Source organism: Micromonospora sp. (assembly GCF_048594385.1).
Taxonomy (GTDB): domain Bacteria; phylum Actinomycetota; class Actinomycetes; order Mycobacteriales; family Micromonosporaceae; genus Micromonospora; species Micromonospora wenchangensis.
Map to the genome: position 1 here is coordinate 1 of NZ_JBMDWU010000059.1, position 41,338 is coordinate 41,338.

Here is a 41,338-nt window from a genome sequence, read left to right on the forward strand (position 1 = left end):
AGGAAGCCCATCTCCATCTCGACGATGGTCTGCATCACCGAACCGCCCTCGAAGAGGCGGGCGGCGCCGACCGCGAGGCTGGCGAGCCCGGAGGACACGGCGGCGACCTGCTCGGCACGCTCGCCCGGGATGCTCGTGCTCGAGGCCATGAGGAGGCCGTCGGCGGACACGAGGATCGCGTGCGCGGCGTCGGGGACGTCGTCGACGAAGCGCGACATCACCCAGTCGAGGTCTCGGTCGTCACCGGCCGTGCCGGTGGCGGCGGGGGCGGCGAAGGAATCGTGCGTCATGCGGGGCCTGCTTCCGTGTGCTGGGTGGAACTCTGGGCGGCTGCTCGACCGCGGCTGACCCCGGCCTTGTGGGCCTGGAGCCGGCGGCGGATCGCTTCGGGGTCACGTGTCTTGGTGGTCGTGGGCGGGGTCACGCTACCGGGAACGAGGCGCTCTCCGGGGGCACGTCGCGGAAGTCCGACGGCGGTCGGGTCGGCGGCGGGCGCCTCCTCGGCCACGTGCTCGGCGATCTCCCACCCGCGGTCGACCTCGGTCTCGTGGATCTGGCTCGCGTCGCCGGTCAGCCAGCCCGAACGCATGGACTTGAAGAGCGGCGACTCGCCACCGGCCCGGGCGGGCTCGGCGTCGTGCGTCAGGCCGTTGCTCAGGCCGTTGGCGTGGCCGTTGCTGTGCCCGTTCGCGTGACCGTTCGCGTGTCCGTTCGCGTGACCGTTCGCGTGACCGTTGCTGTGCTCGAGGGGGGCCCCGGGCTGGTACGGCGTGGTGGGCGGCTCGTACGCGCGGAACGGGTCGGTCAGCGGCTCGGGCTCGGGGACCGGCGCCTGGGCGACCGGCTCCTCGGCGACGGGCTCGGCGACGGGCTCGGCGACGGGCTCGGCGACGGGCGCGGGCTGCGCGACCGGCTCCGCGACCGGCTCCGCGACGGGCTCCTCGGACGCCGGCTGCGGCGCCGAGCTGACCGGGGTGCCCAGTCCGAGCGGGTCGTTGCGGTCGAACTGGACCTCGTCCTCGTCCACCTGGGCGACCGGCTCGGGCTCGACGACCGGCTCGGGCTCGACGACGGGCTCGGGCTCGGGCTCGTCCTCGAGCTCCGCGGCGGGCTCCGGGTCGGCGGGCGTCGGCAGCGGGTCGGCGGTGGGTGGGGCGGGCGGTGGGGCGGCCACCCAGGCGGCGACGATCTCCCGCAGCCGCGCGCCGGCCGTGGCCCGCACCTGCCGGCCGGCCGCCTCGGAGGCCAGCGAGATGTGCCCCGACCAGCCCTGCCACGGGTCCGGCCGGGACTCGACCAGCACGTACGGATGGCCCACCGGCAGCTTCGGCTTCGGCGGCAGGTCGGTCACTGCGTCGAGGCGGACCGCGCCGGGATCGAAGCCGAGCACCCCGGAGGTCTCGTACGCGCCGCCGTGCCCCCGGGCTGTCAGCGGCCCGTACAACTCGGTGGTCTCCGCCGGGGTCACCAGCTGGAACCAGTTGACCAGCAGCAGGCTGGCGGTACGCCGGCCGGAGACCCACTCCATCGCGGCCCGGACGGTGGACATGTTGGCGTCGTGGCCGTTGACGATCAGCAGCCGGGGGAAACCGGCGGCGACGATCCCCTCGATCACGTCGGCGAGGTAGCCGACGGCGATCTCCGGCCGGATCGACACCGTCCCCGGCCAGGGCCGGGTCTGCCCCGGGCAGGCCGCGTACGGCACCGCCGGGAAGAGCACCCCGCGCGGCCCGGCAGCGCCGCCGGCCTCGGCGACCCCGTCCGACGCGCCGCCGGCCTCGGCGACCCGGTCCGACGCGCCGCCGGCCTCGGCGACCCGGTCCGACGCGCCGCCGGCCTCGGCGGCGAAGCCCTCGGCGAGGATCAGGTCGGTGCCGAGCGGCAGGTGCGGGCCGTGCCACTCGACGGCGCCGACGGGCAGCACCGCGTAGTCGGCCGCCGCCGCGACGGCGGCCAGCTCACCGCCGGGAATCCGGGTGGCGGGCAGCAGCCCGCCCCCGGCCGGCCAGGTCACGCCGTCCACTTCGCCGCCTCCCGGGTGGCCCGGCCGCCGTTCTGCAGGCGGCCGGAGAACACCATCACCATGAAGATCAACACCACCTGGAGCATGCCGTACGCGGCGGCGGTGCCGACCTCGAACGAGTACATCCGGTTGTTGATCTCGACCGAGATGGGTGCCGTCTCCGAGGTGTAGATCAGCACCGAGGCGACGAACTCGCCCACCCCGTTGACGAACGCCAGCAGCGCGCCGGCCAGCACACCGGGCAGCATCAGCCGCAGGGTGACCGTGCCGAACGCCCGCCACCAGGGCGCGCCGAGGTTACGGGCGGCCTCCTCCAGCGACGGGTCGATCTGGGCCAGCGTCGCCGAACTCGACCGGAACACCAGCGGCAGGAACCGCACGAAGTACGCCAACGGCATGATCCAGAAGGTGCCGATCAGCACCTGACCGAAGCTGAACGCGTTGCCCGTGCTGAACGCGGAGATCAGGTTGATCGCCACCACCGTGCCGGGCAGCGCCCAGGCCAGCATGACCGCCACGTCGAGCAGCCCCCGGCCCCGGAAGTCGAGCCGGCGCACCGCGTACGCGATCAGCACACCGACCACCACGCAGCCGACCGTGGCGAGCAGGCTCATCTGCAACGAGTTGAGGATCGGCCGGTACGCCCCCGGGTCCGAGAAGATCGTGACGAAGTTCTGCATCGTGTACTCCGACGGGATCACCTCGGTGGTCCACGAGCCGTCCCGGGAGAAGGCGACCAGGGCGATCGTCGCCACCGGGGCGAGCAGCACCATGGTGGCCAGCACCGAGGCCAGCAGCGCCAGCCACTTGCCGAACGGGTTGGTGATCTCCCGGCGGTGCGAGGCGACGCCCTTGGACTGGGAACGGTAGCTGCGCCGCCCCTCGTACCAGCGCATCCCGAGCAGGAACAGCACCGACGCCACCGCCAGCACCGACGCGTAGGTCGAGGCCATCGGCAGGTCGCCGTTGGTGCGGTTGATGTAGATCTGCATGGTCATCGTCCGGTCCACGCCGAACAGCAACGGCGCGGTGTACGACGCCAGCGACGTCATGAAGACCAGCAGCGACGCCGAGACCAGCGCCGGGGTGAGCATCGGCAGCAGCACGGTGCGCCACACCCGGACCCGGCTCGCGCCCAGGTTGTAGGCCGCCTCCTCCACCGACGGGTCCATCCCCACCAGGGCGGCCGAGGCGGCGAGGTAGAAGAACGGGTACATGGTGAAGGTGTGCACCACCAGCACCCCGGCGATACCGGTGAACGGCAGCACCGGGTTCTCGGTGCCGAGCAGTTGTTGCAGACCGCGCGGCAGGATGCCGGTCTCGCTGTAGAGCAGCTGGAACGAGATCGCCCCGATCAGCGGCGGCAGCGCCGCCGGCACCAGGATGATCGCCTCGATCAGCCGCCGGCCGGGAAACGAGAAGCGCTTGAGCAGGAAGGCCATCGCCACCCCGACGATCCCGCAGAGCAGCACGCTGGCCGCCGAGATCCCCAGCGAGGTGAGCAGCGCCGACCGGGCGACCCCGGTGCCGGTGACGAACTCGGTGTAGTTGGCCACCCCGTCCACCCCGACGCTCTCGGCGAAGGTGGCGAACATCGGCTGCACCACGTAGCCGAAGAGGATCAGCGCCAGCGGGAACACCAGCAGGTACGGGAACCACGGCGAGTTGGCGTTGAGGCCGCGCCGGGGCCGGGCGGCCTTCGGCCCGACGGGGTCCTGGGTGACCGGCGGCACGGTGGCCGGGCTCGGCGTGGCGGGAATGGTACTCACGGCGTCACCTCAGTTCGCGACTGCGGGGCTCGCAAAACCGGCTCACTCCTCGCGCTCACGGGCGCACCACCCACATGCGGTCCCGGTTGAGGCGCAGGCCGACCTGGTCGCCGACGGCGATGCCGGCCGGGACGTCGATCGCGGCGACCTGCACCGGCTCGCCGGCCACCTCGACCACGAGGTTGGTGGCCATGCCGGTGAACTCCACCTCGGTCACCCGGCCGGTGAGCGCGCCGGGCTCGGTGGCCGAGGTGAGGCCGAGGTGCTCGGGGCGTACCGAGACCAGGGCGGTGTCCCCGGCGCGCAGGCCGTGGTCGGCGGGGGCGGCGACGGCGGTCTCGCTGCCGTCGGGCAGGCCCACGGTGACAGTGTCGGCGGCGGCGGTGACCACCGGCAGGCTGAGCACGTTGCTGCGGCCGATGAACCGGGCCACGAAGGCGGTCGCCGGCCGGTGGTAGATCTCCTGCGGGGCACCGATCTGGCGGACCCGACCGGACTCCATCACGGCGATCCGGTCGGACATCGCCATCGCCTCGGACTGGTCGTGGGTGACGTAGATGGCGGTGGTGCCGGCCTCCTGCTGGATCCGCCGGATCTCCACCCGGGTCTCCTCGCGCAGCTTGGCGTCGAGGTTGGACAGCGGCTCGTCGAGCAGCAGGGTACGCGGCCGGATGACCAGCGCGCGGGCGAGCGCCACCCGCTGCTGCTGGCCGCCGGAGAGCTGGTCGATCCGGCGGTCGCCGTAGCCGGCGAGGTGCACCTGGCCGAGGGCCTCGGTGATCCGCCGGGCGGACTCGGCCCGCCCCACCTTGCGGATCTTCAGCCCGTACGCGACGTTCTGCGCGACGGACATGTGCGGGAAGAGGGCGTAGTTCTGGAACACCATGCCGGTGTCGCGCTTGTTCGGCGGCCGGTGGGTGACGTCCTCCGTGCCGAACCTGATCCGCCCCGAGGTGGGGAAGTAGAACCCGGCCACCATCCGCAGGGTGGTGGTCTTGCCGCAGCCGCTCGGCCCGAGCAGGGTGAAGAACTCCCCGGCGGCGATGCTGATGTCGACGTCGTCGACGGCAGCGGTGTCGCCGGCACGCGCGAAGCGCTTGCTCACCGACTCCAGCGTGACATCGATCATGATGTCTTCTCCTTCATGCGGTACCGGACCTGGCCGGGCGGGGTGGCGGGACGGGCGGTGCCGGGGGCGGGACGGCCCCCGGCACCCGTACAGGTCAGCCCTTGTTCTTGATCTGGCTGTTCCAGTGGTTGATCCACTCGGTCTCGTTCTTGCCGATGATGTCCCAGTTGACGTCGAGCGGCTTGAGGTTGAGCTGGGCCAGCCACTCCGGCTGCTGGGCGATCTCCACGGCCGGGATCTGGTAGTAGTCCTTGGCCAGGTCGGCGCGCAGCGTGTCGTCGAAGAGGAACTCGATGAACTTCTGCGCGCCGGTGCTGTTGCCGCCCTTGACCGCGGCGAGCCCGTCGACCAGCACCGGGGCGCCGGAGGCCGGCATCACGTAGCCGAACGGCATGTTCGACTGGTTGGCCTGCAGCAGGATGTCCTGCAGGTTCCAGGCGCTCAGGGTGCCCTGCTGGCGGGACAGCTTGAGGTAGAGGTCGGCCGGGTTGGCCGCGTACGCGCCGGTGTTGGCGTCGAGCTTCTTGAGCCAGTCGTAGCCGGGCTGCGGGTTGCTGCCGTCCGGCGACTGCCGCATGATCATCGCAGCGTAGATCGACCGCATGGTGCCCGAGGCGGCCACGTCGCGGATGACGATCTTGTCTTTCCACTCCGGCTTCAGCAGGTCGTCCCAGTCCTTCGGGGCCTGCTCCGGGGTGAGCGCCTTGTTGTTGTACATGATGACCTCGGGCAGCAGGATCTCCCCGAACCAGCGGCCCTCGGCGTCCTTGTACTTGGCGTCCATCTTGCCGGCGAACGCGGGCTGCCAGGCGGCGAGCAGGTCCTCACCGGCACCGGCGGCCAGCCCCTGCTGGGTGCCGCCCCACCAGACGTCGGCCTGCGGGTTGGCCTTCTCGGCCCGGACCCGCTCCAGGATCTCCTGGGCGCCCAGGTTGAGGATCTCCACCTTCCCCTTGTACTCGGGGTACTTGGCGGTGAACTTGTCCACGACGAAGGTGGAGACCTTCTTGTCGCGGGCGGTGTAGATCGTCAGCTTCTCCGTCTCACCGGCGGCGGTGTCGTCCGAGCCGCCGCCGCAGGCGGTGCCGGCGGCGAGGACGGTGGCGAGCGCTCCGGCGAGCAGAAGTCGACGTCTCATGGGGTACCTCCGAGGGGTGTGGGCGGAAGAATCAGCGGTTTGAGCAGGTCAAGGGGCCGGTAACAGGGTGGGTAGCCCGGCGGCGGCGGCCGAGAGGGCGTAGCTGACCGCGCCGTGCAGCACCGCGCGGTCGCCGAGCACGGCCCGGCGTACCTCGGTGGTGCTGGGCGCGGCGGCGGCGACCAGGTCCTGGAGCCGGCCGACGGCGGCGTCGTCGAGGTCGGCGGCGGCGCCGCTGAGCAGCACCCGCCCCGGGTCGATCACGCAGACGCAGGAGACGATGAGCCGGGACCAGGCGTTCAGGAGTTCGTCGAGGTAGCCGGCGGCGTCCGGGTCGTCGGCGGCCAGCTCGACCAGCGCGCGTACCGGCGACTCGGGGCGGCGGCCGGGGGCCAGCGCGACCACCCGTTCGGCGATCGCGTTCTCCGACCAGCGCGCCTCGAACGGGCCGATGCCGTCGTGTCCCCGGCCGGCCGGGTCCAGCGGCAGGAAACCGACCTCGCCGGCCGCGCCCCGGGCCCCCCGCCGGACCTGGCCGTCGAGCACCAGGCCCGCGCCGATGCCGTCGGCGACGTGCAGCAGCAGCAGGTCGGCCACGTCGATGCCGGCCCCGGCCGCGTGCTCACCGGCCGCCATCAGGTTGACGTCGTTGTCCACCACCACGGGTACGCCGAGCGTCCGCTGGACCGACTCCCCTATCGGACGGCCCTCGATCTGGCCGACCGAGGGGGCGAGCCGGACCGCGCCGCCGGAGATGACGCCGGGCGCGGCGATGGCCACCCCGCGCAGCGCCGGCAGCCCGTCGCCGGCCAGTTCGGGCACCGACCGGCAGATGGTGTCGACGATGTCGCCGGTCAGCCGGACCGTGCGGTGGGCGACCACCGCGCCGTCGCTGTCGGCGATCTCGCAACTGATCCGGGACGGCTCCAGCGAGACGGCGGCGACCAGTTCGGCGCGGGGGTTGAACTCCAGCATCGCCCGGGGACGGCCGGCCCGGGAGGCACCCGGACCACGTTCGATCAGGTAACCCTCGGCGATCAGGTCCCGCACCAACGGGGTGAGCGTGGCAGGGCTGAGGCCGGTGAGCTCGGTCAGCTCGGCCCGGGAGAGCACCCGGACCTGGCGGGCGGTGGAGATCACGGAAAGCCGCTTGATCTCCTTCGACCGCTCCCGGCTCACCGGGCTCGTTGGTGGCGTCACCACGTCTGTCACACTTCCTTCCTACGGCGAACGAATTAAAGAGTCAAGTAACAAGTCCGTCTCAGCCGGCTCACCTCGGACCACCGGAGCAGCGAGAACGTCCGCAATTGGAAGCGATGGGCGGGTTCGGGGCACCGTTCCGGCGCACCGCAGGACATCCCGGACATCGCCCTCTTTATTTCTTCTGCAAAGAAAGAAATACCTTCCAAAGCATTGACGTGCCGCTGCGGTGGTCCCTAGCGTCACCGGGCGAAGGCCTTCCAGTGTGTACGGAACCCGTACCGCTGCCGTACCCGGTGCACCGCGTCCGACGACGCCCACCGTTCCCGTTCCCGCCGCCTCACCGTCCACCGACGACCCCGCGTCGGATGCCCCGCGTCCGACGCGGACGGTCGCTGCCCGGACACCGTGGTCCCGGAAGGATCCGCATGCGCATCAAGGGTTTCCTGCTACCCACCGCACTCGCCCTGGCCGTGGCCGGGGCGCCCGCCACCGCCGTCGCCGCCCCGGCCGACGTCCGCCCGCCCAAGGCCGTCGACCTCGACGTGCTCTTCGTCAGCGCCCACCCCGACGACGAAGCCGGCAGCCTCGCCACCCTCGGCCAGTGGAAGGAGAAGTACGGCGCCAAGGCCGGCGTCGTCACCATCACCCGGGGCGAGGGCGGCGGCAACGCCGTCGGCCTCGAAGAGGGACCGCCGCTGGGCATCATCCGCGAACGCGAGGAACGCACCGCGATCGGCAAGGCCGGCGTGGAGAACCTCTACAACCTCGACCGGGTCGACTTCTGGTACACCGCGTCCGCCCCGCTGTCCGAGCAGATCTGGGGCCACGACGACACCCTCGGCCAGATCGTCCGGGTCATCCGGACCACCCGGCCCGAGATCATCATGACGATGAACCCGTCGCCGACCCCGGGCAACCACGGCAACCACCAGCAGGCCGCCCGGTTCGCCGCCGAGGCGTTCGCCGCCGCCGCCGACCCGAACGCCTTCCCCGAGCAGCTCAGCGCCGAGGGGTTGAGCCCGTTCCGGGCCGCGAAGTTCCTGCGCAGCGGCGGCACCGGCACCTCCGCCGCCGGCCCGCAGTGCGCGACCAGCTTCACCCCGACCGTCCCGACCGACCAGGTCTTCGGCGTCTGGGAGGGCACCGAAAGCGCCAACGGGAAGACCTGGGCCGAGATCGAGGTCGACGCCCGCCGGGAGTACGTCACCCAGGGCTGGGCCGGCACCGCCGCCGCCCCCACCGACCCGACGAAGATCCGGTGTGACTTCTACACCCTGATCGACAGCCGCGTCCCGTACGACCCGGCGGACACCTCCCCGGAGGCGATCCTGCGCGGCTCGGTGCTGCCGCCGGTGACCGGTGGCCTGCCCAAGGGCACCGAGCTGTACCTCACCACCGACCGGTTCGACCTGGCCCCCGGCGCGACCGTCGAGGTCACCGCGCACCTGCGCGCCCCGCACAACCGCGCCCTGGTCAAGCCCCGGATCGACCTGCGGCTGCCGGCCGGCTGGAAGGCCAAGGGCTCCGGCGTGCTCAACAACGACGTGCCGTCGGGCAAGGAGCGGACCCGCAAGTTCACCGTCACCGTTCCGGCCGACGCCGACACGAACCAGCAGCAGCTCATCGGGGCCACCCTGACCACCCGCCAGGGTGCCGGGCGCACCGACCGGGCCGTCCGGGTGGTCGCCGACGTCCGGGGCACCCTGGAGCCGCTGCCCGAGGTGGGCACGTTCCGCACCTGGGCCGGTGACGGCGGATACCCGCAGTTGGACACCCTGATCAAGCCGGTGCTCACCATCGGCTCCGGCAAGCAGCGGTCGGTCCGCATCGACCTGCGCAACCACGGCCGGGTCAGCCGCTCCGGCACCGTCACCCTCGGCCTGCCGGCCGGCTTCACCGCCGACGCGGCCACCAAGAGCTACCCCGCGCTGGCCCCCGGCGCGACCGGGGCGGTCACCTTCACCGTCACCAACACCGACGCCACCCTGCCGACCGCCAACGAGGGCGGCACGGACGGCGACTACGGCATCACCATCACCACCACCAGCGCCGCCGGCAGCACCGTGGAGACCGGCGCACTGGAGATCGTGCCGACCACCGAGGTTCCGGCCGCCGGGGCCGGCACCGTCGACGGGGTCGCCTCGCCCGGCGAGTACCCCGGCCCGGAGCTGGACTTCTCCCGCATCTGGGAGGGTCAGGCCACGACCCCGCAGGACGCCTCGGCGACCGGTCGGATCGCCTGGACCGCCGACGGGCTGAAGGTGATCGTCCAGGTCACCGACGACGTGCTGGGCAAGAAGGTGGTCCCGCAGGACTGCAAGCGGCAGCGCCGTACCGACAGCGTGGAGATCATCGTCGACCCGAAGGGGAACTCGACGGACACCTCGACCGTGTTCAAGGCGGGCATCTTCCCGATCACCGACGACCCGGCCAACGGCAACCCGCCGTGCTGGCAGCGTGACGCCGACAACCGGCAGGGCCCGGGGGCGACCACCGCACCGGGGATGACCGTGGTCAGCAAGGTCAGCTCCCCGTACACCGGCTACACCATCGAGACGATGATCCCGTTCGCGGTGCTGCCCGACGCGGTGGACCCGGCCCGGATGGGCTTCAACGTGCTGGTCTACGACTCGGACACCCAGGACCTCAGCTCGCAGTCCCGGCTGGGCTGGTCCACCTTCACCGGCGTCCGGGCCGACCCGTACCGCTACGGCCTGGCCACCCTGCCCGGCTACCAGCCGGCGGCCCGGCAGCCCAGCACGCCGGTGTTCCCGGACACCTCGGCGCGCAGCGTGCACAGCCCGCAGACCATCGCCCAGTCGGCCGTGGACGGGGTGGCCCCGGCCGCCGTGCCGAGGCTGAAGAACTCGGCGCTGCGGCTGACCTCGGCCCACCGGGTCACCGACGGCGTGCAGGTCACCCTGCGTGCCGACCGGGCCGGAACCGCCTACCTGTACGCCTGGGACGGCGACACGGCCCGGGGCGAGCACACCGTACGGCTGGCCGCCGGTGACCGGGTCACCGTGACGGTCCCGGTCAGCGGGGGCACCCCGACGTCGCTGCTGGCCGCCTTCGAGTCCGGTGGCGCGGCAGTGGCGCAGCAGGTCCCGCTGAACTGATCCGCCACCGCGTGACCCGTGGCCGGTCGTCGACTCCGTCGGCGGCCGGCCACGCCGGTGTCAGGGGTCAGCCGGTGCAACTGGTGGCGGGCAGCCCGGTCAGCGGCATCGGGGAACGACCGGTGGGGCGGGCCTTGCCGGCCAGCACCCCGGCGAGCGCCGTCATCGAAGCCCGGCTGGACGAGTAGGTCGCCAGCAGGGTCGGCGAGGTCGCCTTCTCCAGCACGTACGGGGTGTCCATCGCCACGGTGACCGCCGCGTCGGCGGCGAGATCCTTCGGGCCGTCGCCGTAGCCGACCAGGTGCACCCGGGTGCCGCCCTTGGCCACCACCCGCACGCCCGCAGCGGTCAACGCCGCGGTGAGCGTCGCCCGGGTCTTGTCCCGCCCGTCGGAGGTGGTGACGGTGACCGGGCCGGACACCGCGACGCCGCACTTCCCGCGCAGCTGGGTGACCGCCGCGGCGGCCAGCGCGGTGGCGGCGGCCCGGTGCGGGGCGCTGTCGAGCGTGGACATCGCCGGCGTCGGCCGGTCGGCGAGCCGGAACTTCATGGTCAACACCCGGGTGACCGCCGCCACCAGCCGGTCCCGGGGCAGCGAGCCGTCGCGCAGCGCGGCCAGCAACCCGTCGTACGCCTGGCCGACGTTCGGGGTCATCAGGATCAGGTCGTTGCCGGCGAGCAGGGCCTTCACCGCCGCCTCGCCCGGCGGGTAGCGCTTGGCCGGCGGCATGTTCATCCCGTCGGTGATCACCACCCCCTGGAAGCCCAGCTCGCCGCGCAGCACGTCGGTGAGCAGCTTGCGGGAGAAGGTGGCCGGGGTGCCCGGGTCCACGGCGGTGACGTCGAGGTGCGCCGACATCACCGCCATCGCCCCGGCGTCGATGCCGGCCCGGAACGGCGGGAAGGCCGTGGCGTCCAGCTCGGCCCGGGGCTGGCCGACCACCGGGACCTCCTGGTGCGAGTCGGCGGCGCTGAGCCCGTGCCCGGGGAAGTGCTTGACGCTGGCCGCCACCCCGGCGCTCTGCAACCCCTGGACCGCGCCCGCGACCTGCGCGGCGGCCCGCTTCGGGTCCGCGCCGAAGGACCGCGAGCCGATCACCGTACTGCGGGTGGCCAGGACGTCGGCGACCGGGGCGAAGTCCAGGTTCACCCCCATCGCGGCCAGCTCGGTGCCGGCGGCCTTCCAGGCGGCCTCGGTCCGGGCCGGGTCGTCGGCCGCCCCGGCGGCCAGCGCACTGGGCAGCGTGGTCACCCCGTCGGTGATCCGGGTGACCACCCCGTACTCCTGGTCGGTGCCGACCAGGAAGGGCGCCGGGCCGGCCGCCAGCTTCCCGGCGGCCTCGCGCAGCCCGGCGGTCAGCTTCTTCACCTGGGCCGGATTGTCGACGTTGGTGGTGGACTGGTTGCCGGAGGTGGGGTCGTCGGCGCTGAACCCGACCAGGATCAGCCCGCCGAGCCGGTACTTCGCGATCATCTGGGCGGGGGTGTCGACCCCGGCGAGGGCCTGGTTGCCGGCGGCCGAGCCGGGGGTCACCGTCGTCGCCGAACTGCCGTACGCGTACGGCATCAGCACCTGGCCCACCAGGTCCTCGTCGCCGAGGGTGCCGGCCAGCGCGGCGGCCCGGCCGGCGGGGTCGTCGGCGGCGACGGACGCGGCGACGGACGCGGTGGACGTCGGGGTGGCTTCGGGGCGGACCGGCGCGGGAGCCTGTCCCTCCCCCGCGCATCCGGAGGCGAGCAGCGCGGTCAGGGCGGTGACGGCGACGCCGGCACGTCGCGGGGAGATCGGCACCCGGCCCATCCAACCCCCGCCGGAGATCAGCGGCAACCCGACCAGGTCAGGCGGTGGGCGCGGAGTGCCCCTCCCCGACCGGGTGTCCGGCTCACCGGCGGGTCCCGGGCGGGACGCGGCCGGTCCGGGTGAGCGGATTCACCCGGCGCCACCGCCCGGCGGGCGGCTACCCCTGGCTGGCCGCTCGCCGTGAAATCCAGCCGAAACGGGTCGGCCCGGGCGTGCGTGCGCCTCGGGTGGGGACGACCTCTCCGAGAGCCTTATGCCTGTCCGTCATAGATATGACGGACAGGCATACAGCTTTCTGCGGGACGTGGCTCCGGGAGTAGCCGACACGGGGTCGTCGGCGGGGTGCCCGGAGACGAGACCGGTGGGCATCAGGCATCGCACGGAGACAGGCCGGCAGGTGCCGACACCCGGACGGTCACGCCGACCGCATCGGCACATGCGACGGCGCGCGGGCGGGCTGCGGTCAGCCGACCCGGGTCAGCAGGGTCACCGGCGCGCCGTCCCCGGCGTAGCGGTAGGGCTCCAGCTCGGCGTCCCAGGCGGTGCCCATCGCCTTGTCCAGGGCGTGCGCCAGGGCCTCCGGGCGTACCGACGCCATGATGCTGCGCAGCCGGTCCTCGCCGAGCTGGATGTCGCCGGCGGCACCCACCGCGGCCCGGAACAGGCCCCGGCCGGGCACGTGCATGAAGCGTTCGCCGTCCGCGCCGGTGCTGGGTTCCTCGGTCACCTCGAAACGGATCATGGGCCACTGCCTCAGGGCAGCAGCCAGCTCGGCACCCGTCCCCGGCCGGCCGGTCCATCCGCACTCGGCCCGGCGGGCGCCGGGATCGACGGGCTGAGCCGTCCAGTGCAGGTTGACCGGCGCGGCGAGGACGCGCGCGATCGCCCACTCGACGTGCGAGCACACGGCGAGCGGGGTCGAGTGGACGTATACGACGCCACGCGTTGGCACGGTGACCTCCCGGAGGGCGAGGTGCGTCTTCCCCTACGACCTCGACACCCGAGTGGCTGTTGCCACACATGATGACTGCTGTGACGGATGGTGCGCCAGGGAATCGGAAAATTCGCCGGCGGGAAATACCCGGACCGGTGACCGGGGTTGTGCACTCCGACGGGCACGGTGAGCTGCCAGGCACCGTGGTCGTGTATATTTCTCTGGGCGGTTCTGTGCCGTCGCACCACTTCGCGGGCCGACGACCCACCCGGGCGTCCGACGACCACCGAGCGTCAGACGACCACCGGGCGTCACCCGCTACAGCCCCCGGACGTTCCCCGTCCTCCCGTACGTCTTGCAAGGAGCATCTCCGTGGCGAGCAACACCTCGAAGACCGCGCGCGCGTCAGTCCGGGCCGGCCAGGCTGGCCAGGGTGGCGCCCTCAGCGTGCTGGGCGAGTTCAAGTACCTCATCCCGCTCAACGGCGGCAAGCACGCCTACGTGCGGAACCTGACCAACGGCAAGACCGCGCACCTGCGTACCGACTCCGACGCCTTCGTCGAGGAGATCCGGACGCTGGCCACCGCCGGTCACGCCGCCAAGATCCGCGCCGAGATCAGCAACCTCGCCGCCACCCACCCCGACCACGGGTGGGACAAGACCGAGAAGCGTCTCGTCGAGGCCGGCGTCTTCGAGGGCTGAGCCCTCCCCCAGCACGACCGCAACCGCCCGTCGGGTCACCCCGGCGGGCGGTTGCGCGTCTGCGCCGGCCGGGTCAGGCTCCGTCGTCGAGCAGGGTGACCTCGCCGGTGTCCAGGTCGTACAGGGCGCCGACGACGTCCACCCCACCCGCCGCGACCGGGCCGGCCAGCATGTCGTCGGTGCGCAGCGCCCGCACCGTACGGCGGACGTGCCGGCGTACGGCCAGCGGGTGCACGGCCGGGTCGTGCGGCCCCGCCTCGGTCACCGCCGGGGTGATCCGCTCGACCAGGTAGCCCAGGTCACCGTCCGGACGCCGGCCCGTCCGCACGCTGTCCACCGTCGCGGCGACCGCGCCGCACCGTTCGTGCCCCAGCACCATCACCAGGGTGACCCCGAGCTGCGCCACCACGTACTCGATCGAACCCCGCACGGCCCGGTCGAGCACGTGTCCCCCGGTACGGATCACGCAGATCGACCCGAAGGTCTGGTCGAAGATCGCCTCCAGCGGCACCCGTGAGTCGATGCAGCCGAGCAGCACCGCGTACGGCTGCTGGTCGCCGGAGGCCACGGCTGCGGCGGCGGTCACGTCGTGCCCGTGGACCGGTCGGCCGCTGACGAAGCGCCGGTTGCCGGTGAGCAGATCGGCCAGCGCCGCCCGGGGGGTGCGCGCGGCCCGGGGCGGCCCGGCGTCGACGGACGGCCGGTCGGGGGTCCGGGCGGCCCCGGTGGGCGGACTCGGCATGGCTACAGACTGACCGCCGGGCCGACCTCGTGCGGGCGGGTCGGGAATCTTCTCACCGACACGGTTGGCGTGGTCTGATGTCGGGTAGCCGGTGTTACCGCCGGGTTACGCCGGTGAATGTGTCCCGGGTGCCTGGGAGGTGGCGATGCCGGAGCAACGGGAGTTGCGGCTGCCCGACGGGGTACGCCTGCACGTCGAGGTGACCGGCCCGGTCGGGGCCGAGGTGACCGTGGTCCTGCTGCACGGCTGGACGCTCGACGGTCGGGCCTGGCACCGGCAGCTCACCGACCTGCGCACCCGCTTCGGCGACCGGATCCGGGTGGTCACCTACGACGCCCGGGGGCACGGCCGGTCCAGCTGCATGGCGCTGCGCACGGCGACCCTGGCCCAGCTCGGCGACGACCTCGCGGCGGTGCTGGACGAGGTCGCCCCGGCGGGGCCGGTGCTGCTCGTCGGGCACTCGATGGGCGGGATGAGCGTGATGGAGTACGCCCACCGGCACCCGTCCCACTTCGCCGCCCGTACGGCCGGGCTGGTTTTCGTCTCCACCACCGCCGAGGGCCACACCCACACGGTGTACGGCCTGTCGCCGCGGATCGCCCGGCTGATCCGGCTCGCCGAGACCACCGGGGCCGGGGTGCTGGCCCGGTGCGGCTCCTGGCGGCCACCCCGCCCGCTGTTGCGCGCCCTGGCCCCGAGCATCAGGTGGATGCTCTTCGGCGACCGCTGCTCCGGTGCCGACATCCGGCTGGTCACCTCGGCGGTGGCCCGCGCCTCGCTGCGCTCGATCGGTGGTTTCCGCGCCTCGATCGGCGCCCAGCACCGGCTGGCGACGCTCGCGGCGTTGGCGCACCTGCCGGCGGCGGCGCTGGTCGGGGACCGGGACCGGCTGACCCCGCCGCCGTGTGCGGAATCGATCGCGGCGGCGCTGCCGGCCACCGAGCTGACCGTCTGCCCCGGTGCCGGGCACATGTTGATGATGGAGCGTCCGGACGAGGTGAACGCCGCCGTCGCCGGGGTGCTCGACCGGGTGCTGTCCACCGCCGGGGCTACGCCACCGGGGCCCCGTCGTCCTGCCGACGTCCCGGCCGGCCGGGCGTGCGCCGACGTCCCGGGCGACCCGGCGTCCGCCGGGCGGACGACGCGCTGAGCCGACCCGCCGTCGCCCCGCGCGGCCGCGCCCCGGCGGGTCGGCCCGTGCGTGGGGGCGGACGACCTCCACCCCGGGCAGGCGGCGCGGTGGTGGTGGAGGTCGCGGTACGGGTATCGGCCCGCCGGGGGGTGGGCGGCTGCCCGTACCCTCATTCCGCCTGGCGTGCACCCGCGCCCGGCGTCGCCGTCGCACAGGAGCCGGTACGTTGACCGACCAGACCACCCTGGAGCAGGAGATCGCCGCCGAGCAACGGCATCTCGACCGGGTGTACGCCCGGCTCGCCGAACTGCGCCGCTCGGCCGCCCGCGCCGAGCGGGACGGCTACCGGATGGCCGGGGTCGGCACCTTCGGTGCGCTGGTGGAGCGGGACGCGATGGTCTTCCACGCCGCCCAGCGCCGGCACCTGTTGGACGCCGAGCACGAGGGGCTGGTCTTCGGCCGGCTGGACCTGCGCGACCGGCAGGTGCTGCACGTCGGGCGGCTCGGGGTGCGCGGTGACGACGCCGAGACGCTGGTGGTCGACTGGCGGGCCCCGGCCGCCGCCGCCTTCTACCGGGCCACCCCGGCGGAGCCGCTGGGGGTGGTGCGGCGGCGCACGATCAGCTCGTCGGACGAGAAGGTCACCCGGATCGAGGACGACCTGCTCGACCCGGAGGCCGCCCCGCCGGACATGCCGGTGGTGGGTGACGGGGCCCTGCTGGCGACCCTGTCCCGGGCGACCGGCCGGGGGATGCGGGACATCATCGCCACCATTCAGCGGGAGCAGGACGAGGCGATCCGGTCCCCCGGCTCGGGGGTCACCATCGTCTCCGGCGGGCCGGGCACCGGGAAGACGGCGGTGGCCCTGCACCGGGCGGCGTACCTGCTCTATGCCGACCGCAGCCGGTACGCCGGCGGCGGCATCCTGGTGGTCGGCCCGTCGGCGGTGTTCGTGGAGTACATCGCCTCGGTGCTGCCGTCGCTGGGCGAGGAGACCGCCACCCTGCACTCGCTGGGGTCGCTGTTCCCCGGCCTGTCGGCGACCCGCACGGACGGGCCCGAGGTGGCGGCGGTGAAGGGTTCGCTGCGGATGCGGCGGGTGCTGGAGCGGGCGGCCCGGGACGCGGTGCCGGACGGCCCACATGAGTTGCGGCTGCTCTACCGGGGTGCGCTGCTGCGCCTGGAACGGCGCGAGCTGGACGGCATCCGGGACCGGGCGCTGCACCGGGGGGCCCGCCGCAACGAGGTCCGCCGGGTCGGCTTCGACGGGGTGCTCGCCGCGTTGTACGCGCAGGCCCGGCGGTCGGCCGTCGCCGGCCTGCCCGAGCAGCCCGCCTTCGAGGACGAGATCATCGAGCGGCCGGAGTTCCGGGAGTTCCTCAAGGCGTGGTGGCCCCGGCTGCATCCCCGGCACGTGCTGGGCTGGTTGGCCCGGCCGGAGCGGCTGCACCGGTACGCGGCCGGCGTCCTGTCCCGGGCGGAGGTCGGGTTGCTGGTGGAGGCGTACCGGTCGCTGGACACCGAGGGGTTGACGGTGGCCGACATCGCCCTCCTCGACGAGCTGGACGCGCTGCTGGGCCAGCCGGTCCGTCCGAAGAAGGCCCGGCGGGACCCGTTCCAGCTCGCCGGTGGCGTCCGGGAGCTGAGCACCTTCGGGGAGCGGCAGCGTGCCGCGCGGGCGGCGGCCCGGGAGCGGCCGGAGGACTACCGGGACTACGCGCACGTGGTGGTCGACGAGTCGCAGGACGTCTCGCCGATGCAGTGGCGGATGATCGGCCGGCGCGGTCGGCTCGCCTCCTGGACGGTGGTGGGTGATCCGGCGCAGACCGCCTGGACGGGTGACCAGGCGGAGCTGGACCGGGCCCGGGACCAGGCGCTGGGCCGGCGGCGGCGGCACCGGTTCACGCTCTCCACCAACTACCGCAACTCGGCGGAGATCTTCGCGGTGGCGGCGGCGGAGATCCGCCGGCTCTACCCGGACCTGGAGTTGCCGAGCGCGGTGCGCTCCACCGGGGTGGACCCGGTGGCGCTGCACGTGCCGGCGGCGGAGCTGGCCCGGACGACGGCCGACGCGGTGGACACGCTGCTGGCCGAGGTGGCGGGGACGGTCGGAGTGATCACCCCGGTGCCCCGCCGCGACGAGGTCGCCGGCTGGTTGGGCGACCGGGGTGGGGCGCGCCTGCAGGTGGTGACCAGCCTCCAGGCCAAGGGCATGGAGTACGACGGGGTGGTGCTGGTCTGCCCCGGCGAGATCCGGGCCGATCCGGGCTCCGGGGTGCGGACGCTCTACGTGGCGTTGTCCCGGGCGACCCAGCGCCTCACCACCGTCGAGCCGACCGGCTGACCGACCGGGACCCGGCCCACCTGGCCGGACGTCCGACCATCACTTGCATACATAGCGATGTGAGCATAGATTGGAGCGGGTCCGCAGCGGCGACGGAGGGTGTGGACGTGGGCGCAGGTCATGACCACAGCGCGACGGTGAGCAACGCCGCGCACCGGCACCGGGGTCGGCTCTGGGCGGCGTTCGGGCTGCTCGCCGTGCTCATGGTGGTCGAGGCGGTGGCCGCCTTCGGCACCGGCTCGCTGGCCCTGCTCTCCGACGCGGGGCACATGTTCACCGACGTGCTCGGCATCGGGATGGCGCTGGCCGCGATCACCGCCACCCGGCGGGCCGCCCGGGACCCGCAGCGCACCTTCGGCCTCTACCGGCTGGAGGTGCTCGCCGCCCTGGCCAACGCCGTCCTGCTCAGCGGGGTCGCGGTCTACGTGCTGATCGAGGCGGTCCGCCGGTTCGGCGAGCCACCCGAGGTGCTGGCCGGCCCGATGCTGGTGGTGGCGGTGCTCGGCCTGCTCGCCAACATCGTCGCGTTCGGCCTGCTGCGGGAGGGCGCCAAGGAGAGCATCAACCTGCGCGGGGCGTACCTGGAGGTGCTCGGCGACCTGCTCGGTTCGGTCGGGGTGATCGTGGCGGCGCTGCTGATCGCCGGCACCGGCTGGTGGTGGGCCGACCCACTGGTCGCCGTGGCGATCGGCGTGTTCATCCTGCCCCGCACCTGGCGGCTCGGCCGGGCGGCGGTGCGCATCCTGGTCCAGGCCGCCCCGGAGCACCTGCCGGTGACCGCCGTGCACGACCGGCTGACCGCCGTGCCCGGTGTCGCCGAGGTGCACGACCTGCACGTCTGGACGCTCACCTCCGGCATGGACGTCGCCTCGGCCCACCTCACCCTGGCCGGTGACGCCGAGGTCGGCGCGGTGCTGGCGGCCGCCCGGGGCGCCCTGCGGGAGGACTTCCACATCGAGCACGCCACCCTCCAGGTCGAGCCCGGGGCGAGCCCCGGCGCATGCGGCCCCGCCCACTGGTGACCCCGCCCCGGGCCGGACGGTCAGCCCCGCCGGGTACTCCCGCACAGAGATCGCGGAAATTTGCGTCGTTTGAACCTTTTGAGGGTATTCACTCTCGTACCCTCAGTCACGAGGTAGGCAGGCGTCACACGCGTACCGGTAGGCTCGGCCCCGGTCTCCGCCAGGCAGAGGCCGCCGCCTAATCGCCCGCCCGGGCGAACCGGGGAACCACGTTCCTGGGGTGCATCCGCGTCAGCGGTAGGGATCTTCCGTCCCGAACCCGTCAGCTAACCCGGTCGGCGGCTGACGGAAGGACATCCGCATGCACGTACGCACCACCACGCGGCTGCTGGCCGCAGTCGTCACGGCGTTGGCCCTGGGCGTGTCGGCCGCGCCGTTCACCCCGGCCACCGCCGCGCCCGCCACCCGGCTCGCCGCCCCCGGCGACGACGAGGGCGGCACCCCGGCGCTGCGCGACCAGCTCGACGCCGCCAGCAAGGGCTGGCTGGAGGCCAAGGCCGCCCTGGAGCGCTCCACCAAGCGCCAGCAGGAACTCGACGGGCAGCTCAAGACCATCGAGGGGCAGCTGGTCACGCAGACCGCCAAGGTCGGCGAGATCGCCGGCGCGGCCTACCGCACCGGCCGGCTCGGGCCGATGTCAGCCCTGCTCAACAGCAACACCCCGAGCGGTTTCCTGGACCGCGCGGCAGCGCTGGAGACGGTCGCCACCCGGGAGGACCAGGAACTGCGCACGATGATCGAGACCCGGGACCAGGCCACCCGGACCCGGGCGGCGGTCACCCGGGAGATCACCGAACAGCGCAAGCAGGTCGCCACCATGGGCAAGCGCAAGGAGCAGGCCGAGCGGGCGCTGGCGGTGGCCGCCGCCGACAAGCCGGCCCCCACCTCCCGCGACTCCGGCAGCTCGGACGGCACGTCCACCAGCAACGCCAAGGGGGCGCCCCGCAACTCCGACGGCTCCTGGCCGTCCGAGTCGTGCAGCGTCAACGACCCGACGCCGGCCAACGGCTGTATCACCCCGCGTACGCTCAACGCCCTGAACCAGGCCAAGGCGGCCGGTTTCACCAGGTACGTCTCCTGCTACCGGCCCAGCGGCTCCGGCGAGCACCCCAAGGGCCGGGCGTGCGACTTCGCCGCCCAGAAGGGCGGCTTCGGCGGGGTGGCCAGTGGCGGCGACCGGACGTACGGCAACAACCTCGCCGCGTACTTCATCCGCAACGCCGACCGGCTCGGTGTGCTCTACGTGATCTGGTTCAAGCGGATCTGGCTGCCGAGCAGCGGGTGGAAGGCGTACAGCGGGGGCAACGGGGACCCGTCCAGCGACCACACCACCCCCGTGCACCTGTCGATGATCTGATCCCGGCGCGGTGGCCCGTCCGGGCAGGGCGGGCCCCCGCGGCGCGACCGTCCGGGGGGTGTCGGCGGGTCGTCAGCCGGCGGGGGGTGGGTCGCCGGCCCGGCTGTCCAGGACCGCGCCGAGGCGGCTGGCCAACCCCAGGTGGGCGGCGCGGGCCTGCCGGAAGGCGTAGCCGAACAGCGGGGCCGGCGCGGCGAGGGTGATCTCCACGTCGATCCGCAGCAGGTCACCCTCCATCCGCAGCCGGGTGTGGTTGCGTACGGTGGTGCCGGGCTGCTGGCGGGCCACCGTCACGATCTCGTCGTCGCCGGCCAGCAGCACGTCGGCCTGGTAGGTGACGGGGAACCGCAGCGGCCCCAGCTCCAGCCGGTCGGTGATCGCGTAGCTGGCCAGGGCACCCGGCCGGGCGGGCAGCCGGCGCACCCGGACGATCAGGGGATGCAGCTCCTCCTGCCGGGACAGGTCGCTCAGCAGCGCCATCGCGTCCGCCGGTGAGCAGCGCGCCTGCACCGTGTAGCTGAAGCTCTCCCGCCGGACCACCGGGCCTCCTGACCGTCGTCGGTCGCACGATCGTGCCGTACCGGAGACGGACTGGCAACGTCCCTGGTCAGTGGCGTCGACGCCGACCGGTGGCCCGGTCAGGCGCCGGGCAGGACCTCCGGGGTGGCGGCACCGGCGAAGTACGGCTCCGGGGCACCGAAGAGCCCGAGCAGGCCGGTGACCCAGAGCTGTCGGTGCACGAACCGGCTCGGCTCGGTGACGATCAGTTTGACGCCGCTGACCTCGGCGGTCTGGAAGCCGGCGACCATGGCGCTGATCCCGACGGAGTCGATGAAGGTGACGAGTCGCATGTTCAGCTCGATCCGCGCGGGCCGACCCTTGGCCAGCACCTCGGCGATCGCCTCACGTACCTCGTAGGCGGTGTCGACGTCGATCTCACCACGGGGGGCGATCTCGATGACACCGGCCGGCAGGACCGACTTCACGATCGACAGGCTCACGCGAGCACCTCCACTCGCCCGTCCCCGGGCGCCTCATCAGTACGCGGGCCGCGACCGAGAGTATTCCTCCGATGGCCTCGGTCGCCACCCCTCGGGATGAGCAATTCGCGGATCCGGACGGACCGGACCGTCCCTCTCCGCACCGTTGCTGGTCCTGTTCTCCTCAGACGAACGGCCCAGCTCGGCCGTTCCAACCGTCCCAGAGTAGCGGCCCCGGTCCACCGACACCCGGATGCGGTGCGCCGGGCGAGCCCCGCAGGCTCCCCGACGCGGCCCGCCGACTCCCCCGGTGCAGGTTGTGCGGGGTGCCTACCGTGGGCGAGAGATGGGTCACCACGATCGAGGAGACGGATCGATGCTCAGGAGACTGCTCGGGCTGGCCGGGGTCGGCGCACTACTCGCTCTCGTCCTGGCCTGCGGCTTCGGCGGCGGGGACGACGACGATGACGACGACGGGGACGATTTCGCCCGCGCCACCACCGTGGTCTCGGTGCGCTGAGCGGTGACGGTCACCCGTACGCACGGGTTTGCGACCCGGCCGGGCGGGGCACTGCTCGGACACCGGCCGGGTGACCGGTCGGCGCGAGGACCGCTGCGGCGCGGAGACGACATCCGAAGTGGCCGCAGACTTCGGCATTCGAGGAGGTAACACGATGATCGGCAGCAACCTTCTGGAGCGCCGCAGCAAGCCCGAGCGGATCGCCGACCAGGCCTGGCACCACCTGCTCTCGGCGGTGGACTCCGCCGGTGACAGCGTCCGGGACGCCGCCCGGTCGGTCCGGGACTCGGGGCTGGCCGACGCCGGTGACCTGGTCGGCTCGACCGCCGACGAGGCCCGTCGTCGGGCGACGCTCGCCTTCGACGCGCTCGCCGGCCGGCGTCCGGCCCTGCCCTGGACCCTGCTGATCGGCGCGGCGCTGGTCGGCGCGGCGATCGGCTGGGCCGCCGGCACCGCCGCGCGGGCCGCCGGCAGCCGGGGTGACCGGGCCGTCGACGACATCGAGTTCGTCGACGTGGACCGGCCGAACTCCCCCGTCGGGCTGGACGACTGACCGCTCCACGCGGCACGTACAGGCCCCGGTCACGCTTCTCGGCGTCGACCGGGGCCTGCGCCGTCTTCAATCCACCCCCGCTGGGGCGATGTTGCGGTAAACACCCGGGGTGGATGCCGCGACTTCGCCACCACTGAGTCGACCACTCTCAGCCCGGACATGCCGCCGGCTCCGCTCCCCGGTCGGGGGAGCGGAGCCGGCAGGTGTCGGATAGTTGATAGTTGTCAGCGGCTGGTGCAGCTCACCGCCGGAACCGCATTGGTGCCTGTCACGTTGGCGGTGAAGCCGATGCTGGTGCTCGCGCCACCCCCGAGCGCACCGTTCCACCCGGCGTCGCGCACCGAGACGTTCGCCCCGGTCTGGGTGAAGGTGCCGCCCCAGAGCGAGTTGACCGTCTGACCGTTGGCGAACGTCCAGTTCACCGTCCAGCCGGCGATCGCGCTGGTGCCGGTGTTACGCACGGTCACCTCACCCTGGAAGCCACCCGGCCACGACCCGGTCACCTTGTACGTCGCCGCGCACCCACCGGTGGGCGGCGGAGTCGTCGGCGGCGGCGTGGTGGGCGGAGGCGTCGTGGGGGGCGGGGTGGTCGGCGGCGGCGTGGTGGGCGGCGGCGTGGTGGGAGGCGGGGTCGTCGGCGGCGGCGTGGTCGGGCCGGGGGTGGTCGGCGTCGGGGTGGGAGTGCCGCCGAGCCGGTCGGCGACCAGGATGCCCCGGCCGTTGGTGCCCAGGTAGACCCGGCCGTAGACCCGGGGGTCACCGGTCAGCGCCTCGCCCGCGTTGCCGTACTGGTGCTGGTCGTCGTTGATCCGCACCCAGGCCGCGCCGGTGTTGTCGGAGCGGTAGACGCCGGCCTTGCCGTCGACGGTGCCGAAGGTGAACACCGCCGGATAGGTCTGCCCGGGGGCGGCCTTGCCGAAGCCGACGTTCACCGCCGCCGACACACCGGCCAGCTTGGTGAAGCTGGCCCCGGAGTCGGTGGAGCGCCACAGCCCGCCCTCACCGGCCAGCCAGATGTCGCCCTCCTTGCCGGGCACCGCCTTGAACTTGACGTTCCCGGTGGCCGGCAGGCCGGTGGCGGCGGACGCGGTGAAGCTGGCCCCACCGTTGGTGCTGACGTAGAACTTGCCGGCGCTGAAGCCGTAGAACTTGTTCTTGTTGACCCGGTCGGACTCGACCACGGCATTGGCCGGGATGCCGGTGGCGGCGGTCCACGAGTTGCCGAACCCGACGGAACGGATCACCTGCTGCCCGGCGTCGCCGGGGGCCCAGACGAACTGGCTGCCGTCGGCGGCGGCGGCGACCGTGCCGCCGTTGTTGATCCCGCCCGGCTCGCTGCCCTGGAACCAGTTCGCCCCGCCGTCGGTGGAGAACGCGACGTGGCTGTCGTTGGGGCGGTCGGCGTCGGTGAAGTTACCGGCCCGGACCATCGTCGCCGGGTTCGCCTCGGCGTAGTCGAGGCTCGTGGTGGTGGTGAAGACCGGCTGGGTGAACAGCATCGGCGGCACCGCGTCGAGGTCGGTGTGCCGGAACCCGCCGATGTCACCGAGCCCGCTGATCAGCGGTGCCCCGGTGGGCGGGCTGATCAGGTCCTGCACGGCGGTCTCCTCCAGGCCCTTGACCATCGGCTTGATGGTGAGCTGGCCGCCGGTGTCCCACTTGGTGAGGTCGGTGCTGCCGTAGATGGTCGCGCCGGTGCCGTACATGAAGCGGTTGGAGTCGAACGGGTCGATCTCCACCGACTCGTTCATCCAGCCCAGCTTCGGGGACTCCTCCGGCGGGGCCGGGTTGGCCCCGAAGGTCAGCCACGGCACCGAGCTGATGTCCATCTTGAACTTCTTGGTGCGCTCCGGGTAGCTGCCGAACTCCCAGATCCGGCTCCAGGTCGCGCCGCCGTCGGTGCTGCGCCAGAAGATCGCGTCCGGCCACCAGGAGATCTGGGTGGCGACCATCAGGGTGTTCGGCTTCTGCCGGTCGATGGTCAGCCCCGAGTAGCCGAAGTAGGCGTCGCTGCTGGACGACGGGATCGGGCTGATCTGCGTCCACGCGCCGGTGGCCCGGTTGAACTTCCACACGTCACCCTTGCCCCCGTCGTACGGGCCGCCGGTGTCGCTGGTGGCGATGTAGAGGAAGCCGCCGACCGGGTCGACCACCCCCTTGTGGGCCAGGTAGCCGGTGGGCTGCCCGGCGATCCGCTCCCAGCTCGTGCCGCCGTTCGTCGAGCGGTACACCGGGTTCGCCTTGTCCGCCACGCCGACGTAGATGGTCTGCGTGGCGTTGCCGGCCGTACCGGTGCTCTTGTCGAAGGTGACCCAGGTCAGACCCTGGTTCTGGCTCTGGTAGCCGGTGGTGTCGTTGGGGTCGGCCCGGTAGTTGCCGACGTTGGGGAAGTTCGCCACCTTGGCCCAGGTGACCCCGAAGTCGGTGCTGCGCCACAGGCCGTTGCCGCCCTCGGCACCGTAGTAGAGGATGCTGTTCTTGTTGGGGTCGACGGCGAGCCGCTCGCCCATGCCCCGGCCGGGCATGTTGCCGCCGTTCTTGAACGGCAGCGCGGTGGCCTGCCAGGTGGCGCCCTTGTCCGACGAGCGCAGGATCGCGCCGTTGTTCGGGTCCCAGTCGTTGGTGTACATGCCGACGGCCGCGTACACCCGGTTGGTCTGCACCGGGTCGGTGGCCAGGCTGACCACACCGTTGTAGCCCCACTTGTCCGCGCCGACCCAGTCGAGCAGCGGCGTCCAGGACTGGCTGGCCTGCTCCCAGCGGTACGCGCCGCCGATGTCGGTACGCGCGTAGATCAGGTTCTTCTCGGTCTGGTTGAAGACGATGCCGGGGACGAAGCCGCCACCGTCGATCCGGACGTTCTTCCAGCTGTACGGCTCGGCCGCCGCCGCGGCGGCCGGTGTGGACGGTGCGACGGTGAACTGTACGGCCACGACGGCCGTCGCGGCGGCCAGCACGGTGGTGACCGCGCCGACGAGACTTCTCCGCATCTGCGGTTCCTCTCGGGATGCCAGGGTCAGGGTGCGACGCCCCGTGGGGACGTCGACGGGTGCGAAGAGCTGCCCTGGCTCCCCGCCGGCACGCTTGGCTCCCGCTGCCGAAGAAGAACCCAACAGTAACCGGTACGCCGCCGAATTAGGAAGCGCTCCCAACTAACTCGGCCATCAGAGCCGGTAGATGACGTCCTCGCCGACCATCTCGCGACTGATGCCCAACCCGTCCACCGGTCGGGCGGCCACGTCCGCCCACGGCGTGCCGGCCGCCCAGCCGGGCAGCAGCACCACCGTGCGCACCCCGACCTGCCGCAGGTACGCCACCGAGGTGGCGTCCGGGAAGGTCATGCTCGCCGCCCTGATCCGCTCCTGGGACTGCGGGGTGAACGAGGCGAGCCCGTTGACCACCTTGGGGAACCCGTCGGTGGACCAGAGCATCACGTGCAGTTCCCGGATGCCGTCGCTGGGCAGCACCAACGCCGGGCCGGTCAGCCCGCGCAGCACGGCCGGCTGCTCCGGCGCGGGCACGTGCGGGGTGCGGTTGACCCCCTCCACCAGCACCAGCAGTAGCGGCACCAGCAGCGCCAACCGGGCCAGCCGCCACTGCCCGCCGGCCCGCTTCGGGGCGGGTTGCCGGGGGGCCGCCTGCTCGGCCGCCGACCCGGACCACGCCGCCGACCGCAGCGCCGGCCGTGGTCCCGCTCCCGCCTGCGCCGGTGCGGACGCCTCCACCAGCACGGGCACCCCCGCCGGTCGCAGCGTCGGCACGGCCGGCTTCGTCCCGGGATCCGCGTCCGACCCCGGCGACTGATCCCCGGCCGGCACGGGCCGCTGCTCCCCTACCGACACTGCCCCGGGTTCCACGTCCGGTCCCGGCGACTGATCCCCGGCCGGCACCGCTTCGCGCTCCGCGTCCGGTCCCGGGGGCAGCTCCGCGCCGGGGGCGGTCTGCCGCGCCGGCTCGCGCACCGTCAACGCCCCGGCGGCGAGCAGGCCGAGCAGCAGGGTCGTCCACAGCACCAGCCGGCCCGGGGTGCGCACCCCGTCCCAGCCCGGTGCGTGCTCGACGAGCGTCACGTACCCGGGGTTACCGTCGCCACCGAACGTGGTGCCCGCCGCCAGCGCCACGCTGACCAGCGCCGCGCCGGCCAGCATCAGCCGGTGCCGCAGCCGCCACGCGGAGAAGAACAGCCCCGCCACCGCCAACGACAGCAGCACCACCCCGGGCAGCAGGGTCATCTCGCCCGGGAAACCGAGCGTGGCGCGGGCGGCCTCGTGCCGCTCCCCCCATAGCCAGGACTCCGGGGGTGCGGTGACGAACCCCCGCCACGGCGGGGAGAACATCTCGATCTGGGCCACCGTCCGCCGGCCGGACGGGTTGCGGGCCACCACCTCGAAGTACGGCGCCGCCATCGCCAGGGTCACCCCGGCGAACCCGATCCCGCCGGCCAGGTCGGCCAGGAGCAGGCGGCGAGGCACCACCGGCCGGGTCCGCCGCCGCAGCCACACCACGCCGTACGTGACCACCGCACCGAGGCAGAGCAGCCCCAGTACGTACGCGAAGGGCAGGCCGATGCCGAAGCCGAGGGTGACCTGCCAGGCGGCGACCGCCCACCCGGCGACCACCCAGCCGGGACGGACCCGGTCGGGGCGGTGGCCGTGCCGCAGCGACCAGCCGTGCCCCCGGGCCAGCATGGCCAGCGCGAGGGCGATCCCGCCGATGCTGATCACGTGCAGGTGCCCGGCCTGGGCGAGCTTCCACGGGGCGTACGCGAAGGCCACCCCGGCCACCGCCGCACCGGCCCGGCCGGCCCCCACCTGCCGGGCCAGCGCGTACGCCCCGAACAGGGCGAGGGCGTGGGTCAGCATGTAGAGCAGGTTGTAGCGGATCACGGCGGCCACCGGACCGTCCCCGATCATGCCGAACGGGGCGTACCCGAGCAGGGTGTCGGAGTAGGCGTAGGTGTACGGCTCGGGATAGAACGTGTTGGAGTGCCAGACCTGCAACGGGTTGGTCAGCAGGGCGTGCCCACCCCAGGCCACCTGCCACGCCTGCAACGTCGGGTCGCCGGTGTCCTGCGGGATGGTGCTCGCCGGATCGCGCAGGGTCGGCCAGGTCAGCACCACGGCCAGCAGCAGCGCGGCGAGCGCCGCCAGGGTCCACTCGTGCCGGGCCACCCGCCACGACACGCCCGCCAGCCGGCGACCGAAGACCCGCATCTGATCGACGTCCATCTCTCCACCCCGTCCTTCGCCGTCCGTCAGACTGCCCGAGTCCGAACCGGTTGTCGACACCGCGACCGCCCGAATTTCGCCACCGGCGCCCCTCCGACGGGCCGAATCCGATCTGACGACGCGGACGGGGCAGGACCACCCGGGTCGGGTGAGCCGCCCTCACCCGACCCGGGGGGACGGTGGGCGACATGACTGGATCCGACGGGCTGATCCGACCCGGGACACCGGCCCCCGAATTCACCCTGCCGGCCACCCCGGACGGGCGACGGACCGGACCCGCGCAGTTCCGGGGGCGGCCGGTGGTGCTCGCCTTCTACCCCGCCGACTGGTCCCCGGTCTGCGGTGACCAGATGGCGCTCTACCAGGCCGCGATGCCGGAGTTCGAGCGGTACGACGCGGTGGTGCTGGGCATCTCGGTGGACAGCCTCTGGTCGCACCGGGCGTTCGCCGAGGCGAAGGGCGTCCGGTTCCCGCTGCGGTCCGACTTCGAACCCAAGGGCGAGGTGGCCCGGGGCTACGGGGCGTACACGCCGCAGGGGCTCGCCGGCCGGGCCCTGGTGGTGCTCGACCCGGCCGCGACGGTGGCCTGGAGCTACCTGTCCCCCGCCGAGGTCAACCCGGGTGCCGACGGCGTCCTCGACGCGTTGGAACAGCTCGGCACCGAACGGCAGGTGGTGACCCGATGAGCACCCCGTTGCAGGTCACCGCCCGACTCCGGGTGCCGGTGACCGATACCGACCATGTCCGTGGGCCGCTCGACGCCCCGGTCACCCTCGTGCAGTACGGCGACTTCCAGTGCCCGTACTGCGGGGCGGCGTACCCGAACCTGGCCGAGGTGCTGCGGCAGCGGCGGGACACCGTCCGGCTTGTCTACCGGCACTTCCCGATCACCAACCTGCACCCGTACGCCGAGCGGGCCGCCGAGGTGGCCGAGGCGGCCGCCCACCGGGACCGGTTCTGGGAGATGCACGACTGGCTCTACGAACACCAGGACCAACTGGACCCGGTGCACCTGTCGCTCGGCATGGCACAGGTGGGGCTCCCGCCGGACGAGGTCGACGCCGAGGTCGACCGGCACGTGCACGCCGACCGGGTACGACACGACTTCACCGGCGGCATCCGCAGCGGCGTCAACGGCACACCCACGCTCTTCGTCGGCGACGACCGCCACGACGGCCCACTCGACCTCCCCACCCTCCTCGCCACCGTGGACGCCGCCACCGCCTGACCCCAGCCGACCAGAAGGGCGGGGCGGGCTGGGGTGGGTGGGGTGGGGTCAGAGGAGGTGGAGGTCGCGGGCTCGGCGGACGGCTTCGCGGCGGCGGGTGGCGTCGAGCTTGCGGTAGATGTTGCGGACGTGGGTCTTGACGGTGTTGACCGACAGGGACAGTTCGCTGGCGATCTCCACGTTGGACAGGATGCTCTGCAGGTACCGCAGGATGGTCAGCTCCCGCTCGGTGAGCGGCTCGTCCAGAGGGCGCTCCGCGTCGCCCTGCCGGGAGTCGGCCGGTCCGCCCCGGGTGCCGTACGCCCCCTGGCCGGGCGGCGGCGTGGCGTCCCGCACCAGGTCGCTGACCTGCGGCCAGTACGCCGTACCGGAATCCAGGTGGGCCGCGAGCAGTTCCCGGACCTCCGGCTCGGCCCGGGTGAAGACCCGTCGGTGGCCGTGCCGCCCGGCCAGGTCCAGCACCCGTTCCAGCAGCCGCCCGGCCCGGCGTTCGTCACCGGCCCGTCGGGTCAGCAACGCGTCCAGAACCCCGGCGGCGAGCCGTACCGGCAACGGCCAGTCGGCAGCGCCCGGGGCGTCCCAGTCGGGCAGGGCGTGCCGGGCGGCCCGTAGGTCACCGGCCCGCAACTCGACCCGGGCCAGCGCCAACGCCAGCACCGGCACCGGGTCCGGACCGAGGGCCCGCTAACCGAGCAACCGCCGGTCCTTGTCCACGTCACCCTGTTCGCCGCGCAGGTCCGCCTCCAGCGCCAGCAACCGGTCGGCCAACTCCCCGGCACCGCCGAACCCCACCGCACCGCCGAACCCCGCAGCACTGCCGGCCACCACCGCATCGCCGAAGACTCCAGAGGTTCCGGCCGCCCCCGCACCGCCGGGCGACACCGGGTCGCCGGGGGACGTCGATCTGCCGGCGGTCAGCTCGTCGCGGGCGCTCAGCACAGCCGTCGTCGCCGCCGCCGGCTCGCCCGCGTCGCGGAGCAGGGCGGCCCGGCACAGCGCCGCCACCGCCCCGGCCGGGGCCGTCCCGGTGACCGCGCCGGCCGCCGCCAGCTCGGCGGTCGCCTCGGCGGGCTGGTCCCGGTACACCGCCACCAGCGCCAGCGCCAGGTGTGCGTGACCGCAGTCGACCCGACCCGACCAGCCCTGGCAGCAGGGCATGGCCAGGGCCGCCCGCGCGGTCTCCTCGGCCGGCGTCAGCTCACCGGCGAGGGCGAGCAGCAGTGCCGCCCGGCTCGCGCCGACCAGCTCGGTCCGGGGGCGGTCGGCCCGCCGGGCCGCCGAAAGCGCAGCCCGGAACCACGCTCCGGCCCGTCCCAGTTCCCCCTCGGCCAGGTCGGTCAGGCCGAGCGCGGTGCCGGCCACCGCCCGGACATCGGCGTCATCCCTTCCGGTCCGGGGATCACCGCCGGTGGCGGGGGCATCACCGGTCACCGCACCATCGCCGGCTGAGAGGTCGGCACCGACCGGCGGGTCGAGCGCAGCGGCGCCGGCCGGCGGGCCAGCAGAAACGTGGGCGACGGAAGCCGAACCCGCAGGTAGCGCCGAAGCGGTGGCGAGCAGGCGGGCGGCGGCAGCGCGTACCGACGCAGGGTCGCCGGACAGCCGGGCCAGGGTGAGTTCCAGCGCCACGGCGAGCCGCCGGAACCGGTCCCGGCGCGGCACCGGCAGCGTGTAGGCGGCCTGCACCGCGTCCCGCAGCCGGGCGGTAGCCGCCGCCACGTCCCCGGCGTACGCCCGCTCGGTGCCGGCGGCCAGCGCCAGCTCCGGGTCGCGGCGCACCGCCCCGGCGGGCGGCGGCGGGGGCGGCGGCAGGTGCGGTGGCTCCCGCTCGTACGGGGCCAGCTCCGGCCAGTGGGCCAGCAGCAGTTCGGTGGCGCGGTCCCACTGCCCGGCGGTCAGGGCGTGGTGCAGCGCGTCGGCCGGCCGGTCGTGGTCGGCGTGCCAGTCGGCGGCCCGCCGGTGCAGTTCGTCGCGTTCCCGCCCGTCGAGGCCGGCGAGTTCCTCACGCAGCAGGTCGGCCAGCATGGGGTGCGGCCGGTACCAGGGTGGGTCGCTGTCGTCGCGGTGCAGGAAACCACCGTCGCGGGCCAGTCCGGCCAGGAGCTGACCGGCGTCGGGGCGTCCGGTCAACGCGTCGGCCAGGTCGGCGCGGACCGCCCCGCCGACGGCGCAACGGAGCAGCGTCTCCCGGGCCGGCACCGGCAACGGGGTGAGCACCTCGGCGCGCAGGTAGGCGGCGACGTCCGGGTGGTCGCCGCCGAACCGTCGTACCCAGCGTTGCGGGTCGGCCTGGCCCCGGGCGGCCAGCGCGGCGAAGCGCAGGCCCGCCGGCCAGCCGCCGGTGCGTTCCCGGAGCCGGGCGACCGCCGCCGCCGGCAACGGCACCCCGTGCGCCACCAGCAGGTCGGCCACCTCGTCGGTGGTGAAGGCCAGGTCGTCGGGGCCGATCTCGGTCGGCTCCCCGGCCAACCGCAGCCGGTGCAGGGCCGGCGGCAGGCCCGTCCGGCCGGCGGCGAGGAGACGCAGCCGCCCGTCGGCGTGCCGGAGCAGGAACTCCAGCCCGGTGAGGACGTCCGGATCGGTCACCCGGTGCAGGTCGTCGAGGATCAGCCGGGTGGGGCGTTCCCGGGCGGCCAGTGCGGCGGCCAGCGCCTCCAGCCCGTCGGGCCGCCACGGACCGGCCGGGGCGGGCGGAGGCTCGTCCGGTTCGGCCCGGAGCGCACCGCACAGGGCCCGGGTCAGGTACGCCCACAGTCGCTGTCCGCTGTCGCCGGCCTCGACCTGCACCCAGGCCACCGGGTGCCCAGTCGACGCCGCGGCCTGCGCCCCGGCGGTGAGCAGTGTCGTCTTGCCCCAGCCGGCGGGCGCGCGGACCACGGTGAGGATGCCGGCGGCCCCGTCGTCGAGGCGGGCCAGCAGCCGGGGCCGCAGCAGCATCGGCTCAGGCGGGGCGGGCGGGGCGAGCCGGGAGGCCAGCAGCGGCGGCTCGACGGACGCCGGGGTGGTCGCGGCGTCGCCGGGGTGGGGTGTCGGGTCGACCGCCCGTACGGGCTGCTGCGGCATTGCACCCCACCCCCACTCGGCGCGTTCCTCCCCCGGTCGGCGGCGGTTACCCGGCGCGGCCCGGTTCACCCCTTCGGGACGAGCCCGGTTCACCCGGGACGCGCCGACGATGGGCGCACCGGAGGGCCACCGGGCAGATCCCCGGCAGGAGAGGCGGGTGGTACGGATGGGACGGCTGACCCGGGGCACGGTCATCCTCGCCGCCACGGCGGCCGGGTCGGGACGTTGGCAGGTGGTGACGGTCGGCGTCCCGGCGGCGGAGCTGCTGCCCGACGGGCGGTGGCCGGAGCCGCTGCGACCGCTGGCCGGTGCCGTGGAACTGGAACTGCGGCCGGCCCCCGGCGGGCGCGGCACCGAACTGGCCGTCCGGCCGCTCGGTGGGCTCGCCGCCCTGCCCGGGATGGCCGCCCACCTGGTCGGCGACGACCCTGACGGATACCTGCGGCAGGTGTTGCGCGCGGTGCGGCAGCTCGTCGAGACCGGTGAGGTGCTGCGCGCCGACCGGCCGGCCGTCGAGCGGCCCGCCCCCGACCGGCCGGTGGTGCCCGGATGAGGGCGCTGTGCTGGGAGGGCGTCGACCGGCTCGCGGTACGCCAGGTGCCCGACCCGGAGCTGCGCAACGCCCACGACATGATCGTGCGGGTCCGGCGCAGTGCCACCTGCGGGACCGACCTGCCGTTGCTCGCCGGTCGGGTGCCGGGCCTGGCCGCCGGTGACGTGCTCGGACACGAGTTCCTGGGCGAGGTGGCCGAGGTCGGCCCGGCGGTGCGCCGGCACCGCGTCGGCGACCGGGTGGTGGTCTGCGCCGCCGTGGCCTGCGGGAACTGCTGGTACTGCCGGCAGGGGTTGTACTCCTGCTGCGACAACGGCGCGATCGGCGCGGCGGTCACCGAGGCGACCTGGGGGCAGCCCGCCGGCGGCTGCTACGGCCATCCCCGTACGGCGGGCGGGTTCGCCGGCAGCCACGCCGAGTACGTCCGGGTGCCGTACGCCGACGTGGGGGCGTTCACCGTGCCCGACCCGGTCAGCGACGACCGGGCGGTCTTCGCCTCGGACGCCGCTCCCGCCGGATGGATGGGTGCCGAACTGGGTGCGGTCCGCCCCGGTGACGTGGTGGCGGTGTGGGGGGCGGGTGCGGTGGGTCAGCTCACCGCGCAGGCGGCGACGGTGCTCGGCGCGGACCGGGTGATCGTGATCGACAGGTATCCGGAGCGGCTGCGGATGGCCGAACGGCACACCGGTGCCGAGACGCTGCACTACGAGCACACCGACGTCCCCGCCGAGCTGCGGGAACGCAGCGGGGGTCGGGGGCCCGACGTGTGCGTGGAGGCGGTCGGGGTGGCCGACGGCGGTGGCCGTCCGCTGTCGCTGGCCGACCGGTTCACCGGCCGGGGCGGCCCGGTCGAGGACCCGTTGGCGGTGCGGGAGGCGGTGCACGCCTGCCGTAAGGGCGGCACCGTCTTCGTCTCGGGCACCTTCGGCGGCTTCGTGGACGCCTTCCCGCTGGGCGCGGTGATGCACAAGGGGCTCACCCTGCGCAGCGCCCGGCAGCACGGCCAACGGTGGATTCCGATGCTGCTGGACCGGATGGCCCGCGACGAGCTGCGTACCGAGCACCTGGCGACGCACCGGTTCGACCTGGACGGGGGCCCGACCGGGTACGCGCTGTTCCGGGACCGCGCCGACGGTTGTGTGCGGGCGGTGTTCACCCCGCACGGCTGAGCCGCCGGGTGGCCCGCCCAGCCGGTGCGGGTCGGGCCCGGGTGGCACACTCGGCGGATGCGCCCCGACCGCCCGTACGACCTCGTCCTGTTCGGCGCGACCGGCTTCACCGGCGGGCTGACCGCCGAGTACCTGGCCCGGCACGCCCCGGCGGGGCTGCGCTGGGCGCTGGCCGGCCGCAACCCGGCGAAGCTGTCGGCCGTACGGGACCGGCTCGCCGCCATCGACCCGGCCCTGGCCACCCTGCCGCTGTTGACCGCCGACGTCACCGACGCCGGGTCGCTGCGTCCGGTGGTGGCGGGCACCCGGGTGCTCGCCACCACCGTCGGGCCGTACGTGCACCACGGGGAACCGCTGGTCGCCGCGTGTGCCGCCGCCGGCACCGACTATCTCGACATCACCGGCGAGCCGGAGTTCGTGGACCTGATGTACGTGCGGCACCACGCCGAGGCGGTGCGCACCGGGGCCCGGCTGGTGCACGCGTGCGGTTTCGACTCGGTTCCGCACGACCTGGGCGTCTGGTACACCGTCCGGCAGTTGGCGGCGGACGGGCCGGTCACCGTCGACGGGTTCGTCCGGGCCGGGGGAGGTTCTCCGCCGGGACGTACCATTCGGCGCTCACCGCGTTCTCGCGTACCGCGCAGACGCAGCGGGCGGCGCGGGCCCGGCGGGCGGTCGAGCCCCGACCGGACGGACGCCGGGTCCGGGCGGTGGCCGGGAAGCTGGGCCGGTCGGCGGCGGTCGGCATGTGGGCGGTGCCGCTGCCCACCATCGACCCGCAGGTGGTGCGCCGGTCCGCCGCCGCCCGCCCGGAGTACGGCCCGGACTTCCGTTACCGGCACTTCGCCGCCGTCAAGCGGCTGCCGACGGTGCTGCTGGCCGGGGTGGGGATGGCCGGACTGGTCGGGCTGGTGAAGCTGCCGCCGACCCGGCGCTGGCTGCTCGGCCGGGTCGCCTCCGGGCAGGGGCCGAGCGCGCAGCAGCGGGCCCGGTCGTGGTTCCGGTTGCGGTTCGTCGGCGAGGGCGGCGGCCGGACCGTCCGCACCGAGGTGGCCGGCGGCGATCCCGGCTACGACGAGACCGCCAAGATGCTCGCCGAGTCGGCCCTCTGCCTGGCGTACGACGAGCTGCCCGCCACGTCCGGGCAGCTCACCCCGGTGGCGGCGATGGGGGACGCGCTGCTGGACCGGCTGGTGCGGGCGGGGATCACGTTCCGGGTGCTCCCGTAGCCGGCGGTGGCCGGTGCGGGCTTGACCCTCGACCTGGTTGAGGCGACAGCATCATGGGCGTGGAGAGCGAGCTGCTGAGCATCGGCGAGCTGGCCCGGGCCAGTGGCCTGACGGTCAGCGCGCTGCGGTTCTACGACCGGTGCGGGGTGCTGACCCCGACGCTCGTCGACCCGGTGAACGGTTACCGCTGGTACACCGCCGCGCAGGTGACGCCGGCCCGGCTGGTGGCCGGCCTGCGCCGGGTCGGCATGCCGCTGGCCGGGATCACCGCCGCGTTGCGGCTGCGCGACGATCCGGTGCGGGTCGGGCGGCTGCTCGACGCGCACCTGCGCCGGTTGGAGGACGGTCTCGCCGACGCCCGCCGCGAACTCTCCCGGGTCCGTGCCCTGATCGATCCCGAGGAGTCTTGGATGACCACCCGAATCACCCTGTCCCCCGCCGCCCTGGCCGCCGCCGTCGACGCCGTCCGGTTCGCCGTCGGCACCGACCCCGACCTGCCGGTGCTCGGTGGGGTGCTGCTGGACGTGGAGTCCGACGGCGTCCGGCTGGTGGCGACCGACCGGTACCGGATGGCGCTGGCCCGGGCCGGTGGCCGGGTGGACGGCCCGCCGGTGCGGGCGCTGCTGCCGGCGGCGGCCGTCGACGAGTTCCGGGCGCTGCTGGACACCGGCGGACAGGTGCGGCTGACCGTCGCCGACGGGGAGGTCACGGTCGCCGTCGCCGGGGTCGAGGCCCGCTCGGCGGTGCTGCCGTACGAGTTCACCGACTACCGGCGGCTGCTGCACCGCCCGGCGGACGCCACGGCCCGGCGGGTTCCGGTCGACATGGCGACCCTGCGCAGCGCGCTACGGTCGGCCGCCCCCACGGTGACCCGGGAGCACGAGGGGGTGGCGCTGCCGGTGACGGTGCTGGGGGTCGACGACCGCGACGGGCTGCGCCTGGTCGACGCCGCCGAACTGGCCGGGCCGAACCCGGCCGACCTGCTGGTCGGGGTGAACGGGGACTTCCTGCTCGACGCGCTGGACGCCGCCGGTGGCCCGCAACTGGTGCTGGAACTCGACGGCCCGATCGCCCCGCTGGCCGTGCGCCGTCCCGACGACGAGGACACCTTCTCGATCCTGATGCCGATCCGGCTCTGACCTCTGGCCTCTGGCCTCTGGGGACGGTGGCCGCCTGTTCTGACCGCTCCGGTGCGCTGCCTCCCGTGCGGGCGCGCCGGGCAATGCCGCCCGCCGTGCGGTCACACATGGTGACCACTCCTGCTCCCCGCCATTAGTGTTTCGCACGCTTTGCTCTGCTGCCATGACCGCGACAACCACGGCAGGTGACCGTCGCGTCGAGAGCAGCAGAGCAAAGCGTGCGAAGGAGGTTATCCAGGGGTCGCCGCCCCCTGAGGAGTTTTCCCTGCTCACAAGCGCCAGCACGAGGGCGCCCCGCTCAGGGCAGGAAAAACGGCCCCGATACCGGTCACCGAGAGTGAGAACAGGAGTTGAACCAGCCCCATCACCTTGGGTAACGGCAGGGGTGGCAGCACTCGGCCGGGCCGGGCCCGGGGTGCGGCGGCGCGTTCGCAGGCTCAGACCGGGGCCCGGGGGCCGGCGGGCGCGACGGTAGCATCGGAGGGTCCCACCCTGACCGCCTGGACGGAGCTACGGAGCAGCATGCTCGACATGGAGTTGATCCGGAAGGATCGCGAGGCGGTGGCGACCGCGCTCGCGAAGCGACTGGATCCCGCCGAGGTCAACCGGGTCCTGGACGACATCCAGCGACTCGACCAGGAACGCCGCGCCCTGATCACGGAGATCGACGCCGAGCGGCAGCGCCGCAAGGCCGAGGCCCGGGCGTACGCGCAGGCGAAGCGGGCCGGCACCACGCCGGAGTCCGTCGCGCCGGAGGTCGAGCGTAAGCAGCTCGCCGAGCTGGAGTCCCAGCTCGACGAGGTGCAGTCCCGGCTGCGCGGCACGATGAGCGAGCTGCCCAACCTGCCCGCCGACGACGTGGTGCCCGGCGGCAAGGAGGCCAACCGGGTGGTGAAGACCTTCGGTGCGCCACCGGTCATCGAGAAGATCCGCGACCACGTGGAGCTGAGCCGGGCACTCGGCCTGGTCGACCACGAGCGGGGCGTCAAGCTCGGCGGTTCGGGCTTCTGGATGTACACCGGCCTGGGCGCCCGGCTGGAGTGGGCCCTGATCAACTGGTTCATCGACGAGCACGTGCGGGCCGGCTACGAGTTCCTGCTCCCGCCGCACCTGCTGCTCGACACCGCCGGTTTCGCCGCCGGCCAGTTCCCCAAGTTCTACGACGACGTCTACCACCTGGACCGGGAGTCCGCCCCGCGCGGGCAGTTCCTGCTGCCCACCTCGGAGACGGCGATCCTCGGCGCCTACCAGGACGAGATCCTGGAGACGTCGAAGCTGCCGCTGAAGGCGTTCGCCTACACCCCCTGCTACCGGCGGGAGGCGGCCGGTTCGCACTCCGACGAGCGCGGCACCGTACGCGGGCACCAGTTCAACAAGGTGGAGATCTTCCAGTTCACCCTGCCCGAGCAGGCCGACGCGGCGCTGGAGGAGATGCTCGCCCACGCGGAGAGCCTGGTCGAGAAGCTGGGCCTGCACTACCAGCGCAGCCTGCTGTCCGCCGGTGACGCCAGCGCCTCGATGAAGAAGACCCTCGACATCGAGGTGTGGATGCCGAGCACCGGCAAGTACAAGGAGGTGTCGTCGGTCTCCTGGGCCGGTGACTACCAGGCCCGCCGGGCCGCCATCCGGTACCGCGAGCCGGGCGGCAAGCAGACCCGCTTCGTGCACACGCTCAACGGTTCGGCGCTGGCCACCAGCCGGCTCTTCCCGGCCATCCTGGAGCAGTTCCAGCAGCCCGACGGTTCGGTGCTGGTGCCCGAGGTGCTCCGCGACCGGCTCGGCACCGACCGGCTCACCCCGCTGCGCTGAGGCGTCCGGTGAGGGGCGGGGCCTGCGGGCTCCCGCCCCTCACCGCACCCACCACCGTGGCGACGACCGGCCCGCCGCGTTCACACCCGTTCGGTGTCACCGGTCCGGGTGCGGCCGCGGTGCAGCAGCGCCGCCACCGCGAGCAGCCCGACCAGCAGCCCGGCGAGCACCGCCGGCCCGGCCGTGTCCAGCGCCGTCACCAGCATCCGTTGGATCCGGGCCGCGCCGACCACCACCGGGTCACCGAAGGCGTCGTGCCGGCCCTGGGCGAGGCGGACCTCGTACCAGCCGTACCAGGCGACGTAGCCGCCGGCGACGAGCAGCACCAGGCCGCTGAGCCGGGGCACCCACGCGCCGACGCCGCGCAGCCCACGCACCACCCGGCCGCGCAGCAGCGCCACGCCGAGCGCCGCCACCGCCACCACCAGGCCCATCCCGATCGCGTACGCGACGAACAGCGCCAGCCCGCGCAGGGTCGAGCCGGCCTGGAGGCTGGTCACCACGATCGCCAGGAACGGGGCGATGGAACAGCTCAGCGACGCCAGCGCGTACGCCATGCCGAACAGCGCCATGGACGGCAGTGAACGGGTCAGCCGGGGGGCGCGGGCCGACGGGCGCGGGGTGGGCAGCCGGCGACCGGCGAGCAGCCACAACCCGAGCGCCAGCAGGCCCAGCCCGAGGGTCACGGTCAGCCAGGGCAGCCGGGGGCGCAGCCAGTCGGCCAACGGTGCGACGGCCAGCCCGAAGGCCCCGAACACCACGACGTACCCGCAGGTCAGTCCGGCCGCAGCGGTGAGTGCCCGGCCGACCGCGCCCCGACCGTCCGCCGGACCGGCGACCAGCAGCGACAGGTACGCCGGCAGCATCGCGAAGCCGCACGGGTTGACCGCGCCGAGCATCCCGGCGGTCAGCGCGAGCAGCAGCGGGCCGGTCATCAGCCGGCCAGGGCGGCGACCCGGCGGGTGAGGTCCTCGCCGTCGAGGAAGCCCTGGTGGACGACCTTCCCCTGCCGGTCGATGATCAGGAAGGTGCTCTGTTCGACGATCTCGAAGCGCCGCCACAGCGCGCCGGCCCGGTCGTCGATCTGGGTGGTGCCGCCGAGTTCGAACTCGGTGACGAAGCTGCGCATCGCCTTCTGCTCGCCGAGGCCGGCGACCCCGACGATCGGCACGGTGTCCCGGTACTTCGGGGCTATCTCGGCGACCGTCCACGCCTGGCTGGCGCAGGTGGCGCACCACGGTGCCCAGAACCACAGCACCACCGGGCGACCGGCCAGCCCGGCGGCGGAGAACGCCGTACCGTCGAGGGTCCTGGCGGTGAAGCGCAGCGCGTCGGGCACCACGGCGGGTGCGCCGGTCGGGGTGGACGCGGCGGACGACGGCGCGGCGACCGGGACGGCGACCTCGGCGGCCGGCTGCGCCGACGTCGGCCCGACGGCGCAGGCCGAGGCGGCCAGCAGGGTGCCGGCGAGGGTGGCGGCGAGGGCGAGCCGGGCGGCCGGTCGACCCTCCGGCCCGTTGCTGGGTGACGACGACGACCGCATCCGGTGCTCCTCTCGGTGGTGCTACTCGGCCTCGACCAGCCGCAGCGCGAGTTCGGGACAGACCTTGACCGCCTTCATCGCACCTTCCTTCAGCCAGGTCGGCACAGGGGTGGACGGGAAGGCGGGGTAACCGTTGCCGTCGAGCCGGATGAAGTCCGGTACGACGTGGGCGCACAGCCCGTGCCCGTCACAGCGGGACCAGTCCAGGGTGAGCTTGCGGGGGTTGGCGTCGGGCGCGCCGGGCAGCCCCATCACGCCCTTGACCCGCTTGCCGCACCCCTCACCGGTGGTGTGCTGCCGCAGGTCGTCGGCGAACACCTCCATCGCGGAGAGGGCGAAGCGGGAGGTGCCGTCGGGGTGGCTGCACGCGCCCCGGCCCTTCACGTCACCGGCGGCGGCCCGGACCACCTCCACCGGCGCGCTGCCGGACACCGCCAGGTCGACGGCGCGGGCCAGGTCGGGCAGGCCGCGCTTGCACGGCCCGCACTGGCCGGCGGACTCCCCGGCCAGGTAGCGGACCACCTGGGCGGCCTCGCCCAGCGGGCAGGTGTCCCGGCCGAGCGGGATGATGATGCCGGCGCCGAGGGTGCCGCCGACGCTGGTGAGGCTCTTGCGGGTGATCTCGGCCCGCTGCGCCGCCTCCCAGGTGATCCAGCGGCCGTGGTAGCCGCCCATCAGGATGCCCGGCCCCTCCGGCACCTCGCACAGGTCGAGGATGTCCCGCAGCGGGGTGCCGGCGGCGCACTCCACCACGGCGGCGCGCTTGGCCTGGCCGGTGACGGTGAGCAGCACGGTGCCGGGCTCGTCGTCGGTGCCGAGCGCGGCGTACTCGTACGGGCCGAGCCGGGCGGCGATCGCCACCTGGGCGTACGTCTCGGCGTTGGACAGCAGGGTGGGCAGGTTGCGTACGCCCGAGTCGCTGGACCGTTTCTTGGTGCCCGGCGGGATGTGCGGCAGTCCGTTGATCCCGTTGACCAGTGCACCGCCCTCGCCCGAGATGAACCGGTGCGGCACGGTGACGATGCTGGTGGGCACCGGCATCCGGCGTTCGGCGAGGGCGTCGGTGAGCGAGTCCCGGCCGATCAGGTCGTCGGCGACGCAGAGCACGATCTCCTCGGCGTCCAGCGCGTACGCGGCCAGGGCGGCGCCGTCGAGGATGAGGTGCGGGGCCCGGGTGAGCAGCACCTTGTCCTTCCAGCTCGCCGGTTCCCCCTCGGTGGCGTTGACCACCACCACGGCGGGCAGGTCCTGCCGTTCGCAGGACTCCAGCACCGCCTTGAACTTGCGGTAGAACGGGAAACCCGCCCCGCCCTTGCCCTTGAGCTGGATGGCCTCGGCCAGCCGGAGCAGGTTGGCCGGTTCCATCGGGCCGATCGGCCCGTGCTCCATCTCGTGGGCCATCAGGTCGAGCCGGCCGAACTCGGCGAAGCCGGCGGTGAGCCGGGGCTCGCCGATGCAGGCGACCGGTGGGACCTTCGTGCGCATCACTTGGCCTCACCGCGCAGCCCGGCCCAGTACGCCCCGTCGACGGCGTCCGCGTTGGCCTTGCCCTTGCGCCGGCTGCGGCTGTCGCCGGTGGCCTTGCGGGCCCGCCGGGAGGCCAGGTCGACCAGGGTCGGGGTGTCGTCGACGGGGATGTCGTCGGCGACGTAGCGGGCCGGCGGACGCCAGTAGTCCGGCTCCTCCGGGACGTCCGCCTCGACGCTGTGCCGCCCGGAACCGCTGCGCGGGGCGGCGGAGATCGGCTCCGCCGAGACGGGCCGGCTGGACTCCTCCCAGCGGCGCGGGCTGTCCCACGGCTCCTCCGGCTCCTCGGTGCGCCGCCGGGGCGGGGCCGAGTAGCGGGCGGCCACGTCGTCGTCGCGCCGGGCCCGGCGACCGGTAGAGACGGGGGCGTTGTCCTCCTCGT

General features: G+C 73.8%; 30 protein-coding genes, 3 pseudogenes and 1 riboswitch. Of the genes and pseudogenes, 15 read left to right on the forward strand and 18 right to left on the reverse strand.

All coding sequences use genetic code 11. The features are described from left to right. The 6 genes from ACOJTC_RS02730 to ACOJTC_RS02755 form a co-directional block, all read right to left on the reverse strand. Positions 1–290, reverse strand: a 290-nt coding sequence (locus tag ACOJTC_RS02730) for a roadblock/LC7 domain-containing protein (RefSeq protein ID WP_420115606.1), incomplete at its 3' end; no start/stop codon positions are given. Then, positions 287–2,023, reverse strand: a complete 1,737-nt coding sequence (locus ACOJTC_RS02735; protein ID WP_420115607.1) for a creatininase family protein — start codon at positions 2,021–2,023, stop codon at positions 287–289. The genes ACOJTC_RS02730 and ACOJTC_RS02735, both read right to left, overlap by 4 nt. Further along, positions 2,011–3,792 carry an ABC transporter permease gene (locus ACOJTC_RS02740; protein WP_420115608.1) on the reverse strand — a complete coding sequence of 594 codons (1,782 nt, stop codon included), beginning with the start codon at positions 3,790–3,792 and terminating at the stop codon, positions 2,011–2,013. Before ACOJTC_RS02740 ends, ACOJTC_RS02735 begins: the two co-directional genes overlap by 13 nt. Positions 3,793–3,847: 55 nt before the next feature. Then, positions 3,848–4,921: an ABC transporter ATP-binding protein gene (locus ACOJTC_RS02745; protein WP_420115609.1), complete on the reverse strand. Its 1,074-nt coding sequence runs from the start codon at positions 4,919–4,921 to the stop codon at positions 3,848–3,850. A gap of 94 nt (positions 4,922–5,015) precedes the next feature. Continuing rightward, complete coding sequence (locus ACOJTC_RS02750; RefSeq protein WP_204926389.1) at positions 5,016–6,059, reverse strand: extracellular solute-binding protein; 1,044 nt, start codon at positions 6,057–6,059, stop codon at positions 5,016–5,018. 48 nt (positions 6,060–6,107) lie between these two features. Further along, complete coding sequence (locus tag ACOJTC_RS02755) at positions 6,108–7,271, reverse strand: ROK family protein (protein ID WP_420115610.1); 1,164 nt, start codon at positions 7,269–7,271, stop codon at positions 6,108–6,110. 416 nt (positions 7,272–7,687) lie between these two features. On the opposite strand from ACOJTC_RS02755, the gene ACOJTC_RS02760 reads away from it, so the two are divergent. Further along, positions 7,688–10,381 (forward strand): sugar-binding protein, encoded by a 2,694-nt coding sequence (locus ACOJTC_RS02760; RefSeq protein ID WP_420115611.1) that lies wholly within the window; start codon positions 7,688–7,690, stop codon positions 10,379–10,381. 67 nt (positions 10,382–10,448) lie between these two features. Here ACOJTC_RS02760 and ACOJTC_RS02765 read toward each other — a convergent pair whose 3' ends face one another. Both ACOJTC_RS02765 and ACOJTC_RS02770 read right to left on the reverse strand, forming a co-directional pair. Further along, the gene (locus ACOJTC_RS02765; protein ID WP_420115624.1) at positions 10,449–12,182 is read right to left on the reverse strand and encodes a glycoside hydrolase family 3 protein; all 1,734 of its coding nucleotides are present in this window, start codon (positions 12,180–12,182) and stop codon (positions 10,449–10,451) included. A gap of 463 nt (positions 12,183–12,645) precedes the next feature. Then, on the reverse strand, positions 12,646–13,134 hold the full coding sequence (locus ACOJTC_RS02770) for a DUF3145 domain-containing protein (RefSeq protein WP_088647746.1): 489 nt from the start codon (positions 13,132–13,134) through the stop codon (positions 12,646–12,648). 354 nt (positions 13,135–13,488) lie between these two features. Here ACOJTC_RS02770 and ACOJTC_RS02775 point away from each other — a divergent pair, with 354 nt between their 5' ends. Continuing rightward, complete coding sequence (locus ACOJTC_RS02775) at positions 13,489–13,818, forward strand: hypothetical protein (protein WP_088647745.1); 330 nt, start codon at positions 13,489–13,491, stop codon at positions 13,816–13,818. Positions 13,819–13,891: 73 nt separating this feature from the next. Here the strand turns inward: ACOJTC_RS02775 and ACOJTC_RS02780 are convergent, their stop codons facing one another. Next, complete coding sequence (locus tag ACOJTC_RS02780) at positions 13,892–14,560, reverse strand: carbonic anhydrase (RefSeq protein WP_420115612.1); 669 nt, start codon at positions 14,558–14,560, stop codon at positions 13,892–13,894. A 145-nt stretch (positions 14,561–14,705) separates the two neighbouring features. On the opposite strand from ACOJTC_RS02780, the gene ACOJTC_RS02785 reads away from it, so the two are divergent. The 4 genes from ACOJTC_RS02785 (at position 14,706) to ACOJTC_RS02800 (ending at position 20,415) form a co-directional block, all read left to right on the forward strand. Beyond that, positions 14,706–15,710, forward strand: a complete 1,005-nt coding sequence (locus ACOJTC_RS02785) for an alpha/beta fold hydrolase (protein ID WP_420115613.1) — start codon at positions 14,706–14,708, stop codon at positions 15,708–15,710. A gap of 208 nt (positions 15,711–15,918) precedes the next feature. Then, a complete protein-coding gene (locus ACOJTC_RS02790; protein ID WP_420115614.1) occupies positions 15,919–18,036 on the forward strand; it encodes a HelD family protein in 2,118 nt (705 codons plus the stop codon). Positions 18,037–18,143: 107 nt separating this feature from the next. Continuing rightward, positions 18,144–19,058 (forward strand): cation diffusion facilitator family transporter, encoded by a 915-nt coding sequence (locus ACOJTC_RS02795; RefSeq protein ID WP_204926383.1) that lies wholly within the window; start codon positions 18,144–18,146, stop codon positions 19,056–19,058. Positions 19,059–19,223: 165 nt separating this feature from the next. Beyond that, positions 19,224–19,355, forward strand: a riboswitch (cyclic di-AMP (ydaO/yuaA leader). Positions 19,356–19,359: 4 nt separating this feature from the next. Further along, positions 19,360–20,415, forward strand: a complete 1,056-nt coding sequence (locus tag ACOJTC_RS02800) for a coiled-coil domain-containing protein (RefSeq protein ID WP_420115615.1) — start codon at positions 19,360–19,362, stop codon at positions 20,413–20,415. Between the two features lie 72 nt (positions 20,416–20,487). On the opposite strand, the gene ACOJTC_RS02805 is transcribed toward ACOJTC_RS02800, so the two are convergent. Together ACOJTC_RS02805 and ACOJTC_RS02810 are read right to left on the reverse strand one after the other, a co-directional pair. Then, the gene (locus ACOJTC_RS02805; protein ID WP_204926381.1) at positions 20,488–20,955 is read right to left on the reverse strand and encodes an SRPBCC family protein; all 468 of its coding nucleotides are present in this window, start codon (positions 20,953–20,955) and stop codon (positions 20,488–20,490) included. Positions 20,956–21,053: 98 nt separating this feature from the next. Further along, on the reverse strand, positions 21,054–21,416 hold the full coding sequence (locus ACOJTC_RS02810; RefSeq protein ID WP_067309377.1) for an STAS domain-containing protein: 363 nt from the start codon (positions 21,414–21,416) through the stop codon (positions 21,054–21,056). 355 nt (positions 21,417–21,771) lie between these two features. Here ACOJTC_RS02810 and ACOJTC_RS02815 point away from each other — a divergent pair, with 355 nt between their 5' ends. Beyond that, positions 21,772–21,915, forward strand: coding sequence for a hypothetical protein (locus ACOJTC_RS02815; protein ID WP_204926380.1), 144 nt, complete (start codon positions 21,772–21,774; stop codon positions 21,913–21,915). Between the two features lie 154 nt (positions 21,916–22,069). After that, positions 22,070–22,468, forward strand: a complete 399-nt coding sequence (locus ACOJTC_RS02820; protein ID WP_088647175.1) for a hypothetical protein — start codon at positions 22,070–22,072, stop codon at positions 22,466–22,468. A gap of 224 nt (positions 22,469–22,692) precedes the next feature. Here the strand turns inward: ACOJTC_RS02820 and ACOJTC_RS02825 are convergent, their stop codons facing one another. Then, positions 22,693–25,458: a cellulose binding domain-containing protein gene (locus ACOJTC_RS02825; RefSeq protein WP_420115616.1), complete on the reverse strand. Its 2,766-nt coding sequence runs from the start codon at positions 25,456–25,458 to the stop codon at positions 22,693–22,695. A 174-nt stretch (positions 25,459–25,632) separates the two neighbouring features. Next, on the reverse strand, positions 25,633–27,696 hold the full coding sequence (locus tag ACOJTC_RS02830) for a hypothetical protein (RefSeq protein WP_420115617.1): 2,064 nt from the start codon (positions 27,694–27,696) through the stop codon (positions 25,633–25,635). Positions 27,697–27,884: 188 nt separating this feature from the next. On the opposite strand from ACOJTC_RS02830, the gene ACOJTC_RS02835 reads away from it, so the two are divergent. After that, positions 27,885–28,382, forward strand: coding sequence for a redoxin domain-containing protein (locus ACOJTC_RS02835; RefSeq protein WP_420115618.1), 498 nt, complete (start codon positions 27,885–27,887; stop codon positions 28,380–28,382). Further along, entirely contained in the window at positions 28,379–28,924 is a 546-nt protein-coding gene (locus tag ACOJTC_RS02840; protein ID WP_204926376.1) for a DsbA family protein, read from the forward strand. Before ACOJTC_RS02835 ends, ACOJTC_RS02840 begins: the two co-directional genes overlap by 4 nt. A 48-nt stretch (positions 28,925–28,972) precedes the next feature. Here ACOJTC_RS02840 and ACOJTC_RS02845 read toward each other — a convergent pair. Continuing rightward, positions 28,973–31,861: pseudogene (locus tag ACOJTC_RS02845) on the reverse strand (LuxR C-terminal-related transcriptional regulator). Between the two features lie 292 nt (positions 31,862–32,153). Here ACOJTC_RS02845 and ACOJTC_RS02850 point away from each other — a divergent pair. The 5 genes and pseudogenes from ACOJTC_RS02850 (at position 32,154) to serS (ending at position 37,886) form a co-directional block, all read left to right on the forward strand. After that, a complete protein-coding gene (locus ACOJTC_RS02850; RefSeq protein ID WP_420115619.1) occupies positions 32,154–32,540 on the forward strand; it encodes a hypothetical protein in 387 nt (128 codons plus the stop codon). Further along, a complete protein-coding gene (locus ACOJTC_RS02855; RefSeq protein WP_420115620.1) occupies positions 32,537–33,709 on the forward strand; it encodes an alcohol dehydrogenase catalytic domain-containing protein in 1,173 nt (390 codons plus the stop codon). The genes ACOJTC_RS02850 and ACOJTC_RS02855 overlap by 4 nt, the downstream gene beginning before the upstream one ends. Before the next feature lie 57 nt (positions 33,710–33,766). Next, positions 33,767–34,938: pseudogene (locus ACOJTC_RS02860) on the forward strand (saccharopine dehydrogenase family protein). Between the two features lie 53 nt (positions 34,939–34,991). After that, positions 34,992–36,077, forward strand: a complete 1,086-nt coding sequence (locus ACOJTC_RS02865; protein WP_420115621.1) for a MerR family transcriptional regulator — start codon at positions 34,992–34,994, stop codon at positions 36,075–36,077. Between the two features lie 522 nt (positions 36,078–36,599). Further along, positions 36,600–37,886 (forward strand): serine--tRNA ligase, encoded by a 1,287-nt coding sequence (gene serS / locus ACOJTC_RS02870; RefSeq protein WP_302745538.1) that lies wholly within the window; start codon positions 36,600–36,602, stop codon positions 37,884–37,886. Between the two features lie 80 nt (positions 37,887–37,966). Here the strand turns inward: serS and ACOJTC_RS02875 are convergent, their stop codons facing one another. The 4 genes and pseudogenes from ACOJTC_RS02875 to ACOJTC_RS02890 form a co-directional block, all read right to left on the reverse strand. Then, entirely contained in the window at positions 37,967–38,821 is an 855-nt protein-coding gene (locus ACOJTC_RS02875) for a cytochrome c biogenesis CcdA family protein (RefSeq protein WP_420115622.1), read from the reverse strand. Continuing rightward, positions 38,821–39,429, reverse strand: coding sequence for a TlpA family protein disulfide reductase (locus ACOJTC_RS02880; RefSeq protein WP_420115623.1), 609 nt, complete (start codon positions 39,427–39,429; stop codon positions 38,821–38,823). The genes ACOJTC_RS02875 and ACOJTC_RS02880 overlap by 1 nt, the downstream gene beginning before the upstream one ends. Positions 39,430–39,450: 21 nt before the next feature. Further along, a complete protein-coding gene (locus ACOJTC_RS02885; RefSeq protein ID WP_088647185.1) occupies positions 39,451–40,917 on the reverse strand; it encodes an NADH-quinone oxidoreductase subunit NuoF family protein in 1,467 nt (488 codons plus the stop codon). Then, positions 40,914–41,338 (reverse strand): annotated as a pseudogene (locus ACOJTC_RS02890) (hypothetical protein); the annotation flags it as partial. The pseudogene ACOJTC_RS02890 and the gene ACOJTC_RS02885, both read right to left, overlap by 4 nt.

Excerpts from the sequence above, each read along its gene's own strand:
- ACOJTC_RS02745 (WP_420115609.1), bottom strand. The coding sequence starts at position 4,921 with ATGATCGATGTCACGCTGGAGTCGGTGAGCAAGCGCTTCGCGCGTGCC.
- ACOJTC_RS02750 (WP_204926389.1), bottom strand. The coding sequence starts at position 6,059 with ATGAGACGTCGACTTCTGCTCGCCGGAGCGCTCGCCACCGTCCTCGCC.
- ACOJTC_RS02760 (WP_420115611.1), top strand. The coding sequence starts at position 7,688 with ATGCGCATCAAGGGTTTCCTGCTACCCACCGCACTCGCCCTGGCCGTG.
- ACOJTC_RS02765 (WP_420115624.1), bottom strand. The coding sequence starts at position 12,182 with ATGGGCCGGGTGCCGATCTCCCCGCGACGTGCCGGCGTCGCCGTCACC.
- ACOJTC_RS02780 (WP_420115612.1), bottom strand. The coding sequence starts at position 14,560 with ATGCCGAGTCCGCCCACCGGGGCCGCCCGGACCCCCGACCGGCCGTCC.
- ACOJTC_RS02785 (WP_420115613.1), top strand. The coding sequence starts at position 14,706 with ATGCCGGAGCAACGGGAGTTGCGGCTGCCCGACGGGGTACGCCTGCAC.
- ACOJTC_RS02800 (WP_420115615.1), top strand. The coding sequence starts at position 19,360 with ATGCACGTACGCACCACCACGCGGCTGCTGGCCGCAGTCGTCACGGCG.
- ACOJTC_RS02815 (WP_204926380.1), top strand. The coding sequence starts at position 21,772 with ATGCTCAGGAGACTGCTCGGGCTGGCCGGGGTCGGCGCACTACTCGCT.
- ACOJTC_RS02820 (WP_088647175.1), top strand. The coding sequence starts at position 22,070 with ATGATCGGCAGCAACCTTCTGGAGCGCCGCAGCAAGCCCGAGCGGATC.
- ACOJTC_RS02825 (WP_420115616.1), bottom strand. The coding sequence starts at position 25,458 with ATGCGGAGAAGTCTCGTCGGCGCGGTCACCACCGTGCTGGCCGCCGCG.
- ACOJTC_RS02830 (WP_420115617.1), bottom strand. The coding sequence starts at position 27,696 with ATGGACGTCGATCAGATGCGGGTCTTCGGTCGCCGGCTGGCGGGCGTG.
- ACOJTC_RS02835 (WP_420115618.1), top strand. The coding sequence starts at position 27,885 with ATGACTGGATCCGACGGGCTGATCCGACCCGGGACACCGGCCCCCGAA.
- ACOJTC_RS02840 (WP_204926376.1), top strand. The coding sequence starts at position 28,379 with ATGAGCACCCCGTTGCAGGTCACCGCCCGACTCCGGGTGCCGGTGACC.
- ACOJTC_RS02850 (WP_420115619.1), top strand. The coding sequence starts at position 32,154 with ATGGGACGGCTGACCCGGGGCACGGTCATCCTCGCCGCCACGGCGGCC.
- ACOJTC_RS02855 (WP_420115620.1), top strand. The coding sequence starts at position 32,537 with ATGAGGGCGCTGTGCTGGGAGGGCGTCGACCGGCTCGCGGTACGCCAG.
- ACOJTC_RS02865 (WP_420115621.1), top strand. The coding sequence starts at position 34,992 with ATGGGCGTGGAGAGCGAGCTGCTGAGCATCGGCGAGCTGGCCCGGGCC.
- serS (WP_302745538.1), top strand. The coding sequence starts at position 36,600 with ATGCTCGACATGGAGTTGATCCGGAAGGATCGCGAGGCGGTGGCGACC.
- ACOJTC_RS02875 (WP_420115622.1), bottom strand. The coding sequence starts at position 38,821 with ATGACCGGCCCGCTGCTGCTCGCGCTGACCGCCGGGATGCTCGGCGCG.
- ACOJTC_RS02880 (WP_420115623.1), bottom strand. The coding sequence starts at position 39,429 with ATGCGGTCGTCGTCGTCACCCAGCAACGGGCCGGAGGGTCGACCGGCC.